At 42.3% G+C, this 57,671-nt stretch carries 50 protein-coding genes and 1 tRNA gene (2 of these 51 cut by a window edge); 28 read left to right on the forward strand and 23 right to left on the reverse strand.

What is annotated here, in order from left to right; all coding sequences use genetic code 11:
- On the forward strand, positions 1-18 hold the 3' portion of the coding sequence (locus AC1DQW_RS05350; RefSeq protein WP_477406867.1) for a hypothetical protein. Its footprint begins 609 nt before the window's first position; only the last 18 of its 627 coding nucleotides appear in the window; its start codon lies off the left edge, out of view; the stop codon is at positions 16-18.
- A 114-nt stretch (positions 19-132) separates the two neighbouring features.
- Here AC1DQW_RS05350 and def read toward each other — a convergent pair whose 3' ends face one another.
- On the reverse strand, positions 133-705 hold the full coding sequence (def, locus tag AC1DQW_RS05355) for a peptide deformylase (protein ID WP_477453160.1): 573 nt from the start codon (positions 703-705) through the stop codon (positions 133-135).
- A 17-nt stretch (positions 706-722) separates the two neighbouring features.
- Entirely contained in the window at positions 723-1,952 is a 1,230-nt protein-coding gene (locus AC1DQW_RS05360; RefSeq protein ID WP_477453209.1) for a M16 family metallopeptidase, read from the reverse strand.
- Between the two features lie 135 nt (positions 1,953-2,087).
- On the opposite strand from AC1DQW_RS05360, the gene hpt reads away from it, so the two are divergent.
- On the forward strand, positions 2,088-2,627 hold the full coding sequence (hpt, locus tag AC1DQW_RS05365; RefSeq protein ID WP_477453161.1) for a hypoxanthine phosphoribosyltransferase: 540 nt from the start codon (positions 2,088-2,090) through the stop codon (positions 2,625-2,627).
- A 41-nt stretch (positions 2,628-2,668) separates the two neighbouring features.
- A complete protein-coding gene (locus tag AC1DQW_RS05370) occupies positions 2,669-3,274 on the forward strand; it encodes a hypothetical protein (protein WP_477453162.1) in 606 nt (201 codons plus the stop codon).
- Positions 3,275-3,324: 50 nt separating this feature from the next.
- Here the strand turns inward: AC1DQW_RS05370 and mfd are convergent, their stop codons facing one another.
- Positions 3,325-6,678 (reverse strand): transcription-repair coupling factor, encoded by a 3,354-nt coding sequence (gene mfd, locus AC1DQW_RS05375; protein ID WP_477453210.1) that lies wholly within the window; start codon positions 6,676-6,678, stop codon positions 3,325-3,327.
- Positions 6,679-6,836: 158 nt separating this feature from the next.
- Between mfd and AC1DQW_RS05380 the strand changes: the two genes are divergently transcribed.
- The 3 genes from AC1DQW_RS05380 (at position 6,837) to AC1DQW_RS05390 (ending at position 8,218) form a co-directional block, all read left to right on the forward strand.
- Positions 6,837-7,244 (forward strand): DUF4199 domain-containing protein, encoded by a 408-nt coding sequence (locus AC1DQW_RS05380; RefSeq protein WP_477405587.1) that lies wholly within the window; start codon positions 6,837-6,839, stop codon positions 7,242-7,244.
- 46 nt (positions 7,245-7,290) lie between these two features.
- Positions 7,291-7,542 (forward strand): DUF2752 domain-containing protein, encoded by a 252-nt coding sequence (locus AC1DQW_RS05385; RefSeq protein ID WP_477453211.1) that lies wholly within the window; start codon positions 7,291-7,293, stop codon positions 7,540-7,542.
- Positions 7,543-7,804: 262 nt separating this feature from the next.
- Positions 7,805-8,218, forward strand: coding sequence for a hypothetical protein (locus AC1DQW_RS05390; protein ID WP_477405591.1), 414 nt, complete (start codon positions 7,805-7,807; stop codon positions 8,216-8,218).
- Positions 8,219-8,283: 65 nt separating this feature from the next.
- Here the strand turns inward: AC1DQW_RS05390 and AC1DQW_RS05395 are convergent, their stop codons facing one another.
- The 4 genes from AC1DQW_RS05395 to AC1DQW_RS05410 all read right to left on the reverse strand — a co-directional run bounded on the left by AC1DQW_RS05395 (position 8,284) and on the right by AC1DQW_RS05410 (position 11,441).
- Positions 8,284-9,072, reverse strand: a complete 789-nt coding sequence (locus tag AC1DQW_RS05395) for an MlaD family protein (protein ID WP_477453163.1) — start codon at positions 9,070-9,072, stop codon at positions 8,284-8,286.
- On the reverse strand, positions 9,069-9,854 hold the full coding sequence (locus AC1DQW_RS05400) for an ABC transporter ATP-binding protein (protein ID WP_477453164.1): 786 nt from the start codon (positions 9,852-9,854) through the stop codon (positions 9,069-9,071). The genes AC1DQW_RS05395 and AC1DQW_RS05400 overlap by 4 nt, the downstream gene beginning before the upstream one ends.
- A gap of 7 nt (positions 9,855-9,861) precedes the next feature.
- Positions 9,862-10,638 carry an MlaE family ABC transporter permease gene (locus AC1DQW_RS05405; protein ID WP_477453165.1) on the reverse strand — a complete coding sequence of 259 codons (777 nt, stop codon included), beginning with the start codon at positions 10,636-10,638 and terminating at the stop codon, positions 9,862-9,864.
- 92 nt (positions 10,639-10,730) lie between these two features.
- Entirely contained in the window at positions 10,731-11,441 is a 711-nt protein-coding gene (locus AC1DQW_RS05410) for a pirin family protein (RefSeq protein WP_477453166.1), read from the reverse strand.
- A 280-nt stretch (positions 11,442-11,721) separates the two neighbouring features.
- Here AC1DQW_RS05410 and AC1DQW_RS05415 point away from each other — a divergent pair, with 280 nt between their 5' ends.
- The 5 genes from AC1DQW_RS05415 to AC1DQW_RS05435 all read left to right on the forward strand — a co-directional run bounded on the left by AC1DQW_RS05415 (position 11,722) and on the right by AC1DQW_RS05435 (position 18,345).
- Entirely contained in the window at positions 11,722-12,378 is a 657-nt protein-coding gene (locus AC1DQW_RS05415) for an NAD(P)H-binding protein (RefSeq protein WP_477453167.1), read from the forward strand.
- Complete coding sequence (locus tag AC1DQW_RS05420) at positions 12,375-14,243, forward strand: ABC-F family ATP-binding cassette domain-containing protein (RefSeq protein ID WP_477453168.1); 1,869 nt, start codon at positions 12,375-12,377, stop codon at positions 14,241-14,243. Before AC1DQW_RS05415 ends, AC1DQW_RS05420 begins: the two co-directional genes overlap by 4 nt.
- A gap of 1 nt (position 14,244) precedes the next feature.
- Positions 14,245-14,484, forward strand: a complete 240-nt coding sequence (locus AC1DQW_RS05425; protein WP_477453169.1) for a CBU_0592 family membrane protein — start codon at positions 14,245-14,247, stop codon at positions 14,482-14,484.
- Between the two features lie 239 nt (positions 14,485-14,723).
- Complete coding sequence (gene mnmG / locus AC1DQW_RS05430) at positions 14,724-16,586, forward strand: tRNA uridine-5-carboxymethylaminomethyl(34) synthesis enzyme MnmG (protein WP_477453170.1); 1,863 nt, start codon at positions 14,724-14,726, stop codon at positions 16,584-16,586.
- A gap of 115 nt (positions 16,587-16,701) precedes the next feature.
- Positions 16,702-18,345 carry an Ig-like domain-containing domain gene (locus AC1DQW_RS05435; RefSeq protein WP_477453171.1) on the forward strand — a complete coding sequence of 548 codons (1,644 nt, stop codon included), beginning with the start codon at positions 16,702-16,704 and terminating at the stop codon, positions 18,343-18,345.
- On the opposite strand, the gene AC1DQW_RS05440 is transcribed toward AC1DQW_RS05435, so the two are convergent.
- On the reverse strand, positions 18,335-18,847 hold the full coding sequence (locus tag AC1DQW_RS05440; RefSeq protein WP_477453172.1) for a gamma carbonic anhydrase family protein: 513 nt from the start codon (positions 18,845-18,847) through the stop codon (positions 18,335-18,337). The genes AC1DQW_RS05435 and AC1DQW_RS05440 overlap by 11 nt on opposite strands.
- Positions 18,848-18,921: 74 nt before the next feature.
- On the opposite strand from AC1DQW_RS05440, the gene AC1DQW_RS05445 reads away from it, so the two are divergent.
- A tRNA-Gly gene (locus AC1DQW_RS05445) sits at positions 18,922-18,994 on the forward strand.
- Between the two features lie 83 nt (positions 18,995-19,077).
- Here AC1DQW_RS05445 and nadB read toward each other — a convergent pair.
- Positions 19,078-20,670 (reverse strand): L-aspartate oxidase, encoded by a 1,593-nt coding sequence (gene nadB / locus AC1DQW_RS05450; RefSeq protein ID WP_477453173.1) that lies wholly within the window; start codon positions 20,668-20,670, stop codon positions 19,078-19,080.
- A gap of 407 nt (positions 20,671-21,077) precedes the next feature.
- On the opposite strand from nadB, the gene nadA reads away from it, so the two are divergent.
- Positions 21,078-22,070 carry a quinolinate synthase NadA gene (gene nadA, locus AC1DQW_RS05455; protein WP_477453174.1) on the forward strand — a complete coding sequence of 331 codons (993 nt, stop codon included), beginning with the start codon at positions 21,078-21,080 and terminating at the stop codon, positions 22,068-22,070.
- A 31-nt stretch (positions 22,071-22,101) separates the two neighbouring features.
- Here the strand turns inward: nadA and AC1DQW_RS05460 are convergent, their stop codons facing one another.
- Both AC1DQW_RS05460 and AC1DQW_RS05465 read right to left on the reverse strand, forming a co-directional pair.
- On the reverse strand, positions 22,102-22,248 hold the full coding sequence (locus AC1DQW_RS05460; protein WP_477453175.1) for a hypothetical protein: 147 nt from the start codon (positions 22,246-22,248) through the stop codon (positions 22,102-22,104).
- Between the two features lie 50 nt (positions 22,249-22,298).
- Complete coding sequence (locus AC1DQW_RS05465; protein ID WP_477453176.1) at positions 22,299-23,711, reverse strand: DNA/RNA non-specific endonuclease; 1,413 nt, start codon at positions 23,709-23,711, stop codon at positions 22,299-22,301.
- Positions 23,712-23,927: 216 nt separating this feature from the next.
- Here AC1DQW_RS05465 and thiL point away from each other — a divergent pair, with 216 nt between their 5' ends.
- Both thiL and AC1DQW_RS05475 read left to right on the forward strand, forming a co-directional pair.
- Complete coding sequence (thiL, locus tag AC1DQW_RS05470) at positions 23,928-24,974, forward strand: thiamine-phosphate kinase (protein WP_477453177.1); 1,047 nt, start codon at positions 23,928-23,930, stop codon at positions 24,972-24,974.
- Entirely contained in the window at positions 24,975-25,424 is a 450-nt protein-coding gene (locus tag AC1DQW_RS05475; RefSeq protein ID WP_477453178.1) for a hypothetical protein, read from the forward strand.
- A gap of 9 nt (positions 25,425-25,433) precedes the next feature.
- Here the strand turns inward: AC1DQW_RS05475 and AC1DQW_RS05480 are convergent, their stop codons facing one another.
- The 5 genes from AC1DQW_RS05480 to AC1DQW_RS05500 all read right to left on the reverse strand — a co-directional run bounded on the left by AC1DQW_RS05480 (position 25,434) and on the right by AC1DQW_RS05500 (position 31,409).
- On the reverse strand, positions 25,434-26,804 hold the full coding sequence (locus tag AC1DQW_RS05480; RefSeq protein ID WP_477453179.1) for a DNA recombination protein RmuC: 1,371 nt from the start codon (positions 26,802-26,804) through the stop codon (positions 25,434-25,436).
- 131 nt (positions 26,805-26,935) lie between these two features.
- Positions 26,936-28,219, reverse strand: a complete 1,284-nt coding sequence (locus AC1DQW_RS05485; protein WP_477453180.1) for a tetratricopeptide repeat protein — start codon at positions 28,217-28,219, stop codon at positions 26,936-26,938.
- A gap of 91 nt (positions 28,220-28,310) precedes the next feature.
- Complete coding sequence (locus AC1DQW_RS05490) at positions 28,311-28,793, reverse strand: gliding motility lipoprotein GldH (RefSeq protein WP_477453181.1); 483 nt, start codon at positions 28,791-28,793, stop codon at positions 28,311-28,313.
- Between the two features lies 1 nt (position 28,794).
- Entirely contained in the window at positions 28,795-30,261 is a 1,467-nt protein-coding gene (gene ricT, locus AC1DQW_RS05495) for a regulatory iron-sulfur-containing complex subunit RicT (protein WP_477453182.1), read from the reverse strand.
- Between the two features lie 2 nt (positions 30,262-30,263).
- Positions 30,264-31,409 carry a DNA polymerase III subunit gene (locus AC1DQW_RS05500; RefSeq protein ID WP_477453183.1) on the reverse strand — a complete coding sequence of 382 codons (1,146 nt, stop codon included), beginning with the start codon at positions 31,407-31,409 and terminating at the stop codon, positions 30,264-30,266.
- 390 nt (positions 31,410-31,799) lie between these two features.
- On the opposite strand from AC1DQW_RS05500, the gene ruvX reads away from it, so the two are divergent.
- Positions 31,800-32,210 (forward strand): Holliday junction resolvase RuvX, encoded by a 411-nt coding sequence (ruvX, locus tag AC1DQW_RS05505; RefSeq protein ID WP_477453184.1) that lies wholly within the window; start codon positions 31,800-31,802, stop codon positions 32,208-32,210.
- A gap of 54 nt (positions 32,211-32,264) precedes the next feature.
- Here ruvX and AC1DQW_RS05510 read toward each other — a convergent pair whose 3' ends face one another.
- Positions 32,265-33,488 (reverse strand): 3-deoxy-D-manno-octulosonic acid transferase, encoded by a 1,224-nt coding sequence (locus AC1DQW_RS05510; RefSeq protein WP_477453185.1) that lies wholly within the window; start codon positions 33,486-33,488, stop codon positions 32,265-32,267.
- A gap of 230 nt (positions 33,489-33,718) precedes the next feature.
- On the opposite strand from AC1DQW_RS05510, the gene AC1DQW_RS05515 reads away from it, so the two are divergent.
- From AC1DQW_RS05515 to AC1DQW_RS05545, 7 genes are all read left to right on the forward strand, one after another.
- Positions 33,719-34,702, forward strand: coding sequence for a UDP-glucuronic acid decarboxylase family protein (locus AC1DQW_RS05515; protein WP_477453186.1), 984 nt, complete (start codon positions 33,719-33,721; stop codon positions 34,700-34,702).
- Positions 34,703-34,748: 46 nt separating this feature from the next.
- A complete protein-coding gene (galE, locus tag AC1DQW_RS05520; protein WP_477453187.1) occupies positions 34,749-35,771 on the forward strand; it encodes a UDP-glucose 4-epimerase GalE in 1,023 nt (340 codons plus the stop codon).
- 15 nt (positions 35,772-35,786) lie between these two features.
- A complete protein-coding gene (rfbB, locus tag AC1DQW_RS05525; RefSeq protein WP_477453188.1) occupies positions 35,787-36,839 on the forward strand; it encodes a dTDP-glucose 4,6-dehydratase in 1,053 nt (350 codons plus the stop codon).
- 2 nt (positions 36,840-36,841) lie between these two features.
- Entirely contained in the window at positions 36,842-37,582 is a 741-nt protein-coding gene (locus tag AC1DQW_RS05530; protein ID WP_477453189.1) for a tyrosine-protein phosphatase, read from the forward strand.
- Between the two features lie 321 nt (positions 37,583-37,903).
- Positions 37,904-40,288, forward strand: a complete 2,385-nt coding sequence (locus AC1DQW_RS05535; protein WP_477453190.1) for a glycoside hydrolase family 3 C-terminal domain-containing protein — start codon at positions 37,904-37,906, stop codon at positions 40,286-40,288.
- A 153-nt stretch (positions 40,289-40,441) separates the two neighbouring features.
- Entirely contained in the window at positions 40,442-42,781 is a 2,340-nt protein-coding gene (locus tag AC1DQW_RS05540; RefSeq protein WP_477453191.1) for a glycoside hydrolase family 3 protein, read from the forward strand.
- Positions 42,782-42,821: 40 nt separating this feature from the next.
- Complete coding sequence (locus tag AC1DQW_RS05545) at positions 42,822-44,366, forward strand: carboxylesterase/lipase family protein (RefSeq protein WP_477453192.1); 1,545 nt, start codon at positions 42,822-42,824, stop codon at positions 44,364-44,366.
- Positions 44,367-44,527: 161 nt separating this feature from the next.
- On the opposite strand, the gene xrtN is transcribed toward AC1DQW_RS05545, so the two are convergent.
- The 4 genes from xrtN to AC1DQW_RS05565 are packed head-to-tail and all read right to left on the reverse strand — an operon-like array spanning position 44,528 to position 49,308.
- On the reverse strand, positions 44,528-45,877 hold the full coding sequence (gene xrtN, locus AC1DQW_RS05550) for an exosortase N (RefSeq protein WP_477453193.1): 1,350 nt from the start codon (positions 45,875-45,877) through the stop codon (positions 44,528-44,530).
- A complete protein-coding gene (locus AC1DQW_RS05555) occupies positions 45,858-48,353 on the reverse strand; it encodes an XrtN system VIT domain-containing protein (RefSeq protein ID WP_477453194.1) in 2,496 nt (831 codons plus the stop codon). The genes xrtN and AC1DQW_RS05555 overlap by 20 nt, the downstream gene beginning before the upstream one ends.
- Positions 48,354-48,403: 50 nt before the next feature.
- Positions 48,404-48,706, reverse strand: coding sequence for a winged helix-turn-helix domain-containing protein (locus tag AC1DQW_RS05560; protein WP_477401593.1), 303 nt, complete (start codon positions 48,704-48,706; stop codon positions 48,404-48,406).
- Positions 48,703-49,308 (reverse strand): hypothetical protein, encoded by a 606-nt coding sequence (locus AC1DQW_RS05565; protein WP_477453195.1) that lies wholly within the window; start codon positions 49,306-49,308, stop codon positions 48,703-48,705. Before AC1DQW_RS05565 ends, AC1DQW_RS05560 begins: the two co-directional genes overlap by 4 nt.
- 227 nt (positions 49,309-49,535) lie before the next feature.
- Between AC1DQW_RS05565 and AC1DQW_RS05570 the strand changes: the two genes are divergently transcribed.
- The 5 genes from AC1DQW_RS05570 to AC1DQW_RS05590 all read left to right on the forward strand — a co-directional run bounded on the left by AC1DQW_RS05570 (position 49,536) and on the right by AC1DQW_RS05590 (position 54,485).
- Entirely contained in the window at positions 49,536-50,588 is a 1,053-nt protein-coding gene (locus AC1DQW_RS05570) for a tetratricopeptide repeat protein (RefSeq protein ID WP_477453196.1), read from the forward strand.
- A 159-nt stretch (positions 50,589-50,747) separates the two neighbouring features.
- Positions 50,748-51,521 (forward strand): helix-turn-helix domain-containing protein, encoded by a 774-nt coding sequence (locus tag AC1DQW_RS05575; protein ID WP_477453197.1) that lies wholly within the window; start codon positions 50,748-50,750, stop codon positions 51,519-51,521.
- Between the two features lie 67 nt (positions 51,522-51,588).
- Positions 51,589-52,455: an ester cyclase gene (locus AC1DQW_RS05580; protein ID WP_477453198.1), complete on the forward strand. Its 867-nt coding sequence runs from the start codon at positions 51,589-51,591 to the stop codon at positions 52,453-52,455.
- Between the two features lie 277 nt (positions 52,456-52,732).
- Positions 52,733-53,551 carry a thiol-disulfide oxidoreductase DCC family protein gene (locus AC1DQW_RS05585; protein WP_477453199.1) on the forward strand — a complete coding sequence of 273 codons (819 nt, stop codon included), beginning with the start codon at positions 52,733-52,735 and terminating at the stop codon, positions 53,549-53,551.
- A gap of 4 nt (positions 53,552-53,555) precedes the next feature.
- On the forward strand, positions 53,556-54,485 hold the full coding sequence (locus AC1DQW_RS05590; RefSeq protein WP_477453200.1) for a TIGR01777 family oxidoreductase: 930 nt from the start codon (positions 53,556-53,558) through the stop codon (positions 54,483-54,485).
- Positions 54,486-54,548: 63 nt separating this feature from the next.
- Here the strand turns inward: AC1DQW_RS05590 and AC1DQW_RS05595 are convergent, their stop codons facing one another.
- Positions 54,549-55,784 carry a DUF3999 family protein gene (locus AC1DQW_RS05595; RefSeq protein WP_477453201.1) on the reverse strand — a complete coding sequence of 412 codons (1,236 nt, stop codon included), beginning with the start codon at positions 55,782-55,784 and terminating at the stop codon, positions 54,549-54,551.
- Positions 55,756-57,671: the 3' portion of a DUF2339 domain-containing protein gene (locus AC1DQW_RS05600; protein ID WP_477453202.1), read on the reverse strand. Its footprint extends 493 nt past the window's final position; only the last 1,916 of its 2,409 coding nucleotides appear in the window; its start codon lies beyond the right edge, outside the window; its stop codon occupies positions 55,756-55,758. Before AC1DQW_RS05600 ends, AC1DQW_RS05595 begins: the two co-directional genes overlap by 29 nt.

Raw genomic sequence — 57,671 nt, forward strand, 5'->3', positions numbered from 1 at the left:
GACGCGGATAGCAAATAGAGGTGAATGGGCAATTGTGAATAGTGTGTTTGCTAATCTTACTATGTTTATAGTAAACTTGAAGGCGAAGGAAGATCGTGGTTTTTTCCCTCACCATTGCCCACTCCCTACTGACTATCTACCCTTTTTTGCAGCGGGGAACTTCATTTTATAATCAACACTAACTATTCCTTTTGAAATATCGTTCAGCCTTTTCTCAATAAGCCTTTTACGCAGCGGGCTCAGCTTATCCGTAAATAATTTTCCTTCAATATGATCGTATTCGTGCTGAATGATGCGGGCAGCCATGCCTTTAAAGGTTTCCTCGTAATGTTTCCAGTCTTCATCGTAATACGAGATCCTGATTACGGCTTTGCGATAAACATCTTCGCGGATATCCGGGATACTAAGGCAACCCTCGTTAAAACCCCACTCTTCGCCGCTTTCCTCTAAAATAACAGCATTAATGAATACCTTTTTAAAATCTTTCAGTTCCGGCTCTTCATCATCAAAAACAGTTGCATCAACCACAAATAAACGCATAGACATACCCACCTGCGGCGCTGCCAGGCCAACACCGCGGGCGCCGTACATAGTCTCAAACATGTTGTTCACAAGCTCTTTTATATGTGGATATTCGTCCGGCTCAATAGCAGTGGCTTTTTTTCTTAAAACAGGATCTCCGTAGGCGATGATAGGGTACTTCATTTTGCAAAAATACAGGTTTATTGTTTAGGCTCAAACTTCAATGTAATTAAGCCGTTATTGTCAAATATTTCATTACTTATTTCCAGCAGCTGGCCGGCTGTTACCGCATTTATTTTGGCAAAAATCTCCTCTAAGGTTTCAATATGGTTAAAGTCGAGCAGACTTTTGGCCATGGATATGATAAGGCTAAGCCGGTTTTCCTCTGCCAATGCAATCTGGCCAATAAATTTTTGTTTGGCCTGGTGTAATAGCAAGGTGCCCAGTTTTTGCTCGCGCAGTTTTTTTAATTCTTTATGAACAAGCTTTGCGGCTTTATCAGCCTTTTCGGTGTCTGTTCCAAAATAAATAGAAAAAATGCCGGTATCAGTAAAAGGCGTATAGTTCGATTCGATGGTGTAGGCAATGCCGTACTTCTCGCGAATCTCCAGGTTAAGCCGGCTACTCATTCCCATTCCGCCAAGCAGGTTGTTTAACAACAGTAACCCATTTTTGTACTGGTGCGATGAGGCGTAAGCCTGGTTGCCAATAATGCAATGGGTTTGGGATATCGGCTTTTTAACTACAAATATTCCGCTTTTATTAGGCTGCGGCCTTATCCTGTTTTTGGAGGGCTGATGGGATTCAATGCTGCCAAAGTATTTTTCGGCCAACTTAACAACCTTTTTAAAATCATAATTGCCATGCACAGCAAATATCATTTCGGATGTGCTGTAGTTGGCTTTAATGAAAGCGCGCATATCGCCGCTGTTCATCCGGCCAACGGTTTCGGGCGTGCCCAAAATATTTTTGCCGATGGGCTCGTCTTTAAACAGCAGTTCCTCAAAATCATCCTGGATAGCTTCTTCCGGCTGATCAAGGTATGAGGCAATCTCATCAAGAATTACACCGCGCTCCTTTTCCTGCTCATCCTCCGGGAAGGTGGAGTGGAACAGGATATCCTCAAACAGATCTATAGCACGTTCCAGGTGCTGGTTTAACAGGGAAGCATGGATACAGGTATATTCTTTGGTAGTATAGGCGTTTAAATCGGCGCCTACCAATTCCAGCCGGTTTAATATTTGATTAGTGTTGCGCCTTTCGGTTTCTTTAAATAATAAGTGCTCAATAAAATGAGCAAGACCCTCCTGCTGATTGCCTTCATCGCGCGAGCCTGCATTTACAATAAAGCAGCAATGCGTTACGGCAAAGGGCGATGGCTTAAACAAAATGCGGATGCCATTGGGTAAGGTATGGGCCTGGTAGTCGATCATATGGAAATGCAAAGATAGTGTTATATATGTTACAATTATTTTACGCACGATTTGTACGTGATTTTAGTACTTTAGTACACTAAAGTGAAAAGCTTACAACGTTTAAAACCGGATACCCCTTAAAACACATCAATGAAAATTAAAATTGCCGACCTTGAGTTTGAGCCCCTTATTAACGCCGAAATTATTGAAGACCGTGTAAAAACTATTGGATTACAGATAAATGAAGATTTTAAACAAAGCGTTCCGGTATTTGTAGGCGTGCTTAATGGCAGCTTTTTATTCATCGCCGACCTGATAAAACAAATAACCATTCCCTGCGAGATCTCCTTTACCAAGCTGGCCTCCTATTATGGAGGCACCACCAGCAAGCTTAAAATTCGCGACGACATAGACTTAATTTTAGATATAAAAGGCCGCGATGTGCTTATTATTGAGGATATTGTGGACACCGGCAACACTGTGCATTACCTGATAGACAAATTAAAACAACGCGAACCCGCATCCATAAAAGTGTGCTCGCTGTTACTTAAACCAGCCGCCCTGCTTAAAAATATAGATGAACTTAAATATGTAGGCTTCGAAATTGAGAACGAATTTGTGGTAGGCTATGGATTAGATTATAAGGAAATGGGGCGGAATTTAAGGGATATTTATAAAAAGGTAGATTGATAGGATTTCGGAATTGGGATGTTGGATTCCGGATTTATGAAATGAAGTATAGAATTGATTTCTTAGTATTCTGTTGTGTGTTTTTAATACATCCATGTATTGCGCAATCTAATGAAGATGTACGCCTACCAAAACATAATACCCGAACAAAAGTTTACGCTTCAATTAAAAGGTTTATCCCAAAAGACTATATGATTCTTGACCAGGTGGATGGCGATCTAAATCTTGACGGGTTACTGGATAAGGTCATTGTTCTTAGGCAAAAAAGAGAAATAACAGACGAGGAAAAAAGACCCATTTTGTTGTTAATAAAACAAAAAGATCGATCATTTAAAATGGCTGCAGAAAACGATAATATCATATTGTCTGCAGGCGATGGAGGTATACACGGAGATCCTTATCATGGTATCAGCATAAAAAATGGTTTTTTTTCGGTTGAACACTTTGGTGGAAGTGGCTGGCGCTGGAATCAGGTCATAACCTTTAAATACGATAGTAGACTAAATAACTGGTGTTTGTATAAAACAGGAAATGAATATTGGCACTATAGTGATAATAAAAAAGTAAAGGGTGGATACAAAACGCAAAAGGATTTTGGAATAGTTTTATTTGCTGATTACATTAATGAACAAAGAAATGGCGATTAGCTACAAATAAAAACCATTAACCTCCAAAATCAAAAGAATAAATGATTGCTTTACACCCCAACCAATCCAGCCATCTCGTTCAAAAACAGCAATGCCTGGTCAATGCTATGAACACCCTCCACGCTCAGTCGCAGGGTATTTTTAACTTCCTTTAAATTGGTGCGGCGGGGGTTGCCCTGCACAAAGGCCAGCACGTTATGAAACGCCTCTGTTTCAAAATAGGTTGATTGCTGATCGGTGATGAAGTAGCCCCGCAGTACATTCTTCTTTAACGAGATTTTTTCGAAACCGATGGCTTTGCCCATCCATTGCAGGCGCATGGTGTTCAGCAGGTCATGTACCTGTGGCGGTATCGGTCCAAAGCGGTCATGCAATTGCTGTTGAAAGGCAGATAATTCTATCTCTCTTTCCAGTTTGGATAGCTCGGTGTACAGGTTATAGCGTTCGGCAATATTGGTTACATACTCATCCGGGATCAATATCTCCTGGTCGGTATCAATCTGGGTAAAAGAAATATATGGTCTTGGCTTATCATCCGGGAACACGCCTTTAAACTCGTCCTCCTTCAATTCCTGAATAGCTTCGTCCAGTATCTTATGATACATCTCGAATCCGATCTCTGCTATAAAGCCGCTTTGTTCGGCGCCCAAAAGGTTCCCGCTGCCGCGAATATCCAGGTCGCGCATGGCTACATTAAAGCCGCTGCCTAAGTCGCTAAACTCTTCAATCGCACTCAGGCGCTTGCGGGCCTCGCTGGTGAGCGTTGATAATGGCGGGCTCAGCAGGTAGCAATATGCTTTTTTGTTGCTCCTGCCCACTCGGCCGCGCATCTGGTGCAGATCGCTGAGGCCAAACATATGAGCATAGTTGATAATAATGGTATTGGCGTTCGGGATATCCAAACCAGCTTCGATGATGGTTGTAGCCACCAGTACATCGTACTCATGGTTTACAAATTTAAGCATCACATCTTCCAGCGCATCGCCTTCTAATTGTCCGTGAGCTATCCCGATGCGGGCTTTAGGCACCAGTTTACGGATCATCCCCCCTAATTGAGGCAGATCGGCAACCCGGTTATGGATAAAAAAGATTTGCCCGTCGCGCTCAATCTCAAACTCAACAGCTTCTTTTATCAGCTTATCGTTAAATACATGCAGTTCGGTAACAACTGGCTGCCTGTTTGGCGGCGGGGTTGATATGATAGACAGATCGCGGGCTCCCATTAGTGAGAAATGCAGGGTACGCGGTATGGGTGTAGCGGTAAGCGTTAATGTATCTACATTGGCGCGCATTTGTTTCAGCTTTTCTTTTGTTGAAACACCAAACTTTTGCTCCTCGTCAATAATCATTAATCCCAGGTCTTTAAACTTCACATCCTTACTCACCAGGCGATGTGTGCCTATAATGATATCTACCTTGCCATCCTTCAGTTTCTCTAAGGTATCCTTAATCTGCCTGCTGGTTTTAAACCGGTTAATATAATCAATATTGGCCGGGAATCCTTTGAGCCTGTCGGTAAATGTTTTGTAATGCTGGGCCGCCAATATAGTGGTAGGCACAAGTATGGCTACCTGCTTACTATCGGCAACGGCTTTAAACGCGGCACGAATAGCAACCTCGGTTTTACCAAAACCCACATCACCGCAGATGAGCCTATCCATAGGATGCGGCGATTCCATATCCTTTTTAAAATCAGCCGTAGCTTTTTCCTGGTCGGGTGTATCTTCGTAAAGAAACGATGCTTCTAATTCGGTTTGCAGGTAACTATCCGGCGAAAAGGAATTGCCATGTTGGGCTTTGCGCAGGGCGTAAAGCTTAATCAGGTCTCGGGCAATGTCTTTAACTTTTTTTTTTGTGGTTTTCTTGAGGCGCTCCCAGGTATCGGTACCCAGTTTGTTCATTTTGGGAATGGTACCCTCCTTGCCGCTGTATTTTGAAATACGGTTAAGTGAGTTGATGTTTACGTATAGCAGGTCGTTATCAGCATAAATAAGGCGGATCATTTCCTGCTGCTTGCCATTAACCTCCACTTTTTCCAGGCCTGCATATTTGCCTATGCCGTGGTCAATATGAGTTACGTAATCGCCTGGCTTAAGGTCGCGTAGTTCTTTCAGGGTGATAGCCTGTGAGCGCTGGTAACCTTTTTTGAGCTTATATTTATAATAACGATCGAAGATCTGGTGATCGGTATAGCAGGCCAGTTTTTGTTCATGATCAACAAAGCCTTCTCTTATCGAGATACTTATCGGCGTAAACTTTACCGTTTTATCAAGGTCATCCAAAATAGCATATAGTCTTTCTACCTGTCTTGAAGAATCGGTAAGAATAAAGTTTTCTATCTTCTCTGCCTCGTTATTTTTAAAGTTGTGGATAAGCAATGTAAAATCCTTATTAAAGGACGGCTGCGGGCGCAGATCAAAATTGATAGCCGCGCTTGGCTGGTAAAAGAATTGCTTGCCAAACTCAACCACCGGGAAATCATGCAGCTGATCAGCAATCAGTTTTTCGTCGGTAAAACCAAATTTAGGGTCTATCCAGTCCGGGTTTTGCGTTTTTTCATCGGCCGATAATGCTTTCCACAAATTTGTTGCCTTTTTAAAGCCGGTTTGGATAATATCCAACGTAAACTGTACGTCTTTTATCCATACCTGCGTACCGGCATCCACATATTCTAACAGCGAGATATTACTTTCTGTTAAAAATTTTGATTGTACATTGGGCACAATGGTGATGCTTTTTACCTGTTCAACAGATAGCTGGCTCTCAATCTCAAATGTGCGGATAGACTCAATAAAATCGCCGAAGAACTCTACCCTATATGGCAGGTTATGCGAAAAAGAAAAAATATCTACAATACCGCCCCTTACAGAAAACTGGCCTGGTTCGTAAACAAAATCAACCCGGTCAAAATCGTACTCAATTAAAAACTCATTAATAAAGTCGATACTTAGTTTGTTGCCTACGGCAATCTCCAGGGTGTTTTTTTCGAGCGATGCGCGGTCTATTACCTTTTCAGCAAGCGCTTCGGGATAAGTAACAATCAACTGGCCAAATTCAGACGAATGGTTAAGTTCGTTCAATACCTCGGCACGGGCAAGCACATTGCTGCTATCGGGCTGGGTAAATTCAAATGGCTTGCGGTATGATGATGGGAAAAGCAGTACTTCTTTGCCGGTAAGGTTCTCCAGGTCGGCCTGGAAATAACCGGCTTCTTCACGCTCGGGCAGTACAAACACCATATGCTTGTGCTGCAAAAAATACAATGCTACCGCCATGGCCGCATCACTCGATCCGACTAAACCACGAAGCTGTACCCTTGGATTTTTGGAAGCATTAAGCGCGGTGGCCAATGCTTTAATCCTGTCATCAGCTTTATATCTATCTAATATATCACGGATATTCAAAACTGCCGCAAATGTACGCAAAAAAGCCCTTTTAAATAAATCGATGTAATTTGTATAAAATATGCAAACAATATGCAGGCTTAATTACTTTTAAATTATAAATTCAAGTAATATTTTCCGGGAGTTCAACCTAAATTTTCAACTAAAATTAAATCATCATGAAGAATGCAATTGTATGGGGCGTTTTCATTGGCCTATTGAGTATTATCTGGATGTTTGTATCGCACGCCATGGGGGTAACTCCCGATAAAGACACGGTTGCTCCATTTGAATATTTTTCGTTCCTTATCCCCGCTACCGGATTATTAATAGGTATCTGGAGCTATCGCAAAACCGACTGTAAAGGCCAGATGGGGTTTTTAGAAGCATTGGTACAAAGCTTTAAAATATTGATTGCCGGTGGTATAATAACTGTTTTTGGCGGCATATTATATTTCAGCTATGTATCAACAGATAATACTTTGCGTGATTTTTCGGGCCGTATCTTCGGTGCACTGTTAGTTGGCGTATTATTGGCGTTTGCGGTATCTTTACTATTTATGAACAAATCCAACAAGGTTGATTAAACGGCTTTTTTCAAAATACTTTGAACTTTTTTTCTGGATAACGGCGATGTTGTGCCTGGCTTTTACGTCGCCGCAGGCTACATCGCATTTTACATTGTGCCCCTTAAAACTATTGGGCTTAACATGGTGCCCCGGCTGTGGCCTGGGTCACTCTATTATTTATCTGTTCCACGGCCAGGTACTCAACTCCCTTCATGCCCATTGGCTGGGCATACCTGCTGTGCTAATCATATTTTACAGGATCTTTGTTTTGGGGAGGGATCGGTTTGTATCTAGACCGAAATTCCCTATGGCTTAACCATCAAAAATTACAATGCGGCAAGCTGTTTTATCACAAATGGAACGTTTTAGCAGATTTTAAGCAAAAAATAACAGGGAGCAAGAACCCGCAAATACCACATCCAAAATTAAATTAATTTCCCAGGAAGAAAGACACGACGGTTGTGGTGTTAGATTTGTAAAAAAATATAGCATTTGGTGTTAATATTATTACAAAACGCAATAAATTGTTGACAAAGCGAACTATATCAATTACTTTTAAGTCCCCTAATTAATTGGTTATGATCCGTGTACGGTCCAAGAATGTTCTATTGGTTGCTCCTGAAACATTTTCGGTTGAGCTTTCTCCTGATAATAAACAATTCCGGCACATCTCGGTAACAAGTCATATTTTTCCATCCATCCATGAGCAAAAGCCCAACGTGGTGATATTGGATTATGACCACCTTACCCGCGACATAGAAAAAATATTACGGCGGCTGCAATCAAACCCATCATACAGCAACATAAAAATCTGCTGCTACAAAAGCAAGGAACATACCAAAGTGGATAGCCTGTTAAAAGCCCTTGGTGTTGACCATATTTTTTATCCTGAAGATTTCAAAAAAACGGTTAAAGGCAACGGCATCGTTAATGCTTTTGCCAATATTTTCGACGCCTCTGTTCTGGCTTTGCTGGTAAAGCCCTCTAATTAGTAACCTTAATTAAGTCATTTCGCAATCGAATACCATATTTTATATTGTTGCCGTTTTTTTCGACCTTAATTATCCCCCTCCGCTTTTTCCTTAGCTACTTTTTCTTTCTCCTTTTGTGCCTTCTCCTGCACTTTTCTAATAGAATCCTGTTTGGCTTTTGCGGCTTTTTTCTTCTTGTTGAAGAAACCCTTCAGCAGGAAGTTGGATTGTGCCGCCTTCAGGTCTTCATTTAGGGTACCCGTGGTGGCGTGTACGTTTTTCATGGTAGTTTGAGCCTGTTTTACAGTGCTCTCCAGGCTTTTTGACAAATTATCACTGTTCAACAACCTACCGATACTTCCTTTACCACTGTTAATCTTGCCTACAATTTCAGCCAGGCTTGCTGTCATTGTTTCCGCATTATCAGCTACCCTGGTAAGCTTGGTGATTATCCTGTCCACATCTACCGGGTTTATTGAGGTAAGCCTGCCCCCGTCTTGTATTTCCTGGTTGCTGGTTATGCCTCCGGGAGCTAAAACAACAAGCTTATCGCCCATTAAACCATCACTGCCAATGCTCAGTTTAGAGTCGGTTTTTATGAATTTTTTTACCTTTTCATTTAGCGTCAGGTCAACCCTTACCGAACTATCGGTTATGATGTTGATAGATTGTACTACACCAACGTTGATGCCTGCAAAACGCACATTATTGCCCACCTGCAGACCATTCACATTCTTAAATGTTCCATAAACGTTAAATGTGGAATTAAACAACCCTTTTTGGTTGCCTATGAAAAATACCGCCAGTACCAATACCATCAATCCGGTGAAGGTGAACAGGCCGATTTTTATTTTTTGCGATGACGTGGTTTTCATGTGGTTTCGTTAAAAAAAGATCTTACAAGTTCGTTATCCGATTTTTGCAGCACTGCCCAGGTGCCTTCGGCTATATATTCTCCGTTATCCATCACCATAATCCGGTCGGCTGTAATGCGGGCACATTCCAGGTCATGCGTAATAATAATAGATGACGTTTTATATTTCTTTTGCATATGAAGTATCAGCTCGCTGATCTCGCGCGATGTAATGGGATCTAATCCTGTAGTCGGCTCATCATACAGCATAATCTCGGGATGTACTATGAGCGTACGGGCGAGGCCAGCCCTTTTCCGCATTCCCCCCGACAGATCAGACGGCAACTTGTCGATCGAATCAAGCAATCCTACGCTCTCTAATACCTCTTCTACCTTTTTATCTATCTCGGCCTGGTCTTTAAGCTTAAGCACCCTTGTTAGCGGAAATTCGAGGTTCTCCCGCACGGTCATACTGTCATACAGTGCCCCGCCCTGGAACAGGAAACCAATTTTTACACGCAGTTGCTTTAGCTCATCGTCGCTCATGCCGGCAACATCCTCGCCAAAAACATTCAGATCGCCCCCATCCGGTTTTAGCATGCCAACCACGCATTGTATGGTTACCGATTTTCCTTCGCCCGATCTGCCCAGCACCACCACATTCTCGCCCCGCTTCAAATCAAATGTTATATTTTTTAATACCTCTTTGTCGCCGAAGGATTTCTTTAAACCATTGGCATGTATAACCACCTCATCTTTAATGGCTGATGATTTTTTTCTCGCTCCGATATTTTCTTTTTCCATTGCCATCTTATCTGTAAAACAACAAACTGGTGATTTGAACGGCTATAGCATCAATAACAAAGATCCAAAGCGATGCCGTTACCACCGCTGAGTTCGCGGCGATACCCACACTCTCGGTACCCTTATTGGAGTGATAGCCCTTATAACATCCTACAAAACCTATTGCGAAGCCAAAAAACACCGTTTTAACAAGTGCTGGTAAAAAATCGATAAAATCAAGGGCACTAATGCATTTATGAAAATAAAGCGAAAAGCTAATGCTATCTGTAATATTAAGAGCCAGGAAGCCCCCAAAAAGGCCGATAACGTCCCCAATTACCGACAGAAGAGGAACCATTAGCGTTGTGGCTAAGATGCGGGTAACTACAAGATATTGTATCGGATTTGCGCCGGATACCTCCATAGCGTCTATTTGCTCAGAAACTTTCATGCTGCCCAACTCGGCACCTATGCTGGAGGCTATTTTGCCGGCACAGATAATGGCTGTAATTACCGGCCCCATTTCGCGGATAAAGGATACCGCGAGCGTTTTGGGTAACATACTTTCGGCTCCAAGCGCCACAAGAGATGGTCTTAACTGCAGAATTAGCACAAACCCCATGATGAAGGAGGTGATACCTACCAGCATCATGGAGCGGTAGCCAATTTCGTAGCATTGCCTCACAAACTCCGACCATTCAAAGCCGCCGACAAATATATTTCTTAAAAACCTGCCGAAGAAAACGCACTGTTCGCCAATATCCAGCATCCACTTTCGCCACCCGGTAATTACTTGTTCTGCCATGTGTTAGGTTAATAATTTGACAAATACAACAACGATTTATCAAAATGTTTTGCAGTTCAGGAAAATTCACCTTTAGGGGCCGGCTTGCAGGTTTATGACATTGGTACGTCAATGATCAGGTAACGGGAAAGTTCTTCGGTTTCAATTGTAAATGAACTGCTATCATAAACACCCATAGCGTCCCTTTTGTTTAAAATGGTACCATTTAATTTAGCTTTGCCATCCAAAAGAAACACGTATGCACCATTGCCCGGGGTTTTTATAACATAATTAAGTGGCTTCCCGGCTTCAAAAGTACCCATGCTAAAGGTAGCGTCCTGGTGCAGCCAAAGGGTGTTTTCTCCTTTATCCGGTGATACCATAACAGTTAATTCATTTAGTTTAAAGCCGTCTTTAAAGCTTTTTTGATCATATCTTGGCTGTACATTTCTTTCCTTCGGGAAAAGCCAGATCTGGAGCGTTTTAGCGGCATCCGTTGCCGAAGCATTGTATTCTGAATGATAAACTCCGGTACCGGCCGACATTACCTGCACATCACCGGCATTAATCACACCTTTATTGCCCATATTGTCCTGGTGTTCCAATCCCCCTTCCAGCGGAATGGTTACTATTTCCATATTATCATGCGGATGCAAGCCAAAACCTTTACCCCCGGCTATAGTATCATCATTTAAAACCCTTAAAACACCAAAGTGCATTAGTTCGGGATTGTAATACGGCCCAAAGCTGAAAGAAAAGTTTGCTTTTAACCAGCCTATATCATTTTTGCCGCGTTTACTTTCGGCATAAAATATTGTTTTCATTCTTATATCTCTATTTTTATATGTTTAAACACACAATAGCCGTGCCAATGGATTTAAGTAGTTTAATCTCCCGCTAAAGACGCAAAGGCTTAAGTTGTCTATAAAGCCTCACGGCAATTTTTAACCAAAGCTTTATTATTAGCATATTGGATGGTGAAAGCGCAAATTAAATCAACGGTCATTACGCCATCTTTGCGCCTTAGCGTCTTTGCGCGAAACGTTACTCTGCCGAAATTGCATTGATTTAATTATGTGTATTTTTGCAAAAAATTAAGTATCAATGGCAAATAAAGCTATTATTGCAGGTTCAACCGGACTTATTGGCAGTAAATTGCTCCACATTTTGCTGCGCGAACCTTTTTATGATGAAGTTTTAATCCTGGTAAGGAAAAAATTTGATCTTCAGCATAAAAAATTAAGACAGCAGGTGGTCGATTTTGACCAATTGGATAGCTATGCTTATGTTTTAAACGGCCATGCCGTATTCTGCTGTTTAGGCTCTACCAAAGCCAAAACGCCGGATCTGAATATTTATCGTAAGATAGATCATGATTATCCTGTACAGCTGGCACAATTAGCGCAAAAAAACGGCGTTAAGCAATATCATTTGGTATCTGCCATTGGTGCCGATGCAAATGCGTCAAACTTTTATACCAGGATGAAGGGCGAAACAGAAGCCGACGTTACAAACGTTGGTGTACCGGCTACCTATATCTACCAGCCTTCGCTATTAACCGGCGAGAGGCAGGAGAAACGCTTGATGGAAAAAATTGCTGGCGGACTCGCAAAAGTTATTGATCCCTTATTAATTGGCCGCTTAAAAAAATACAGGAGCATACCTGCCGAAACCGTGGCTATGGCCATGTACAAACAATCAACAAAAAACGAGGTGGGTGTATTTGTGTACCCATCTGACATAATAAAACAATTATCGTGAGTACTTATCTATCCGCCGAGAACCTTGGCCATCAATTTCATGACAACTGGTTATTTAAAAATATAACCATAGGCATTAACCGCGGCCGCAGGGTTGCGCTGGTTGGTGTTAACGGCGCCGGCAAATCAACGTTATTAAAACTGTTGGCCGGTTATATTAAACCAACCGAAGGCAAGGTTGTTCAGGCCAGGGATCTTAATATGGGCTACCTGGAGCAGGATCCCGGTTTTAAGGATGCCGTTACCATCAGCGATTATATTTTTCATGCTGATGATGTGCAGCAACAACTGATTCGTAAATACGAGGAGTTGCTGGAAAACGATCCTGATAATGCCAAAGCCATTGAAAAGATAATGGAGGAGATGAGCGAGGTTGATGCCTGGGAATACGAATACAAGATCAAAACCATTTTGGGCCGGTTGGATATCCATCAACTTAATCAGCCTATCAATACATTATCGGGCGGACAAAAGAAGCGTTTGGCATTGGCTAAGCTATTAATTGAAGACCCCGATATTTATATTTTAGATGAACCTACCAACCACCTGGATATTGATACCATTGAGTGGCTGGAGAAATTATTGACCGATGGCTCAAAAACCATATTGATGGTTACACACGACAGGTATTTCCTGGATAACGTTTGTAACGAGATATTGGAGATTGACCGGGGTAAGATAGTGCCCTACAATGGCAGCTATGGTTATTACCTGGAAAAGAAAGCCGAGCGTGATGCCGCGGATGATGCCGCATTTCAAAAAAACAGCAACCTGCTGCGTAAGGAGCTGGAATGGATGCGCCGCCAGCCACAAGCCCGCGGAACCAAGTCAAAAGCACGTATTGACGCTTATTATGACCTGGAAGATAAAACCAAGAGTGGTGGTATCCGTGAAAAAGTTGAACTAAGCGTTAAAACAGCGCGCCAGGGAAACAAGATCATGGAGATGGAACATCTTTATAAAGGTTTTAATGGAAACACCTATATAGATAACTTCAGCTATATATTTAAAAAAGGAGATCGCATTGGTTTAGCCGGAAAGAATGGTACCGGCAAATCAACGCTGTTAAATTTGATAACAGGCGCTTTGCAACCCGACAAAGGAACTATTGTAAAAGGGGAAACTACTGTGATTGGTTATTTCCATCAATCGGGTATTGTTTTTAAAGATGATGAGCGGGTAATAGATATTGTAAAAAACGTTGCTGAGTTTATTACCATGGCCGATGGCAAAATGATCTCGGCATCTGCCCTGCTAACTTTATTCCTGTTTCCGCCTGCTAAGCAATATGGTTTTATATCAAAACTGAGCGGTGGCGAAAAGAAGCGGTTACAGCTGATGAGCATCCTGATGAAGAACCCCAACTTCCTGATCCTGGATGAGCCAACCAATGATTTGGATATTGACACACTAAACGTTTTAGAGGAGTTTTTAACCAACTATTCGGGTATATTGATGATGGTATCGCACGATAGGTATTTACTGGATAAGTTAACCGACCAGCTATTTATTATGGAAGGACAAGGCCAGGTACGCATCTACAATGGCAACTACTCGTCATACAGGCTTGAACAGGAAGAAGCCAAACAGCAGACCAAAAAAGGCGGGGTTACAGCCACCCCTACCCCTGCACCCGCTGTTAAAAAAAGCAAGCTAAGCTTTAAAGAAGCAAAAGAGCTGGAGACAACAGAAGCTGAAATTACAGCTATAGAAAACCAGATAAAAGATAAAACAGAGCAGTTAAACAAGGTAGGCATTGAGCTTGCAAAGCTTAACGAAATAATGGCGCAGATAGCTGAATTAAACAAAAAGCTTGATGATAAAAGCGCCCGATGGATTGAACTAACCGAATTAAAAGAAGCATAAATTGAAGGTATCGGATATCATAGCATCAGTTGGTGTTATCATTTTACTGGTAGCATTTGTGCTTAATTTATTGAATAAACTATCAGCAGAAAGCAAGGCCTATAAACTGTTGAATTTTATTGGTGCAGGCACTTGCTGCTATGCATCATATATGGTGAGTTTTTACCCTTTTGTGGTATTAGAGGGCGTTTGGGGTACTGTAGCGCTGGTGTCATTATTAAAGGTTCCACGTGGAACATGAGTATAAATAGATAGCTTTGTAACTATAAAATGTAGATTAATCTATAAAAATCGACTTTTACCAGGGAATAATTACAGGTTTATTTACAATTATAAAATACGGCAATTAAGCCCGCTCCCGTAATGTTCCACGTGGAACATGGAAGTAAATTAGGTACTGTTATTGGTCAAAACTTCGGCCGATATCAACAGAAATAGAGAAGGATTTTGATTGTTCCACGAGGAACATGGAGGTATAAAATGTTTAAGAAATATAACGTTATTGTGGTTGGTGCCGGGCATGCGGGCTGTGAAGCTGCTGCTGCTGCCGCCAACCTGGGATCATCTGTTTTGCTCATTACCATGAACATGGGCGTGATTGCACAGATGAGTTGTAACCCCGCCATGGGCGGTGTTGCCAAGGGACAGATAGTGCGGGAGATTGATGCACTGGGCGGATATTCGGGAATTGTAACGGATAAAACATCCATCCAATTCAGGATGCTGAACCAGTCAAAAGGTCCGGCTATGTGGAGCCCGAGAGCACAAAGCGACCGCATGCGCTTTGCCGAAGAATGGCGTTTAGCACTGGAGAGAACTGCCAATGTCGACTTCTGGCAGGATACTGTTTCATCCCTTTTAATTAAGGGAAATACCATTGCCGGCGTGCGCACATCATTGGGTGTAGAGATAGAAGCCGATGCCGTGGTGCTTACAAACGGCACCTTTTTAAATGGTATCATCCACATAGGCGAAAAGAAATTTGGCGGTGGCCGCGCGGGTGAAAAATCAGCTACCGGCTTAACTGAACAGTTATCAGAGTTGGGTTTTGAGGCCGGCCGTATGAAGACCGGAACACCTCCCCGTATTGACGGACGGAGCCTTAATTATTCCCTGATGGAAGAGCAATGGGGCGATGAAGACCGGGGCAGATTCTCCTTTACCGATGTAGACATGATCAAAGAACAACGCTGTTGCTGGATCACCTACACCAATACAAACGTGCACGAAACGTTGAAAGAAGGTTTCGAAAAATCTCCAATGTTTACCGGCCGAATTAAAGGATTGGGTCCACGTTATTGTCCTTCCATTGAAGACAAGATTAACCGCTTTGCGGAGCGCGACCGTCACCAGATTTTCGTGGAACCGGAAGGTTTAAACACAGTAGAGATTTATGTAAATGGTTTCTCCACCTCCCTGCCCGAGGATGTACAATACAAAGCCCTTATCCAGATTCCCGGATTTGAGAAAGCTAAAATGTTTCGCCCGGGCTATGCCATCGAGTATGATTACTTCCCGCCTACTCAATTGGGTTTAACCTTAGAAACAAAACTGATCAGTAACCTTTACTTTGCCGGGCAGATTAATGGTACTACCGGATATGAAGAAGCGGCATCCCAGGGCTTCATAGCAGGTATCAACGCGCACCAAAAAATTAATGATAAACATGAGCTGATCCTGAAAAGATCGGAATCATACATCGGCGTTTTAATTGACGACCTGGTAACCAAAGGCACCGAAGAGCCTTACCGTATGTTCACCTCAAGGGCTGAGCATCGCCTGTTGCTGCGCCAGGATAATGCAGATATCCGCCTGTCGCCAATGGGCCATGAATTAGGATTGATCAGTGATGAGCGTTTAGATAAGGTAAACCAAAAGGTTAAAAACTCCGACGATATTGTATCCTATACCAGGACGAAATCTATCGATCCATCAACAGTAAATACCTTACTTGATGAATTGGGTACCTCTGCCATATCGCAGGGCGCCAAACTTTTTAATTTGTTGAGCCGCCCGCAGGTTGGTTTTAATGACCTGAAAAAAGCGGATAGCGGACTGGAAGAATTATTATCGGCCTATGACAAAGAAACAATTGAACAGGCTGAAATAAAAATTAAATATGAGAGTTACTTTATAAAAGAAATGGAGATTGTAGACCGGATGAAAAAAATGGAAGACCGGGAAATCAATCCAAATTTTGATTATCATACTTTAGTTTCATTATCAAAAGAAGCCCGCGAAAAACTGATGAAGATAAAACCACGCACTTTGGGCCAGGCTTCGCGAATTTCGGGTGTATCACCCTCAGATATTTCGGTTTTGATGGTTCATGTGTCAAGATAAAACGTAAAGTATTGATAATTAAATAATTATAAAATATCTTTTTAAATCAATTATTTCAGATTTTTAATAGTGGAGTTCATAAAAATATAAAAATCGCTTATATCGCCTAAAAACTATGTTAAATCAAAAACCGGCCAATTTTTACAATTTTCTCCTCTATATTTTTGTTGTTTTGCTGATTTCTGGCTGCGCTGCGCAACAACAGCCCCAGGGAGGCCCCCGCGACGTAACCCCGCCGATTTTAGCGAAGGCGATACCGGCCAATAAAACACGAAACTTTGCTGCCAAACAAATTGACCTTGAATTTGACGAGTTTATAAAACTAACCAACCAGTACCAGGAAATTACCATGAGCCCCACCATGGAAAAACCCCCTGAGTACTCATCCAACAAAAAGAAGCTTAAGATAACTTTTAAAGATACACTTCTTAAAAACACAACTTACGTTATCAACTTCGGAAAATCCATCCAGGATGTAAACGAAAGTAACGTGATGAAAAATTTCACCTACGTTTTTTCTACAGGTCCGCATATCGACTCGTTGAGTATCTCCGGATCTGTTACCAACACCGTTACCCAGGAAAAAGAAAAAGATGTCACTGTTATGCTTTTCCCGTTAAAACAGGATACGCTGTTTGGCAAAAAGAAACCTACCATTTTTACAACTACAGATTCTTCGGGTAATTTTAGTCTTAATAATTTACATGAAAATCAGTACCGCATCTATGCCTTGAAAGAGGCCAGTCCGGATAAGATTTTTAATAACGATAATGAACTGGTAGCTTTTCTTAAAAAACCCATCAACCTTAAATCAGATACGCAAAATATCAAGTTAAACCTATTTAAACAATTCCCCGAAAAATTCAGGTTTGCCGAAAAGCGTTTTGATGTAGATGGAAAAATGCTGTTTGTTTTTAACAAAGCGTTATTAAAGCCATCCTTAAAAGTTATTTACCCGGCCGATATCAATAATCAGAAATATGTTGAATTTAGCAAGACAAAAGATACAGCATCAGTATTTGTAAAATATATGAACTTCGATTCGATAAGGGTAGCTGTTTATGATAATAACAAGCCAGTTGATACCACCTACCTTTTAAAAAGCAAAAAAGAAGTTTTTATCAGGGTATTTAACTTCAAATACAATATATCAAACGACAAGCTAAAACCGGGAAACGACCTGGTAATAACAAGCAACCTGCCTATAGAAACAATAAACAATGCCCAGATTACGCTTAAAGAAGATTCTATCGCATTGGCAACGTCCGACTATACCTTACAAAAAGATACGGGGAATAGTAAACGCATTACCCTTAACTATAGATGGCGGCAAAACGCCAAATATGAGCTGATATTTAACGAAGCGGCATTTACAGACATATATGGCACTAAAAACAAATATGCCGCAAAGAAATTTCAACCGGATAAACCCGAAAACTACAGCACCCTTACCGTTAAGGTTACTGTGCCCGATACATCAAAAGCCTACGTGGTTGAGCTGCTGAACGAACAAAAAGTGATACAGCAAAGCGACCCAATCACCAAAAGCAGAACTATAGTTTATAGAAACTATTTTACCGGAAAATACATGATACGCGTTGTTTATGATGAAAACCGGAATGGCAAATGGGACAGCGGAAATGTACATTTAAAAAAACAACCGGAAAACATCTGGTTTAATGAAAAGGAGATCACCTTAAGACCCAACTGGGAAGCCGAGGAGCCTATTACAGTACCCAAGGAACCTGCTACTCCTTAAACCAACCTGAGTACATGATGTAGTTTTTTGGAAGCTGCTTAAGCATCGCCATCTGTTCGTCTGTTAACGGCTTAATTTTTTTTGCTGGCACGCCTGCATATAAAAATCCGCTTTCGCAAACAGTATTTTCTAATACGACAGCACCGGCAGCTATAATCACAAATTCATTTACTACGGCATTATCCATAACAATGGCACCCATACCTACCAGCGTATTATCGTGCAAAGTACACCCATGTACAAGCGCGTTATGCCCTATGGATACATTATTACCAATATTAGTGGGTGCTTTTAAATAAGTAGCATGTATCACTGCCCCATCCTGGATATTTGTGTTATCCCCTATTTTAATATAATGCACATCGCCCCGGATAACCGCGTTGAACCATACAGAGCAATTTTTGCCCATAACAACGTCGCCAACAATAGTAGCATTATCGGCAATAAAACAATCTTCTCCCCAAATCGGGCTTTTATCTTTAACTGGTAGTATAAGTGGCATGTTAATTATTGAATTAATGAGTTATTGAATTATTGATTGCTATACTTTTTCTTTATGTTTGAAAGCAAATTTAAGCGGAAATAGCTCAGCTGGTAGAGCATCAGTTTCCCAAACTGAAGGCCGCGGGTTCGAATCCCGTTTTCCGCTCGTAATCACTCATCTTTTTCCTCACCGTCATTGCTTCGTCGTACCTCCTCGCAATGACGGGAGGGTAAAGAAATACTATATTATTAAAATACCGTATCTTCCACCTCCTCTGCATGCACCGGGTAATCCGTAGTATAATGCAATCCCCTGCTCTCTTTACGCAGCATAGCCGATTTTACTACGATGAATGATACCTGGATCAAATTACGCAGCTCGCAAAGTTTTACGGATAGCTTGGTTTTTTTGTAGAAAGACTCTGTTTCTTCATACAACAGGCCCAACCTGCGCATGGCCCTTTCCAGCCTGAAATCAGACCGTACAATACCCACGTAGTCATTCATCAGCTTCTGCATCTCGCGTACGTTGTGTGTAACCAGGATATCCTCGTTTGATAGTTGTACACCATGCTCATCCCAATCAGGTATATTACCAGGTATAACAAAATCATTAAATTTACTGATAGCATCCTCATAAATCCTGTGTGCAAAAACCAAAGCTTCTAATAATGAATTGGAAGCCAGCCTATTAGCACCATGCAAACCGGTTGATGAGCACTCACCACAAGCATATAACCTTAATATGGACGACTGGCCAACATGATCAACCATTACACCACCACACATATAATGGCAGGCTGGTGCCACAGGGATCATATCCTTGGTCATATCAATACCAATCTCCAGGCATTTGGCATATATATTAGGGAAATGATTTAAAATATCCTTTTTACTCCGGTGCCTGATATCCAGGTAGACAAAATCCTCCCCCGATTTTTTAATCTCGGCATCAATAGCCCTTGCTGTTATATCCCTTGGCGCCAATGATTTACGCGGATCATACTCCTGCATAAACTCTTCTCCATTGGTACGTTTTAATATTCCTCCGAAACCACGCACAGCTTCAGATATCAGGAACGAAGGATATTCCCCCGGATTATACAAAGCGGTAGGATGAAACTGTATAAATTCCATATTACGCACCTTACCTTTTGCCCTGTACACCATGGCAATACCATCGCCGGTAGCAATAGTTGGGTTGGTAGTAATTGAATAGATATGCCCGGCGCCGCCTGATGCCATTACAGTAACCTTAGACAATATTTTTTCAACAACATTACTTTCGGTGTTAAAAGCATAGATACCATAACAGGTAATATCCGTACTCGATTTACCCACCAACTCACCTAAATGATGCTGGGTGATCAGGTCGACAGCAAAATAATGTGTTAAGATCTCGATGTTAGGATTCTTGTGGATCTCTTCCAGTAACGAACGTTCAATCTCCAGTCCGGTTACATCCTTATAATGTAATACCCTGAATTCGGAGTGGCCACCTTCTTTTGCCAGGTCATAAAACCCTTCGTTTGTTTTATCAAAATTGGTTCCGTAATCAATAATCTCGTTAATTCTTTCCGGGCCTTCTTTTACAACTGCTTCCACAACTTCCCGGTCGCAAAGGCCATCACCGCTAATTAAAGTGTCTTCTATGTGTTTTTCAAAAGAATCTTCCTTTTTATCCACAACTACCGCAACACCACCCTGGGCATACTTAGTGTTGGATTCATCTTCGTTTGATTTGGTAACTATCAGAACCTTACCATGTTTTGCAGCCTTAAGTGCAAAACTTAGTCCGGCTATGCCTGATCCTACGATCAGGAAATCAACAGTTCGGGTCATATTTTAAGTATAAGTTGTGTAAATGTACACGATATGTTAATAACACGTATAAAGATGTTAATTTGATGTAAAGAAATAGCTAACAAATACTGAAACCGTGGATAACCTCAAATTTTGTTGCAGAAATGAATAATTTTTGAGCGACTTTTGCATAGTTTAAACACTAAAGCTAACATTTTCTACATTAACAAAATATTAACATATAACTTTTAAAAGTAAAATTTGATTCTAATAGTATTCACAAAATCAAACTGATACAAAATAAAAAAGTGTGGAAAAGTGTTAATAAAAAGTTAAAAATAACTTTTACCAGAAAATGTATAGCGACTTTTGCACATAACTAACACCTTAACAAGTAATAGTTTTATTTATATAAAAATATAGTTGTTATTAATTGATTTGTTGAAATGGATATCTTCGAAGAAATAAATGTGACAGGATTTGTGGACGAATACATCGACCCCACGCTTGATCTGTTTGATGAAATTGAAAAACTTAAAAAGGAAAAAAATGCAGTCATACTGGCTCATTACTACCAGGATCCGGATATTCAGGATATTGCAGATTATATTGGCGACAGCCTTGGGCTATCTCAGCAGGCTGCAAAAACTGATGCCGAAATTATTGTTTTTGCCGGTGTACATTTCATGGCCGAAACTGCCAAGATATTATCACCAAACAAAAAAGTTTTATTACCAGACTTAAAAGCAGGATGCTCATTAGCAGATAGTTGCCCACCGCATTTGTTTAAAAAGTTTAAAGAAAACTATCCCGATCACCTGGTGATCACCTACGTAAACTGTACAGCCGAGTTGAAAGCCTTAAGCGATATTGTTTGCACATCGAGCAACGCGGTACAGATAGTTGAAAGCCTGCCAAAGGATCAAAAGATAATATTTGGGCCGGATAAGAACCTTGGGGCATGGGTGGCCAAAAAAACAGGCCGCGACCTGGTATTGTGGAATGGTGCCTGTATGGTGCACGAGATTTTCAGCCGTGAAAAGATAACCAAACTGAAGGAAAGGTACCCGAACGCTAAACTGCTGGCCCACCCCGAATGTGAGGAAGTGATACTGCAGATGGCCGATTATATTGGCTCAACAACCGGGATATTGAAATATGCAGGCAATCACCCGGATAAGGAATTTATTGTAGCTACAGAGGCAGGTATTTTACACCAGATGCAAAAGGAAAACCCGGATAAAACATTTATTCCGGCGCCACCAAACAACAGCTGTGCCTGTAACGATTGTCCGCATATGAAGCGCAACACACTGGAGAAATTATACCTGTGTTTAAAAAATGAAATGCCCGAGATTACTGTACCGGCTGATATTATTGAAAAAGCCGTAAAGCCTATTGAAAGGATGCTGGAGATATCGGCAAAATTAGGGTTGTGATTACACTGATTTTGGAATGATTTCACCGATTTTACTTTGGTGATTTTAGTGAAATCATTAAAGCAAGTGCTAAAAACTCAAAAAATTTCCCGCCTTCGGCGGTAGGCATCAAAGCGTTTTTTGCGACGGCGCGAAATTTTTTGCTGGATAAAGAGTTAAGAAGCTTTAAAAACTTCATAACCCTTTATAAATAAAATTGATGAAATAATTTTTTTATCTGCGGATTACCTAAAGATTATCCTTTTTCGTTTCTACAGCATCCTGAACGGTTTGCGGCAAACTGGATAGTAAATTATAACCCGTAGCCTTTTCAATATCCCTTACTGTTACCCTATATTGTTTCCAATCGGCATTAATAGTGTTAATGTTTGGTGTATTTACGGCGATAACCCTGGTTGTTGCAGAGATTCTGCTTAGGTCGCCATCTCCAACAGGTACAATTACAGCAACTTTCCATACATTGGCAGGTACGGTAACATGGCCGCTGGTAATGGTAGTGGCTGACCCGGCCGAACCGGTACCGCCTGAGCCATAGCTACCCATCACAATATAAACTTCGTTACCGGCAATAACCTGTTCGCGTAAATAATTTTCGAGGTTGGCCCAGGTTTGCTGATTATTTTGGGGAGCCTGCGGGATCATGTTTGTCATGAGGAAGGTGGCCGAATTGGCATTAACCGAGCTTGTTCTGTCGGCAGATGGACAGTTGTGACCCCTATCGAAACCGGACCCCGAATAACTGTTACTTTCTACTTCAAAAAATCCTGTAGGCAAACCATTAAAACCGGCGAAATTATCAAGGCGACCGGTTGCGTTGGTGATATTTGTAGCATCTAAATGCCAGCTTACCCAGTTTGGTGTACCACGGGTACTGCTATATGATTCTTCGTAATATTTTTGATCTATCAAATAATTGTTGTTCATGGCTATGGTAGGCTGAGCATCAGATGGGTTGCCTAATAAAATATTGCTGTTATCGCCTGCTGCTGGTTGGGCATCTGCACCGGCGGTTATACCCCTGTCGGGAGCGGCAGTTCCGGTATTACCGGTGGTATCAGCATGTGTAGTATCCGGTGCGCCAACAACAATTCCGGGATCGCCCAGGCCTTTGAAGGTGATGTCGTCAATATTGATGCGGGTAGTGCTGGTATTTTTAATCTGGAAACGAACTTTTGATGTACTGGTTATTTTAAAAGAATCGGTTACCAGTGTGGTATTGTTCTCTGTGATATCGTTTCCCAATTGGGTAAAAGTAGTACCGCTATCCGTCGACATGAATAACTGCCAGGTAGAGGCTGGGTCGGCACCGTACTTAGCATGTTTAATGCTGATTTGCGTAACGCCTTTGATGTCAAACTTCATGGTGATATCGCCGTTTTTTAAGCGTACAGCTTTGCTGCCATCTTTAACATCAGCTGCCAGGTTACCTATAAGCGCGTTGTTAAAACTCCACAACCCGGTATTTAGCTGAACATTTGCTACAGCATAAGCGGCTTTGGTTCCGGTTTCAAAATCTTCTGTAATGGAGTAGGGTATGGCAGCGGGAGGCTGCTCAACAACCGGTGGATTTTGCAAATCTTTTTTACAACCTGCAACAACAAGCACCAGTGTTACATAGATAAATATTTTTCTGAATTTCATATAATAGTTTTTATGAAAGCAAAAGTCTGCTGTTTACATTAACTAAATATTAATAAATTATAGTAAAGGGATATCAAGGGCTTATCTATCAAAATTATTACATCATATCATAGGCAGGAATATTACAGCTGATTACACAATTGTAATTTGTATTTTTGCGGATTAATTTTAATAGTACCAGTGAAATCACCATAAATCGGTGAAATCATAAAGCATATGTTTGAAAACCAGGAGAGAACCAATTTAGAAGACTTAGGCGAATTTGGCTTAATAAATCATTTAACAAAAAACATAAAGCTTGGGCAGCCAGGCACGGTTAAAGGTGTGGGAGATGATGCCGCGGTATTGGATTTTACCGGCAAAAAAGTGCTGATAAGTACCGATATGCTATTGGAAGGCATTCATTTTGATTTGGCTTACACGCCATTAAAGCATTTAGGCTATAAAGCCATCCAGGTAAACCTGAGTGATATTTACGCCATGAATGGGACGGCATCGCAGGTTACGGTTTCAATAGGTTTATCAAGCAAGTTCCCTTTAGAGGCTATTGAAGAATTATATGAAGGCATCTATATTGCCTGCGAAAAATATAATGTTGATTTAATTGGCGGTGATACCACCTCATCAAAACAAGGGTTGGTGATCAGCGTAACTTCCATAGGCTATGCAGACGAAGCCGATATTGTTTACCGCAGTGGCGCCGGCGAAGGTGACCTGATCTGTGTATCCGGAGATTTAGGGGGCGCTTATACCGGCTTACAATTATTGGAACGCGAAAAATTGATCTACCTCGAAAACCCCAATATCCAGCCTGATCTGGAAGGGAAAGATTATATTGTTGAACGCCAGCTTAAACCCGAAGCCCGCAGAGATATAGTTGAACTATTGAAAAGCATTGATGTAAAACCTACGTCAATGATAGATGTATCAGACGGTCTGGCGTCCGAAATTATGCACATCTGCAAGCAAAGCGCAAAGGGCTGCAGCATATATGAGGAAAAGATTCCATTAGACCCAATGACCTTTGAAACAGCCCGGGAATTTAACCTTGACCCAACCGTATGCGCGCTGAGTGGCGGCGAGGACTACGAGCTTCTATTTACCGTGAAACAAGCCGACTACGACAAGATCAAGTTTAAAATGGATATAACCATCATCGGCCATATCACCGAGGCTTCAGCGGGCTGTAATCTCGTCACGAGGGCTGGCAACTCGCACCCGTTGAAGGCCCAGGGATGGAACGCATTTAAAAAATCGGAATAAATGCTAAGCTGGTTTTTTGGCTGGTTTTATTTGAATAAACACCCCGAAGGGACGGTGCCAAACCAGGTGATAGCGGGCACATTTATGCTGTATTTTGCGTTGCTGCTGCAAATGATCAGCAATTTGCTTGATGGCATTAACCTGGCTGCTTTTATATTCCTGTTCGGCTTTCTTTTTTACTTCATTTTTATGACCGGCGAGGGCCGGAAATGGGCAAGGATAGTAATGCTTATCCTGATATTATTTAACTCCTATGTCCTGGTTGCAAATATTACCCATCCGGCAATAGCACCTGCCGGGGCCGTTCAACCCGCTGTTTTTTTTAAAACACCAGTATTTTTAACCGGGTTGTTTATTTTGGAAGTGGTGCTTGAACTTATAGCAATGGCGTTGTTGTTTTCTACGCAGGCAAAAGAGTGGTTTGGCAGGGTGCGAACTAAAGTAAATTAACCCCGGGGATTAGTCCTCCCCCAAAAACTTGCCATCTATTTGCTTATCAGCTTTGGCACCTAACTTTTTGATCTTCTCGGCGGTGGTTGTCAAATTCCCCCTGCCGTCCGAGAGCTTATTTATGGCGCTGTTGTAAGCAGTTTGTGTTTGGTTTATGTTTCTGCCGATACTATCCATATCGCCCAGGAAGCCTACAAACTTATCATACATATCACCGCTTAAGCGGGCTATTTCAAGCACATTCCGGTTCTGACGCTCCTGTTTCCACATACTGGCGATGGTACGCAAAGTAGCCAGTAATGTTGACGGACTTACTATCACTACTTTTTTATCCCAGGCGTAGTTGAACAACTCGCCATCCAGTTGTACGGCTATGCTGAAGGATGATTCTATCGGCACAAAAAGCAATACAAAATCCGGGGAATTGATTTTATAGAGATCATGATATTTTTTGGCAGATAATCCGTTGATATGGGCCCGGATGGATTCAACATGAGCTTTGGCGAAGAGCTTTCTGTCTTCCTCGGTATCGGCATTAACTAAACGTTCATAGGCAATGAGCGATACTTTTGAATCGATAACCAGGTGCTTTTCATCCGGCAGATCAATAATTACATCCGGCTGGTAACGCGTGCCATCATTAGCCTGCATAGCCGCCTGGATGCGGTACTCCTGGTCTTTAACCAGTCCCGAACGCTCCAATACCCGCTCCAATATTACCTCGCCCCAGTTGCCTTGTTTTTTGTTATCACCCTTAAGCGCTTTTGTTAAATTCTGCGCCTCATCGCTAATTTGTTTGTTGAGGTCCATCAGTTGGGTAATTACGCCTTTAAGCGTATTGCGTTCGGCGGCTTCCATGTTGTAAACCTTCTCTACCTTATCCTCAAAGGCCTTCAGATTTTCTTTGAGCGGATTAAGGATCAGATCGAGGTTGTTACGGTTTACATCAATAAATTCCTTTGATTTTTCTTTGAGCAGTTTTTCGGCAACATTCTCAAACTCGCGCTGAAACTGCACCCGGATCTGCTCAATTTCTACCTTTTGTTCCTGAACTTTTTCCTGTTGCGATTTATAGTAGGCCCGGGCACTTTCCAGCGATTGATTGGCTTGTGCAAGCAGGGCCCGTTCCTGAAAAAGTTCATCCAGGATGCGGTCCTTATCTTCTTTTAAAAACAGGGTAATGTTTTCTTTTTCGTTGGCTAAGCCGCTGGCTTTTTCCTCGGCTTTGGCCAAGGCAATTTTAAGCTGGTCGCTCTCGGTACGGAGTTTACTCAGTTCCCCGGCCGAAATTAATTCAACAGTCTTGGGTTTTTTGATGAACAATAAAACAGCTATCAGCAGGATAACTACTGAAGCAATCATTATAATATCAGCACTCATTTTGATAAAAATATTAGCAAATTTAAGTTAATATTTTTAGTAATGGAAAGAAGATATATACAAAATCAGTATTGCAAAATACGGCGCAATATCAATGAATCAGCGTGAAAATAAATAGGATAAGCAGTATTTTACTTGCAAAAATTAGTAATATTCTCAGGGGCCAGTTTATTACCCATGGAAACTGCTTTATTAAAATCAGCACAGGCTCCGGTCTTATCATTCAATAAATGTTTGGCATATCCGCGATTATTATAAGCATCATCATTTTTAGGCTCCAGGGTTATAACTTTTGTATAATCTTCAACAGCTCCTTTATAATCCTCCAGCTTCCTTTTAACGAGGGCGCGGTTATAGTAAGCGTTGGTATACTGTGGATCAATACTTAACGTCAGGTTGTAATCGTCAATAGCGCTTTTATAATCCTCAAGGTCTAATTTGGTATTGCCGCGCTTAAAGTAGCCATCGGCATCTTTAGGGTTTAAATTGATGTAGGCTGTATAATCATCAATAGCTTCGCTATAATCATTTATCCCATCGTTAGCAAGACCCCGGTTATAGTAAGCAGCCGAATATTTGGGGTCGAGCGCGATAGCTTTGTTGTCATCATCTTTAGCGCCAATGAAATCGTCCAGGTCCAATTTAGCTAAACCCCGGCCGTTATAGCCATCCGGGTCTTTGGGCTCAAGCATAATATATTTTGTATAATCATCCACTGCGCCCCTATAGTCTTCAAGCTTGCGTTTAACACCAGCACGACTGTACCAGGCATCGGCATGTTTTGGATTTAGTATAACAGTTTGGTCAAAGTCGGCTATAGCGCTTTTATAATCTTTTAAGGTGTTTTTTAAAAGGCCCCGGTTAAAGTAAGGATAACTGTCTTTAGGATTTAACACAATGGCTTGTGTATAATCGGCAATGGCACCTTTGTAATCTTCCAGGTGTTTTTTACAGATGCCACGTTCGTTAAACGCATCTGCATCTTTAGGGTTAAGAATTATGGCCTGGTTATAGTCGGACAATGCGCCTTTATAATCATCCAGGTGTGCTTTGGCAAGTCCCCGGTTATAAAAAGCAACAGCATCTTTTGGTGCTAATGCTATAGCGCTTGAATAATCGGCCAAAGCGTTTTTATAGTCTTTCAAACTATCGTAAGTGCGTCCTCTATCTATAAAAACATCTTCATTTTTGGCATCAAGGGTAATACTCTGGTTCAAATCTGCCAGGGCGGCTTTATAATCTTCGAGGCTATATTGAGCCATTCCCCTTTTGTAATAGTAGCCGGCATCTTTAGGGTTTTGGGTAATGGCCTTGGTATAGTACTTAATTGTGCTCTGGTACTTTGCACTATCGGCATTTATTTGTGCATCGGCAAGCAGCGGAAAAAGGAGTGTGATAAGGAATAGTTTTTTCATTAGCTAAAGCAAGGTTATAAGCCACCTAATGTAAAAAATATTACTTTGATTTAAAAAAAGGGGGACAAATTAAATAACTGAAAAAAACTATTTATTGCGCTTTTGCTACCCTCAGCCCTACATCGCTCACATTATGCAGTGGGTTATCCCTCATGTTTTGCTCAATCTCGAAATGGTAATTGCCCTTAGTCGCGAATTTTACATTGGTTTGAAAAGGCAGCTGATAGCTATATAAATTACCCGATCCTTTACCCAGCCATTCGCCGTCGCGGGTAGCCAGCTTTATTTCGTAACGGGTTACCTTTACCTGTTTAGCGGGGGAGGTTTGATAAATGAGCACAAACAGGTTGGAGTATTTATAGGCATCTGTAACGCGCAGATTAAAGTAAAGGTTATAAGCAGCCTTTTCATCATCTATCCTGCAATCAAATTTAACCCGGTTAACGTACGACCAATTATGATCTGCAAAGGGCAGGTTTGTATCAATAACCGCATTAGGGTCGGTACAACTACCCAGCAGCGCTATCATTAAAAGGCATGCTGCCGGGTAAAGTATCTTTATATACCGTTTCATTTTATTGTGGTGTATCCTGCTGTGGTGGATTATTATTGTTACGGTTTTGGTTATTAGGGTTTGGGCGGTTTGGCCTGTTACGCCTGTTGTTATTGCCGCCTTCCTGGGGTGGTTTGTTGCCCTGCGCCTGGGGTTTAGGCCCCTGTTGTTGCGGCTTGTTGCCCTGGTTTTGCGTACGATTACCCTGTTGCTTTGGTGGCCTGTTTCCCTGTTGCGGGCGGTTACCTTCCGGGGCGCCGGCTATCTTTTCGGCTACAGGAGCTGCTCCTTGCGGGCGCGGCTGGTTGTTCGGCTTTCCTTCGCCGCCAGCGATACCCGGTTTTTGATTTTTATTGCGATTATTATTGTTATTCTTTTTTTGGTTTTTGTTGCGGTTTCGGTCATCGAGGCGGGTCAGGCTATCCTGGCCAACTACGTTTTCGTAATCAAGCGCTTTAACAATCAGTGTTTCTTCTTCTTCCATTTCACCCAGGTCGGCCGGGATAATACCCTCACGGTTCAGTTGCTGAATTTCTTTAACCTTTGCTATCGGCATAGGTACCCATGATTCCTCGCGGGGGTAGCTAAACCACATAATTTTTTTAAATATGTCGGTTTTTTGCAGGCGGGCATCACCCTTTTCAGTCTTCAAAACGTTTACATTGTCGGGGATGTGCTTAAGCGCATCCATGTAAGTATCCAGCTCGTAATTTAAGCAGCATTTTAATTTACCACACTGGCCGGCAAGTTTTAAGGTGTTTAATGAAAGGTTTTGGTAACGGGCCGCAGAGGTAGAAACCGTTTTAAAATCGGTTAGCCAGGTTGAGCAGCAAAGCTCGCGGCCACATGAACCAATGCCGCCTAAACGGCTTGCTTCCTGCCTCATCCCTATCTGGCGCATTTCTATACGGATGCGGAAGGTTTCGGCCATTTTTTTAATCAGTTCCCTGAAATCAACACGACCTTCGGCAGTATAATAAAAGGTGGCCTTGGTTTTATCGCCCTGGTAATCCACGTCGCTCAACTTCATGCTCAGGTTAAGGTCTAACGCCAGCTTACGCGATTTATGCATGGTTTCCCATTCCATATCCTTAGCGGCTTTCCATTTATCCACATCCGCTACGGTGGCTTTGCGATAGATTTTTTTAACCACATCGGCCTCCTTAACATGGCGTTTGGTCATTTGCATGCGCACCAGTTCGCCCGTGATAGAAACGTGGCCAATATCATAGCCCCCGGTAGTAGCTTCAACTGCTACCAGTTCGCCGGCTTCAAGGTAAATATTATCGTTATTCAGGAAAAATTCCTTACGCGAACCTTTGAATTTTACTTCGATAACCGGAAACGGTTTATAATTGGTTGGCATATCCATGTGGGATAGCCAATCGTAAACATCTAATTTACTGCAACCATTTGTAAGGCACGAGCCGTTACTTTTGCAGCCCGCAGGTGAGCATCCGCCCCCTGTTGAACAACTTCCACATCCCATAATTAATTTGGCATATATTGACTCCCCGAAGGGATGGTTTTTAAATTCAGTATTTTTATAATCTGTAAAGATACATCTAAAAATAAAATTTTGGGATTTGCATTTCTCTCTACATGGTAATGTGCTTTTTCAAGCTCGGTACATATATTCTTTGCTTTTTCTATATTAAGCACGTTAGTCATTTTTTGGGCTGTTTCCAGCTCTTTGGCCGGTAAGTGCACCAGGTTGCCTGCTCCTGCCATTAGCAGGCAACACTCGCGGATAAAGCTGATGCCATACCGCAAAAAGTTCTTTTGATTCTCCCGTCCCATTTTAGCAAACTGGTCAACAAAAGTTAAAACCTCCAGCCCCTTGTTGCCAAAACATATGCGAAGCCACTGTACAAACAGGCTATGGTAACTCTTTGTATCCTGCTGCAGCATGGTTAGCGCTTCGGTTAAGTTGCCATTGGTAAGGTAGGCTATTTCGGCAGCCGCATCCTCAGTTTGGTTATGTTCAGTGATCAAATATTGCTTCACATCCTGCGAAGACAGGCAAGGAATTTTTATTAGTTGTGTACGCGATAGAATGGTGTTCAATATCTGGTCCTGGTTTTGGGCCACAAGAATAAAAAGGGTGTTTGGCTGAGGCTCCTCGATGATTTTCAGCAATGCATTCCCCTCTTTTTCCAAATATTCCGGCAGCCAAAGTATCAGGATTTTGTAAACCGATTCAAATGGTTTAAAGCTGAGTTTTTTGATAATCTGGTGGCATTCGGCAATGTTAATGTTGGCCTGTTTGTTTTCAGCGTCAAGGTATCCGCGCCAGGCATCCAGGTTCATGTAGAGGTTAGCGGTAAATGCATCCCGCCATTGCTCAATAAAAGTAAGCGCGGTATCATCCTTATGTTTGGCGAAAAACGGGTACGAAAAATGCAGATCGGGGTGCATTAGTTTATTGTACTTGCGGCATGATGAACATATGCCGCAGGAGTCATCGGCCTGTTTATCTTCGCAAGACAGGTACTGGGCGTAAGCCACGGCAAGCGCCAGGCTGCCCGATCCCTCGGGGCCCAAAAACAACTGTGCATGGCTTACCCGGTTCTCTGTCACCGAGTTAAGCAGCCGTTGCTTGGTTGCCTCTTGTCCTACTATTTGCTTAAACTGCATTTGGTGCAAAATAGGAATTAGATTTGAGATGTGAGATATGACGGGGTTAGATTTTAGATGTGAGATATGAGATTTGAGACAGGAGCCGCGCTCCAGGCTAATTCGCATTGGTTTTTTTTATAAAGAAAAACACATTTTACCCAAAAAAACCTCACCCCTTCATAACTCCATCTTTACATCCCAATGCAATCTCACGTCTCATATCTCACATCTCAAATCTAATGAGAGATTTGAGACAGGAGCCCTGTTCCGGGCAAGTCGGCATAGTCTTTTTTATTAAGAAAAACTCATTTTATCCAAAAGGCAAAAAAACCTTACATCACATCTCTCACATCTCCTATCTTTACACCTAATGAAATCTCACGTCTCATATCTCACATCTCAAATCTAATGAGAATCATGGCTTTTGATTACGGCACCAAGCGCATAGGTATTGCGGTTACCGATCCCTTACAGATCATTGCCACCGGGCTGGATACAGTACACCCCATGCATATTGTCGATTACCTTAAAAACTATTTTAAAACCGAGCAGGTTGAGCGCTTTATAGTAGGCGAACCAAAACAGATGGACAACACGCCATCCCAATCGGCCATACATGTAAAAGGGTTTGTTGGCCTGCTAAAAAAAACATTTCCCGAAATTCCCGTTGAGATGCTTGATGAGCGTTTTACATCCAAAATGGCTTCGGCTGTAATAGCACAAAGCGGGATGAATAAAAAGGGCCGGCAAAATAAGGAGTTGGTGGATACCATATCGGCGGTGATATTGCTGCAGTCATACATGAGCAAATCGTATTAACAATTAATCAATATTTACGTATAGGCTGTTTTATGCCTTATCCTGCTTTTACATTTATCCAAGCTGCGCCATAATACTATCTGTAGCCCCCGTATGCTCCCTTACATAATTCATGGCCTTTTTACTGGTAATACTATAAAATGCTTCATCGGTTGCAAGGGTATCAACAATACCCTTAAGCTGTTCAACATCGTTAATGCAAAATCCGGCCTTTAAAGCGACTAATTCCTGGGCCTCATTAAATTTTTGGTAATTGGGCCCAAATATTACCGGCAAGCCAAAGGCCGCGGCCTCCAATGTGTTATGGATGCCTGCACCAAAACCGCCTCCAATGTAAGCGAGATCTCCGTAAGCATATAAAGAGGAGAGCATGCCAATGTTATCTATAACGAGAGAGTTAAACCGTGAGTGGCTAACAGTGAGTTCCTCTTTTTGAATTAACTCAGAATATTTTATTGCAGTTCCTTTAGGCAATAAACTTACCAGGTTATTTACCTTTTCTTCCCCAATTTCATGCGGTGCAAAAATGAATTTCCAGTCAGGATATAAAGCGGGTAGTATGGCCAGCAAGGCCTCATCCCGGGGCCAGGTGCTGCCGGCAATAAATACTTTTTTATCATTAACAAATTCGGTAATAACTGGTATTTCTTTTTGATGCTGCGCGTTGGCCCATACCCTATCAAAACGGGTATCGCCGCTTACCGTTGTGTTAGTAAAGCCGATGTTTTGCAGTAGTTGTTTTGATGCTTCGTCCTGCAAAAAAAAACGGGCTACAAAACCCAATATTTTACGGTGAAGACCGCCGTACCACTTAAAAAAGATTTGTTTAGGCCTAAAAATGCCCGATATGATGTACAAAGGGACATCGCGCTTATGCAACGCATTAAAATAATGATACCAATACTCATATTTGGTAAAAACAGCCACTTCGGGCTGTATGGCATTGATAAATTGCGAGGCGTTTTTTGCTGTATCTAAAGGTAAATAATACACAAAATCGGCGAGTGGGGTATTCTTCCTGATCTCGTATCCCGATGGTGAAAAAAAACTGATTACAATTTTTTTACCAGGATGTATGGCTCTTATAGCTTCTAAAATGGGTCTCCCCTGTTCAAATTCGCCAAGTGAAGCAAAATGAAACCAAATACTGCTGCTTATACGTATCGGTTGCTGATTCTTTCGCCCCCTTATCCACAGGCTTGCTTTTTTATTAAAAAACGCTGCAATATAGACGGCGACAAAATATAGCCTTAACCCAATATTATATAGTAATATCATTTAAATATGTTCATTATCTTAGCCGGCGTTAAAAGTAGTAACAAAATATTTATTAATTTCCATTCGTGAGCCGGGTCTTGTACCGATATCGCGTACCCCTGATTTTGATTTTATGAAAGAAAAGTTAAATGCACCTGTTATATTTGACGGGCGTAATTTTCATGACTTTGACGGGAGAAAAAATTATGGAGTTTTTATTATAACAGCATCGTACACAAAGAAATAAGTTAATGACAAACCGGAAACGAATATTAATCACAGGAGCCGCAGGCTTTTTAGGGTCGCATTTATGCGACAGGTTTATMAAGGARGATTATCATGTAATAGGCATGGATAACCTGATTACCGGGGATYTGMGGAATATATCGCACCTGTTTAAACTGGAGAATTTTGAGTTTTATAACCATGATGTWTCCAMATTTGTGTTTGTTCCGGGCGAACTGCATTATATTCTTCACTTTGCTTCACCGGCAAGCCCTATTGATTATTTAAAGATTCCYATCCAAACGTTAAAGGTWGGSTCATTRGGTACCCACAACCTGCTGGGTTTGGCYCGCTCAAAAGGAGCMAGGATGCTGATMGCTTCCACATCCGAAGTATAYGGCGATCCGAATGTTAATCCGCAGCCCGAGGAATACTGGGGTAATGTAAACCCKGTTGGTCCAAGGGGSGTATATGAYGAAGCCAAACGTTTCCAGGARGCGATAACGATGGCCTATCATACCTTCCACGGGTTAGAGACACGCATCATCCGTATATTCAACACCTATGGTCCRCGAATGCGACTGAATGACGGGCGTGTATTACCGGCCTTTATYGGGCAGGCATTACGGGGCGAATCMTTGACGATGTTTGGCGATGGCTCACAAACCCGCTCGTTTTGTTATGTAGATGATTTGGTTGAAGGAATTTACCGGYTGCTRCATAGCGACTAYGCCCAGCCGATGAACATAGGTAACCCGGATGAAATAACCATCCGGCAGTTTGGGGAGGAGATCATCAAGCTAACGGGTACAGATCAGAAACTGATTAGCCTGCCATTACCAACCGATGATCCCAAACAGCGGCGGCCGGATATTACCAAGGCCAGGGCAATATTAGGCTGGGAGCCAAAAGTTTCGCGGAGCGAGGGCTTAAAGATCACCCTTGATTACTTTAAATCGTTACCCGAAACGGAGATAAACCACAAGGATTTTACATACTATAACAAATAGCAACACAATTTATTTAAAGGCAATAGCTTAAAACATCTATAAAAAAATGAAAATATTAGTAACCGGAGGCCTTGGTTTTATTGGTTCCCATACTGTTGTTGAATTGGTAAATGCAGGCTACGAACCTGTTATTGTTGACGACCTTTCAAACTCGGACCCCAAAATTTTAGAACAACTGGCCAAGATCATCGGCTACAAGCCTGTTTTTCATAAACTCGACCTTTGTGATGAAGCCGGCGTAAAAGCCCTGGCCATTGCCGAACCAGATGTTGCAGGGATCATTCATTTTGCAGCTTTTAAGGCAGTAGGCGAATCGGTACAAAAACCGCTTAAATACTACCGCAATAATTTTTATTCGCTCATTAATTTATTGGAAGCCTATTATGGCAAACCATTAAATTTTGTGTTTTCATCAAGCTGTACCGTTTATGGGCAGCCGGCACAATTACCGGTTACAGAAGAGGCTCCCGTGCAACCGGCCCAATCGCCTTACGGCAACACAAAACAAATAGCCGAGGAGATATTGAAAGATATGATAGCATCAGGCACAAGCAGCTATAAGGTGGTGTCATTAAGATATTTTAACCCTGTTGGCGCCCATGAAACTGCACTTATAGGCGAACTGCCAATTGGTGTGCCCCAAAACCTGGTGCCATTTATTACCCAAACGGCCATAGGCAAACGCGAGAAAATTACTGTTTTTGGCAATGATTACGATACCCCGGATGGCAGCTGTATTCGCGACTATATACATGTTGTCGATTTAGCCAAAGCTCACGTGGCAGCACTTAGGTTATTGGAGAAAGACGAGTATAAAGGCTACGATGTGTTTAATTTAGGGACAGGCCAGGGCAATACCGTGTTGGGCGTTATAAAGGCTTTTGAACGCGCAACAGGGGTAAAAGTAAATTACGAAATTGGCCCCCGCCGTGCTGGCGATGTAGAGAAGGTTTGGGGCGATGTAACCAAATCAACCAAAAAGTTAGGCTGGAAGACCGAGTTGGATATAGAAACCATGATGTCATCTGCCTGGGAGTGGGAAAAATACATATCTCAAAACCCATTATAAACAAATATTCAGCTAATGCAAAAGATCATTATTACGGGAGGCGCTGGTTTTATAGGCTCACACGTGGTGCGCCGCTTTGTTAAAACGTATCCAAATTATACTATTATTAATTTAGATAAATTAACTTATGCAGGTAACCTCGAAAACTTAAGAGACATTGAAAACGAGCCGAATTACCGGTTTGTAAAGGGCGATATTGTTGATCTTGAATTTATAAATAATCTTTTTTACACCGAAAAGCCGGATGCTGTAATACATCTTGCGGCGGAGTCGCACGTGGATAGGTCAATAACTAGCCCGCTTGAGTTTGTAATGACAAATGTGGTAGGTACCGTTAACCTATTGAATGTTGCTCGTGAAAGCTGGAAAGGACGTTATGATGAAACCCGTTTTTATCATGTATCAACAGATGAGGTTTATGGTACTTTAGGAGAAGATGGAATGTTTACCGAGGAAACCGCTTACGATCCGCATTCGCCATACTCGGCATCAAAAGCCAGTTCTGATCATTTTGTAAGGGCTTACCAGGATACATACGGACTAAATGCCGTGATATCAAATTGTTCAAATAACTACGGCTCTTTTCACTTTCCGGAGAAACTGATTCCGCTGGCGATAAACAATATCAAACAAAACAAGCCCGTTCCTGTATATGGTAAGGGAGAAAACATTCGTGACTGGCTTTGGGTAGAGGATCATGCAAGGGCGATAGATCTTATATTTCATAAGGCTAAAGCAGGTGAAACCTACAACATTGGCGGCCATAACGAGTGGAAAAATATAGACCTGATCAATTTATTGTGTACGATATTGGATAAAAAACTGAACCGAGGGCCCGGTGAATCGGCAAAGCTGATCACCTATGTAACAGATAGGGCCGGTCATGATCTGCGTTATGCAATAGATGCGTCAAAATTGAAGAACGAATTGGGTTGGGTGCCCACAATAACTTTTGAAGAAGGGCTGGAAAAAACCGTAGATTGGTACCTTGCCAATGAAGAATGGTTACAAAATGTTACATCAGGAAATTACCAGCAATATTATAAAGGGCAGTACACTAACCGGTAACTATGTTTGGGTTATTTAAAAAGAAAAAAGAGCGTAAGGAAATAACCTTCAACTATGAATCAATAATGGTTGATATGCACTCGCATGTTTTACCAGGCATTGATGACGGTGCAAAAACCCCGCAGGATTCAATTATACTTATTCGTAAGATGATGGAACTGGGGATAAAAAAGATTATTGCCACCCCCCACGTTATGATCGATTTTTACCGGAACACACCAGAAACCATCGCGGATTCCCTGGAGATACTAAAAGCGGAATTAAAAAAAGAAAATATAGATATACTTATTGAAACTGCTGCAGAGCATTATTTTGATGAAACGTTTGAAGAGCGCGTGAACGATAGAAAATTAATGACAATGGGCGATAATTACGCGCTGTTCGAGTTTTCTTTTATAAATAAACCGCCCAACGTTATACCTGTAATACAAAAAATGAACGATATGGGGTATAAACCAATTTTGGCCCACCCCGAAAGATACCCGTATATGGATCTTGAACAATACAAAAATATACAGGGCTGGGGATGTAGCATGCAATTGAATACCATTTCGTTAACCGGCTACTACGGCAAAGATGTAAAGAGGCAGGCTGAGATGCTTGTAGATAATAACCTGATCGATTTCATATCAAGCGATATGCACCACGAAAAACATGCCCTGGCGTTAAAAGATGCGCTGCGCACCACTTATGTCGAAAAACTTCTTTTTGATACCCCGCTGAAGAATACACTTCTTTTTTAAGATAAAAGAGCAGGGACGTTCAGACGAAGGACTGTCAGACAAAGGATAAAAAGAATAAAGAGCAAAGACACCCGATAGAGGTGTCTTTTTTATTTTAGGTGTTTTCTACCCCGACTCAACTGAACCTCTGGCATTCTTGAGTCCTTTGTCTGACAGTCCTTCGTCCGAACGTCCTTCATCTCGTCCAAAAATCCTTCCTCCAAACAGTTGCAATTTCAAAAGATAATATATACTATTGTGTTATGTTGACGCAATGGTGTTATTTGCTGTTAATAAACAAGTTATAACCAATTATTAAAAACAACTTTTTAACCTTTAATCATGAAAATAAGCTACAGCTTTAGTGTTGCTATTGTAATAATGTGGGCTGCCGGAAGTTTTAACTCCACGGCACAGGCTCAAAGTAAAAAACCGCCGCTTCAACTAAGCGCAAACAATGTTAAGCAGATAGTTGCTGCGATGACGTTAGAAGAAAAATCAAAGCTGGTTGTGGGTATGGGCTTTAAAATGCCCGGTATGCCGCCGCCGGTAAAAGGAAAAAAGCCAGAGTCGATAGATATTGGAGGCTTCAAATTGCCCCCATCAGATCCCGATGCGTATAATATTCCAGAGAAAGTTCCGGGTGCCGCCGGCCGGACACACGGTATTGACCGTTTGGGAATACCCTCCATGACGGTATCTGATGGACCAGCAGGATTACGTATCGAGCCTGTTCGCAACGACGATAAATCAAAAACGTATTATGCTACCGCTTTTCCGGTTGCAACACTGCTGGCCAGTAGTTGGGATACCGAACTTGTAAATAAGGTGGGAGTAGCTTTCGGTAACGAGGTGCGCGAATATGGCGTGGATATATTATTGGCGCCAGGTTTAAACATTCATCGCAACCCGCTTGGCGGCCGTAATTTTGAATATTATTCAGAAGATCCGCTGGTTGCCGGTAACATGACGGCGGCAATTGTACGAGGCGTGCAATCAAATGGCGTAGGCACCTCAATTAAGCATTACGCGGCTAATAACCAGGAAACAAACCGTAACTCTATCAATACAATTGTGAGTGAAAGAGCCATGCGCGAACTTTATTTGAAAGGTTTTGAGATTGCTGTAAAAAAATCGCAACCCTGGACGGTAATGTCGTCATACAATAAACTTAACGGCACATTTACTTCACAAAGGCGGGATCTTCTTACCACTGTCTTAAAAAACGAATGGGGCTTTAAGGGGTTTGTGATGACCGATTGGTTTGGAGGGCAAGATCCTGTAGCGCAAATGAAGGCCGGGAACGACCTTATTATGCCAGGTAGTCCCAGCCAATCAGAAGCTATTGTGGCTGCCGTTAAGAGCGGCGCGCTCGATATAAAACAACTGAATGCGAATGTGGAACGGATGCTGAATGTAATTATTAAATCACCATCGTTTACAAAATATAAATATACTGATGCTCCTGATCTTGAAGCTCATGCCAAAGTATCGCGCGAGGCAGCAGCCCAGGGTATGGTTTTGCTTAAAAATGAGGATCATGCACTACCATTTCTTCCGGCAAAAAGGATAGCAGTATTTGGTAATACAAGTTATGATATTATTGCTGGAGGCACAGGCAGCGGCGATGTTAACAAAGCTTACACCATATCGTTAATGCAGGGCCTGGCCAATGCCGGATTTAAATTGCAGGAAACCTTATCTAAAAATTATGGCACTTATCTGGCCGATATGAAGTTAAAACAACCGAAACCTAAAAACTTTTTTGACCACCCGGCTCCTATCCCCGAAATGGATGTGAGCGGCATAGTAGCAGATGAAGCAGCTGGCGCAGATGAAGCCCTGATCACTATTGGCAGAAACGCCGGCGAAGGTGCAGACAGGAAACTGGACGGCGATTTTTATTTGAATGATGCCGAAAAGGGCCTGATCAAAAATGTAGCTGCCGCATTTCATGCAAAAGGAAAAAAAGTAATCGTTGTATTAAACATAGGTGGTGTTATTGATGTTGCCAGCTGGCGCGATGACGTAGATGGAATATTATTGGCATGGCAACCCGGCCTTGAAGCGGGTAACGCTATTGCGGATATTCTGGGTGGTAAGGTAAATCCATCGGGCAAACTGGCTACCACTTTCCCAATGGACTATAAGGATGTACCATCGGCAAATAATTTCCCAGGTACACCAGTGGAAAAGCCGGAGTCTGTTACTTACGTGGAGGGCATCTACGTGGGTTATCGTTATTACGATGCAGCTAAAGTTAAACCGGCATATGAGTTTGGCTACGGTTTATCGTACACCAAATTTAGATTCAGTGATCTGAAGTTGAGCTCAACCGATTTTACGAAAAGCGTTAAAGCAACTATCACCATTAAAAATACCGGCGATATTGCAGGTAGAGAAGTAGTACAGCTTTATATCAGCGCCCCTAAAAAAGACCTGGATAAACCCGAGCAGGAGTTAAGGGCATTTGCCAAAACCCGTTTACTGGCAGCAGGAGAATCGCAAACCATGACCTTTATTATAAAAGCAGCCGACCTTGCATCTTTTTACACCAACAGGCAGGCCTGGATTGCCGATGAAGGTAAATACGAGATCAGGGTAGGCTCTTCGTCAAGGGCGATAGAAGAAAAAGCATCCTTTAAACTGGCCAAAGATATTACTGTTGAAAAAGTAAACAAAGTATTAACACCGCAGGTTACTATTAACGAAATGAAATTAAAATAGAGCCGGGGAAAGAGCCAGGAGATTAGAAGCAAAAGAAAAAACGCTTTAAATTAAGCCTGAAACCCTATCATTATAATGCCTTTGCAACTTAAGTTGCAAAGGCATTTATAGGTACAAAGCAACCATAAATACACATCAACCAGTATAAACTTCATGGCAAATCAATTAAAATTTATTGCGCTGCTATCGCTGCTGCCAGCTATTGCTGCCATAGCTCAAGTCAAATGGACAGAAAAGACAACCGGAGATATTGTTTTTGTAACCAATACGGGTGGGCAGCAATTGGGTTATTCTACCACATCGGGTGTTAAAATATTAACCGTTGACGGCCTGGCTTTTAAAGATCTGAATAAGAACGGCAAGCTGGATAAGTATGAAGACTGGCGCCTGCCGGTTGATATACGGGCGAAAGACCTGGCATCAAAAATGAGCGTTGAGCAAATTGCAGGGTTGATGCTGTATAGCAGGCATCAGCCGATACCTGCCGCACCTGCAGGGCCTTTTAAAGGAACCTATGGCGGGAAGATATTTGCCGAAAGCGGCGCTAAACCATTCGATTTATCTGATCAGCAAAAACAGTTTTTAGAAAAAGACAATGTAAGGCACGTGCTGATTACTTCGGTACAAAGCCCAGAGATTGCCGCCCAATGGAACAATAAAGCACAGGCCTTTGTAGAAGGCTTAGGGCTGGGGATTCCAAACAATAATAGTTCCGATCCTCGCCATGGAACTGTTGCCACTGCCGAGTATAACGCCGGAGCAGGTGGTGCAATTTCCATGTGGCCCGGATCATTGGGGTTTGCCGCTACGTTTGATCCAAAGATAGTAGAGAGCTTTGGCCACATCGCTGCCTTGGAATACAGGGCATTGGGTATTGCTACGGCCTTATCACCGCAGGTTGATATAGCTACCGAGCCCCGCTGGACGCGTGTAAGTGGTACTTTTGGTGAGGATCCACAGCTATCTGCCGATATGGCGCGTGGTTATATTGATGGTTTTCAAACTTCAACAGGCGATAAAGAAATTAATGGCGGCTGGGGTTATGGTAGTGTAAATGCCATGGTAAAACACTGGCCGGGTGGTGGCGCCGGGGAAGGTGGCCGCGATGCGCATTATGGCTATGGCAAATACGCGGTTTACCCCGGCAATAATTTTAAGCAGCATTTAATCCCCTTTACTGAGGGCGCTTTTAAGCTGAGCGGCAAAACCGGGATGGCCGCGTCAGTAATGCCTTATTATACTATATCATTTAACCAGGATCTAAAGAACAAAGAGAATGTAGCCAATAATTACAACTCCTATATTATCAATGATCTGCTTCGCAAAAAATACAAATTTGATGGTGTGGTGTGCACCGATTGGCTGGTTACCGGTGATGAAACTGCGGTCGATGTTTTCCTGTCGGGAAAATCATGGGGAGTAGAAGGGCTATCCGTAGCACAGCGTCATTATAAGGTTTTGATGGCCGGGGTCGATCAGTTTGGTGGCAATAACGAGGTTGCCCCCGTTGTGGCCGCTTACCAGATGGGTGTAAAAGAACATGGCGAGCCTTTTATGCGGGCAAGGTTTGAGCAGTCGGCTGTGCGGTTGCTGAGGAATATATTCAGAACAGGGTTGTTTGAGAATCCTTACCTGAATATTGAAACTTCAAAAACGACAGTGGGCAGCCCCGGGTTTATGAACGCAGGCTATGAGGCGCAGCTTAAGTCGATAGTAATGCTGAAGAACAAGGCTAATATTTTACCGCTGCAAAAAGGCAAAACGGTGTATGTACCAAAAAAATTCACCCCGGCCGGGCGCAATTTCCTGGGAATGGAAACACCTGAAAAGCTGGAATACCCGGTGAATATGGAAACGGTAAAAAAATATTTTAAGGTAACCGAAAATGCCGATGAAGCCGACTACGCTTTAGTGTTCATTAACAGCCCAAACAGTGGTGGCGGCTACAACAGCCAGGATGCCAAAAGCGGAGGGACGGGCTATGCGCCTATCAGCCTGCAATACAGCGAATATACAGCTACTGATGCACGTGCAACCAGTATTGCCGGAGGCGATCCGCTGGAGAAATTTACTAACCGTACCTATAAAGGCAAGTCGTCAACAGCGATAAATATTAGCGATCTGGGGATGGTGAATGATACCTATGCTAAAATGAAAGGCAAGCCGGTTATCGTTTCGGTAAATATGGCCAACCCCATGGTGTTCTCTGAATTTGAAAAAAATGCGAATGCTATTGTGGTTGATTTTGGTGTACAGGGCCAGGCTACGTTGGATATTTTGACCGGGAAAACCGAACCATCGGCATTGCTGCCATTGCAAATGCCTGCCGATATGAAAACCGTGGAGCAGCAGTTTGAAGATGTGCCGCATGATATGAAATGCTATACCGACGACCAGGGCCACGTTTATGATTTTGGTTATGGGCTAAACTGGAAAGGCATAATTAATGATGCCCGTACCGCAAAATATAAAAACAGCAGCAAAAAGCCTTAGATTTATACACCCATTATACACGTCAATAGATATTCTCTATATGAAAAATTGTTTTGCATTGCTTTTGTCGATATTGATTGGTTGTTCATTTGTGTTTGCGCAAACGAATCTGCCCGATGTGGTTAATACCAATACCGGTAAGGTATCAGGAAGTGTGAATTCGGATGGAAGCGTCCACATATTTAAGGGAATTCCTTTTGCGGCTCCACCAATTGGCGATCTGCGTTGGAAGGAGCCTCAGCCGGTAGCTCCATGGGCAGGTGTTAAACTGTGTACCGCGTTTTCGGCAAGCCCGATGCAGGGCAGGCCCAATGAGTTTGGCGTTTATACCCGTGAGTTTTTGATTCCTTATGAGCCAATTAACGAAGATTGCCTGTACCTTAATATTTGGACGAACGCCAAATCATCCGAAGACAATAAACCGGTGTTGGTTTATATCTATGGTGGGGGTTTTGCATCTGGTGGGGCGGCTGTGCCTATTTATGATGGAGAAGCAACGGCCAGGAAAGACGTTGTTTTTGTGGTTATCAATTACCGTGTTGGTATTTTCGGGTTTTACTCACACCCCGAACTCACCAAAGAATCGGGCCATAAGGCTTCCGGTAATTATGGTTTGATGGATCAGCTGGCAGCCCTGAAATGGGTAAAGCAAAACATCAAAAACTTTGGTGGCGACCCCGGGAATGTTACTATAGCAGGCCAATCTGCCGGCTCTATGAGTGTGAATTGTTTAGTTGCATCGCCCTTGGGAAAAGGCTTGTTTCAGAAAGCCATTGCCGAAAGCGGCGCCAGTTTTATAACCGGTCCGTTTGGCGGCACCTCCCTGCAAAAAGCTGAGGAAGAAGGCGTTAAGACAGCCAAATCTTTAGGGGCAAATTCCATTGCCGAAATGAGAAACAAACCGGCGGCCGAACTGGTTAATAAAGCGCAAGGGAGACCAATAGTTGATGGCTATGTATTACCTGCGACAATAGGCCAGGTTTTTGCTGAAAATAAAGAAAACGATGTGCCCTTGCTAACCGGATGGAATGAAGATGATGCTTTTGTAGGTAAGCTCAAAACAGCCGAAGATTATAAAAAACAAATAGCGGCGCAATATGGCAATAAGGCACCCGCTTTTTTGCTGCACTTCCCGGCCGGCACAGATGCCGAAGCAGAAAGATCGCAGATCAATATTAACCGCGATCAAATTTTTGGCATACAAAATTATACCTGGGCCAATGTGCAAAGTGCCAAAGGCAAATCAAAAGTATACGTGTACCGCTTTACCCGTCGCTTGCCCGCAACGGCCGATTTTGTAAAATATGGAGCCTTTCATACCGGCGAAGTGGCTTATGCTTATGATAACCTTAAGTTTTTGAACCGTCCCTGGGAACCTGTAGATCAGCAGTTGGCAACAACCATATCAACGTATTGGGTAAACTTCGCCAGAACGGGCAATCCTAATGGTAATGGATTGCCGAACTGGCCGGCATACAATACTCACGACAACCAGGTAATGCTACTGGGCGAAAAGCCCGCTGCAAAATCTTTGCCTGATAAGGCGGCGTTGGATTTTATGGTTAACCAAATGAACGGCAAATAGGTTATCTGCCAAAATAGTAGCTAATAGTGACAGCTTTTTATTTGTGCGGGTGAAAATACATTATCATTAAATTCTCATAAAAAAATTTGATAGTTTTTATCCCTCCTGGTGAATAGCCTTTACCGGGCTGCCACGTTTTAAGTCTTTTTTTAAGAATGAAATTATTTTATTCCCGGTAGGCTCTTAACGGCGGCTAATAACCCTGCCTCACTTGTGGCATTTACATTAACCAGGTAAAACCGCTTGTTGTATTTAGCTGCTGCCCATCGCCATTCAAATTGGCTGATGGTTTTAAGGCTTCCATTATCAAACCACCAGGCAGCGTATATCTTATCTTTGCCTTTGGTAAGGACTCCAGTATAAACCTCAAGGTCATTGATGGTTTGTTTGCGAATGCTGGTAAAGCTGTAGCCGCAGCCCCGCCAGCAGATCATGGGGTTGTGTTCGGGACCATAAAAAGGGGTTGGCTTCAGGTAAACCAAGGCATTAGCGTTTTCAAATTTGATCACGCCACTTTCAAGTATTTCTTTTTTATAGCCTTTGAGCGCTATGCTATCCGCGCTTTGATTACTCAGCTCGTCCATCGTTTTCAGATTAAAGGCAATGATGATGAGCATCATCGCAAATATTAAATGAACTACCGGATACCTTACTTTGTCGGGAATCAGCTGAATGATCTGGTAATGACGTGGATTCTTTTCAATTTTAGCAGATCGTTTAAGATATAAACCGGATAGCCATAGCAGCGGTAATATTACGTAGATCAGTAAGCAAACGATGCCTGTAATATCATGAAACATATTGCCTGCGGGTATTTTAAAAAGGACCAGCAACATAATACGGCAAAGGTTACAGACAATATTTAAGGCAAAGGTGAGAGTCAGTAACAGTACCATTTTTATAAAACCTAATTGTTTTACTGTTTGCCGCTGGCAATGGGCTATCATAAACAGGCAAATAATGAGCGACATACTCAGCATATGCAAACCTGCACAGGCCTGATCTACCGAAAATACTGATTGGTTAAATTCAATAATATTGCCAGATGCATGTGCCGTAATACCGGCCATGGTTAAAATATTAGCTACTGTCTCGCTCAGCCAAATCCTGATTGGGAAGCCGACGGCATTGCTGATATACGCAAACATGGGAGATATAAGCAACAACAAAAAAAACAGAACCGGACTTATTTTCCCCTTAAAATTCTCGAAAAACAGCAGTGCAGCAAGCAGCAAAGCCACAAACAAGGTGGTTTTAACCGGGAAAATAAGTCCGGTTATGCCAAACACCAAGGCAGGCAATAGGTACCGCATAGAATAGTCACCAGATTTTACCCGGCAGATGTAAGGTGCCATGGCCAATCCCATTAGCATATCTGCGTTCCACAAAAAATAAATGGAAAGTAGTTTAACAGCGAGAGTGATGTACACCAGGCGGCAACCGATTATCAACAAACGGTTGCTGCTCAATTGGGGACCGCAAAGCGGAAGTTTAAATATCCTGCTTAGCATATTTGGCCCGGTATACTAAAAAGTTAACAACGGCAATGGCTATCAGCACCAACAGCCATTCGCCGGGCTCAGGTACAGCGCCCGATGATTTCATAGAGGCATTTTTAAGACCATCTTTATTTTCATCGATACCAAAACGCTGGTAATCCTGCTGGGTTTCTAAAACGATCAGGCTGGATACCGGCGAAGCGATATAAGCCTGTTCGGCCTCTTTAATAATGTCTGGCCGTACATAGGTTTTATCAAAATAATGCGGCCCAACCTTTTTCAAGATATCGTTATAGGCAAACAAACGCAGCAGGTGATCGGGTGCTTTACTGTTTGCAGTATAGGTAGTTTGCTCAATGATCAGTCCCGATTGATCCAATACCACATGTTTTTCATCTTCCTGCGAAAGCAGGAATTGATTCTTGTGGAGGTTTACCAACAGTTGCTTTAGTTCCCCCGTTTCAGAAGTAAACACCCGCATCTCCTTTAATGCTTTTAAATAAGGCGTAAGGTTTGTGCCGATATTGAATAGTCGAATGGGTTTGGCGGCGGACAGGTAAGTTGTTAATCTTTTCTGAAATTCAGAGTCATCCAGATCGTTTAAGTTTGGGGCGGCCCCGGGGCATTTGGTGATCAGTAATGATGTCTGTGGATCCTTGATTTCATTTACCGGGAACAGGCTGAAATTTAATTTAACGGCTCTCTTAAAAACATCAGCCTTATTTTCGGAGCTGAGTTTTTTTAGTTCCCCATCATAGTAGTATACCTTTTTTGTTTTGATGCTTTCCCAGATCTTATCAAATTCATTCCCTGTCCAGGAGCTATTTAGGTCGAGGTAAACAACTTCCGGGTTGAAGCCGGCATACCGGACTTTGTAATCCATCAGTTTATAACCCGATCCGGCAAAGGTGAAAGGCTCATTGGCAAGCGGTGGCGCCATAAAAGAGATCGCCTCATCAGGTTCATATTTCCTGTCGGCAGTAAAAACGCCCTCACTTAGTTCATCAAAACCCGGCAGGTTAAATAATGCCGGTTTTTTTGAAAAGGCTACCTGGATTGTTTCTGTTGCCTCATTAGATGGCGGTCCATCAAAATAGATACTTTCGTAAATCAGCTGGTCGCCTTGTTTTCTTAGCGGGCTGGTAATCCCTATCCTGAACTTCCGGTTCTCGGTAGCGGTACATGGGAAAATTCTTGCACTTACCGTATTCCCTTCTTGCCAGTGTATAACAGACGGGTCATGCATCTCAATCCCAACCACTGTTTTGTAAGCCGAATCTGCCCGTGCTTTGGTAGTTAATCTCGATTTTGCCTCTTTGCCATCTATCCAAAGTGATAAAGAGCTAATTACCGAACCTTCGGGCATATGAAAAGTATAGATCGCTTCCTTCTGGTTCCAGATAATATCAGTCCCCGCATTTTTTACAAACAGGGTTTTTTCGGTATAAGCCAATCGATATTCGGGGAATATTTTAACATTTGTAACTACAGATGCGGTTTTTAATTTGTCGCCACTCCATAGCCTTTCCTGGGCCTTATGCCTGGCATCGTACATGGCTTCCAGTATTTTAATACGTTCGTGCTCCGCCAGGTTAGTTTGGCCGCAGAGCAGGCTTGCCATCACCACTAACGGATCGTGCTTTAAAGGCTCATCAAATGAGGCTGAACGGATACCGCCCCAAAACCAGTTATCCTGTAGGTTGGCGGTTTTGTAAACCAGGTTCGCTTTTACAATTCGCTCGGCTATAGCATTTTTAGGAATATTTTGGCTGATAACTACCCAGGAAGGTAATTTACCTTCGGATAGAGAATTATGATTAATAGTCAGGTTCACCTGCCTGTTGATGCTGCTCCACTGCCAAATAAATAGTGAACATGCAATAACAGGAACCAATACACCGCCGGCAAGCGCCACTTTTAACCCCCGGCTTTGCCCAATGCAGCGCTTAATGATAATAAAAGTTGTAATAGCTAAAGCAGCCGGGGCAAAAACATGAAGAGATATCCCAATAGCTATTGCCGCCAGCAGGCCAATAATGTACATGGAGGTAAGATAAACGCTGTAATAAACAAACAACACAAACGCGGTACCGAGGAAAAACATCACCACATGTTTAATCGCGTTGTTTAAATGTTCCATAAATAAAGCAAGCATTACAGCGATACATGAAATGCAGATAACAGCACAAAGCCAGGGTACCGAATTGTCAAAAACATTCATACATCGGTTTAGGGCAAATGCGCTGATGAACCATAGTATAAAAAGCAGCGCCCAGTAAGTCAGTGGTTTCGGCTTTTTGGTGATCACCAAAAAAAAGTAGATGACAGAAAGCAGGTAATTGCCGCAAAAGATGCCGAATGCGGTGCCATCGTTTAAGTCAAACAAGAAGAGGTCGGTAATAAAAAACAGTGCGGCCGATATAAGTATAAACACCAGGCCGGCTTTTATTACCGTGTCTTCAGGGAAAATTGGTTTAAATGATTTCATTTTTTTGTTTTTAAAAGAACTTTGTATTTCAAAGCAAATGAGTAAAAAAATTATAGTTTCTGTTGTTTTATTAAATTTTCAAGGGCCAGCAAATGCAGCCTGAAGGCAGCGCGCCCTTTCTCTGATGCCAGGTAACGGGTGTTGGGTTTGCGGCCGATAAAGCTTTTTAGCACCTGGATGTACTCTTCTTTTTCCAAAGCTTTCAGGTGTGATGCCAGGTTGCCGTCCGTCAGGTCGAGCAGATCTTTAAGCGAATTAAAATCATAGCTTTCATTGGCAACCAGTACGCTCATAATTTGCAGGCGAATACGGTTTTCAAAGGCTTTGTCAAATTGTTCTAATGAGATCTTCACTTATTGTATTTAAAATGCATTACAGTACCGTAAATAATGTGGAGTAAGCCAAAACCTATCGTCCAGAATATTAAGCCATAGCCGGGCATTAATGCGCAAAGCAAACCTAATAAAATCTCCAATATTCCCAATCCTTTTACCATCGAATAGGTGTAGTGGCTACCCGCAACCAATGCCAGTCCGTAAAAAATAAGGGTAGCCGGCGCAACAATGCCATAGTAACCACGGTAGATCAAAATAAAGGTGAACAGGCCACCACTGATCAGCGGGATTGCCATATTAATGAGCAGGCGCTTGCTGCCGGTATTCCAAAATGGCTGCCCGTGTTTTTTTGCGTTCCTGGCAGACAGCCAGATGCAGGTACCGATGGATAGGGCTAATACAGCAAAGGCTACAATAAATAATTGAGTAATTACATCGATATCTTTGCGTAAAAGGCCATTGCTTTCATTAGTAAGTATCTCATAACCGATGCCCGCCCCTATAATAGCGTAAATGCCGGCCATTACGCCCGAAAGCCCGCTAAGGGAAATAAATTTGGCCGAACGCTCCATCAGGTTGCGGATGGAACTTAATTCGGCATGAATGTCTTGATCTTTCATTAAAAGCACTTTGTTTTTCAAAGCTATGAAATTGTTTTATAATTGCAAGGGGCGGTGAAAAGATTTTGTTATCAGCTTATTTCGATTATATAACGTATTTTTAGTTTTAATTAAACGCCTTATCCTCAATGTTTCTTGCAATTGCCATACTTGCTATTTATGCAGCGGTTTATATAACAAGCCCTTTGATAACCGTCTTTCACGAATTAGGACATGCTTTTGCTTATTTGGTTTTAACCAAACCAGATAATATTGATGTGTTTATTGGTTCATATGGTAATACAGAGACGTGGTTAAAATTTAAAATAGGCCGAATACACTTCTACATTAAGCCATCTTACCCTTTTATAAGAGGTAAAGGAATGTGTAGAAGTAATAAGGATGAAGGGAATTATATAAGTAAAATTATAATTTTACTTGCCGGGCCGTTATTTACAGTTTTAATGGCCTTTCTTATTGGATTTATTGCTCTTAATACGAATGTTCATGGCTCGGTTAAATTATATTGTTTTGCCCTTATCATATGTTCTGTTATTAGTTTATATGTAAACCTGACGCCGCGAAAAATAAAAAGGGTTAACCTGGATAACGACGGAGAGCAATTGCTTTTTACGATAACGAACCGAAAAGTTTTTTCTGCTTACGTTGCAGCTAATGAAAAGCTCAGAAGTGGCGAGTCCCAAACATCTGCAGATATGTTTCTTAAGATAAATAACCTTTGTCCTGGGCAGGAATCCTTTTTACGCCCGCTTATCACTTCATTGTTACTTGTAAAGAATCTTAAACAAGCTGAGGAATATCTTATCCAATTAGCTAAAATAACGGAATTTGATATTGAAGACCATCTAAACCTTGGCTATATTCAATCAGTAACAAACAGGCATGAAGCTGCCATTAAAAATTACAGAGAGGTATTGGCCATAGACGGAAACAACCTGTATATGCTTAATAACCTGGGTTATGAACTTGCATTAAAAGGGGAGTATGAGAAAGGAGAAGAACTTCTTGAAAGGGCTATAATACTAGACCCGCAGTTTGCTGCACCATACTGCGCCTTAGGCTATTTAAAATTGCAGACAGGCAGTTTAGATGATGGCAGGCTATTGGTTGAAAAAAGTATAGCGCTTGACCCCAACTATGCGTATGCTTATAAACATCTTGGCCTGTATTATTTAAGAGTATTCAACAAAGAGGAAGCTCTAAAAAACTTCAATAAAGCCATAGCGTTAGATACGACTATTGATTTAGCCGCGTTTATGCTCGAGGTCGAATTGTTGTAACGGGTACATCACAATAAACTATGCTTTAATTGATCGGATATTGGGACGCCTTACCTACCTTTACTATTGATGCAATGTCACATTTCATAAATAGTATTTTAAAGAAATGAAAATGCGATAACTTTATTATGATAAACCATAACTACCGGTCTGCATAATATGATAGCCAATGTTATAACACCTTCTGCCGCGTTAACGCCATACATCAGGAAATACCTGGTCATAGAGAGTGCCGAAGGTAGTGCAAACCGGGTATTACCCGATACATCGCTGGTGATGGCTTTCAGGTTTAAGGGCGATGTAAATTATACAAGCGATGGGGTCGGGAGCAAACTTCCATCAGCCGTGATCTCTGGGTTAAGAAACTCCGCCCGGATAATTAATTACTCACAAAACTCGGGGACTATATTGGTTATATTTAAAGAAGCAATTGCTACAGCTTTATTTAAAGCGCCGGCACATGAGTTATTTAATAACAGCCTCCCGCTTGATAACCTCTTTGCCAGCCAGGATATATTGCAAATTGAAGAACAATTGGCGGGGGCAACAGGAAACGCCCAACGCATTTTTTTGGTCGAAAACTTCCTGCTGTCGCATTTAATAAACATCGCCCCCGATAAACTCGTTTTGGCGGCTGTACAAAAAATAGATTCGGATAAGGGGCATACTAAAATAAAAGACCTTGCCAATTCACTCTACATCAGCCAGGATGCTTTTGAAAAACGGTTCAGGAAAGCAACCGGGGCTTCACCCAAACAATATTCGTCAATAGTCCGCATGAGAGCACTGGTTGGTAAAGGAATAACTAACCAAAGCCTAAGCGAAATGGCATATGCTGCAGGATATTTTGATCAGCCTCACTTTAATAAAGACTTTAAGCTATTTACAGGCCTTACTCCCACCGGCTTTTTCAAGTCGCCGCTTTTTTGGTAATCAATGATTTTTTACAAGGATTGATGTGCTGTTGTTGAGAGATTTGTATCAACAAACAACAACAATAATGAAAACTGTACAAGCAAGTATCTTCCGGCCATTTGTAAGTCTGCTTATACCAGGCATCTGTATCGCGCAGCCGGCTAAACAAATCTATCCAAAAACTAAAAACAAAGAAATTACCATGTCAGCAATTCAGAATAAAGAAATAGTACGAAATCTGTATGAGGAAGCCCTTAACAAAAGAAACTTTGAATCACTTCAAAACCTGGTATCCGGCGAGTACACCGGAGTTAGGGGAAACAAAGGCGTTCAAGCCTTTGAAGAGCCGGTCCTCGAACTTATTAAAGCGTTCCCGGATATCAGTTGGAAAATAGAGAACCTGCTTGCCGAAGATGATAAGGTTATGGTAAGCTGGAAATGGACCGGGACGCACAGCGGTCCGTTTCAAAACTTTGCAGCAACCGGCAAAACAGTTACCAATGACGGCATAGGTGTGTATACCCTTAAGAATGGTAAAATAACAAGCGTAATTATACAAACCAACCGACTTGGATTTTTACAGGAATTGGGTGTTGTGCCTGCGGACATCAGCAAGCTATCGGAAAAAAAGGATAACCCGAACCTGGTTTTTTTCATTGATAAATTTGTTGTGCCTGCCAGGGCCAAAGAAGAGTTTATCAACCGGGTCAATTACAACCGGGCTTTTATAAAAAATCTACCGGGCTTTATAAGCGACAATGCCTACGAGAGTATAGACGCGAACGGCAATATGTTGATAGCCACCATTGCCATTTGGGAAGATGAAACAGCGTTAAACAAAGCCAAAGAAGCCGTACAGGCAGAATATAAACGGATTGACTTCGATCCCATAGAAATGACTAAACGACTTGGAATTACTTTAGATAGGTCGATTTATAAAGCGCTTGACTAAGGCCCATTGTTAAATTTGCAGCGATGTACAGCTGTTGAATATTTTATCACTGCCGGATGTTTTTGGATAGCAGTTTAAGGACTTGCGAAGATTTAAAGCTCCGCAAGTCTGATTATCGATAGAATACGTAATTCTGCATTCAGAACCCCGCGAAGTTTTTATCATTCAGGGCAACAACACTCGTTCCATTATTGATTTAATTATATTTTCAGTATTTATTGAAAATATAAAATAAATTGTATATTTGTCTTGTTCAATTACAACAAACCAATGTACAATGAAAACGCTTAAAAATCATGTGGTGCTTTTTGATGCAGAATGCCCCATGTGCAGTGTATATACCAAAGCCTTTGTTAAAACCGGCATGCTGGATAATAACGGACGAGAGGCTTATCAAACCATACCCCAGGATACCTGCCCTGTTTATGACCGCCAGCGGGCAGTTAATGAAATAGCCCTTGTGAACCTTAAAAACGGCGAGGTTACTTATGGCATTCAAAGCCTGTTCAAGATCCTTGGGAATGCCTGGCCCGTATTTACTCCGCTATTCACATTCAAGCCATTTATTTGGTCGATGAGCATAGTTTATGCCTTTATATCTTACAACCGGCGGGTGATCATTCCGCCAACTAAGGAGGATGCCGCTTTTGCTTACCAGCCAGCCTTCAAACTCCATTATCGCATAGCTTTCCTGCTGTTTACCTGGTTTTGTACCGGGTTTATATTAACCCGGTATGCACATTTACTGTTGGGCATGGTGCCCCAGGGCAACGCATCCCGGGAGTACCTGATATGCGGCGGGCAGATCGTTTTCCAGGCTTTCGTAATCTGCACCTATGCCAGGGATAAGGTATGGGTCTACCTTGGTAACATGATGACCATCTCTTTCGCTGGTAGTTTATTGCTGCTCATCCCTCTGGCCATAAGCCATTGGTTTAAGCTGAATCCATTTATTTATACCCTGTGCTTCATGGGGGTTGCAGGATTAATGTTCCTGGAACATATCCGCAGAACAAAACTGTTGAACCTGGGTTGGGTAATGACCATCACCTGGGTTAGCTACCGCATTGTTTTATTAGTGCTGATCTTAAACTGAAATCATGAAAGCGTATAAAAAAATCGTGCTTGCCGGGGGTAACGGTTACCTTGGCACAGTACTGGCAAAATATTATAAAGACCTTGCCGACGAGGTGATTATCCTGGCCCGTAAACAGGCCCCTGCTATTGATAACATCCGCACCGTGGTTTGGGATGGCAAAACGGCGAACGGCTGGACCGTACAATTAACCCACGCCGATATGCTCATCAACCTGTGCGGTAAAAACGTAAACTGTCGCTATACTAAAAAGAATAAAGCCGAGATCGTCGCATCCCGCGTGGTCCCTACCAAATTATTGGGCGAGGTGATCCATAAAATGACCGATCCTCCAAAACTTTGGATCAACATTACATCAGCCACCATATACCGCCATGCCGAAGACCACCCGCAGGATGAGGCAACCGGAGAGATTGGTTATGGTTTCAGCATAGATGTTTGCAATATATGGGAAAGCACTTTTTATAAAAGCGAAACCCCGAATACCCGAAAAATCGCGCTACGTACGGGTATTGTGCTGGGCCGCAGCGACAGCGTTTTCCCGCGCCTGCTTAACCTGGTAAAAATGGCCATGGGCGGGAAGCAGGGCGATGGACAGCAATACTTAGCCTGGATACATGAGCATGATGTAGCCCGCAGCACTCAATACCTGTTGGATCATCCCGCCATGGAGGGTATCTATAACTGCACTGCCCCTTATGGAGAAAAGAACGCCGATTTTATGCGCATCATCCGCAAAGCTTACGGAATGCCGTTTGGATTACCAGCCCCGCAATGGCTGCTGGAAATTGGCGCCTTAGTTATCGGCACCGAACCGGAGCTGATATTAAAAAGCCGCTGGGTAAAACCTCAACGCTTGATGGATGCCGGTTTCACTTTTCAATATGAGAAAGCGGAGGCTGCTATTCATGATATTTTGAGTATCAGGGAGTAAATAAAATCCTGTCATTGCGCTATGCCAGGATTTTATAGGTTTTAACTCATGGTAGTTCTACCTCTAATTATCCTCTTCAGCTTTCTTTTTCACCTCCTTAGTCATTTTTAAAGTGAGTAGCAGCAATAAACCCAATGATACCACAATAGCTGTCCATATAAACACTGTATAATCCTTACCGGCTTTTGGCTTTTCGGCTTGTAGTACATTGTTTTTAACAACCGCGCCGTGAGCAATGGCAGGAATATTATCCTTAATGCTATCCGCAAAAAATTTCAGATCGTATTCCGGGGCCTGGGCGGTTGAATCGCCCGCGAGCAGGCGATAGCTTTGTTTGCCATCCAGGTAGCTGATAATGTACTCATCTGATTGATAAGCGTTGATCCCTGTAATGGTTAAAGGTTGGTTATCACCATTGCCGATCTCCAATAATAATTGTTTGGCTTTTGCCGAAAACAGGAGGTCGTTATTTTTAGCAGAGTTTAGTTCCGCTTCAATTATCGCTTCTTTATAATTACCAATTATTTGGTAAATGGTGATGCTCCGCTTAAAGTATTTGGGGGCAGTGATGTTTAAATGCAGCTTATTTACCTGGTAATTATCATTCAGTTTTATGTTGATAAATGTGGTTTTGTTGCTATCGGCGCGGGTAAACTTAACTCCGGGTATTGGTGAGTAAGCCAGTGTTTTGGCATATTCGGTATAAATGCCCGCCTGTAAAAATTTAATGGGCGTTTTCCTTTTGTCATCAACTAAAATTTTCAAATACCGGTAGCTGCTGGCCGGGAAGGAGAGCGATTGCATATAAGTTCCCTCGCTGTTCTGCACGGCTTCCTGCAGGGAAATCTCCTCCTGTATCGCAAACCATTGTTTCAAGTCATCGCTGCCCATCAGGTTTACTTTACGTTGTACAGCAGTATTCTGCAGCTTTATCCAAAGGCGGTCAAGGGGCAGGCCGGTTTTGTTTTCGACTGTATAGGTGGTCCCGGTGTCTGTTGGCAGGTGGGTATCTATCCTGTTAAAAACAACAAAACTTTTCTGGTCTTTTTGAGGCAAGCTTCCGGCTTTTATATAAGGCACAAAATTGCCTTTGGCATCGGCTATCCTGATATCGGCCATACCAGGTTTGGCTTTCGCCACAAAAGCAGGCTGCAGGCTGATGCGGTAAAAACCGGTACTCCCGGGCTTTTGCAGGGCCGCCCCATATTTAAAACTCTTTTGTGCCGATGCCGCTAACATCAATCCGCAAAAAAGCGCGGTTAATATTATGCTATTCTTCCTTACTCTTAGCTTTATCATCAACAATAATTTTTTTAACCTTTTGGTACATAAACGATATAATAAGCAGCAAAACACCCAGGCAAAAGAAAGCCGCTATTTTACCAGCCTGCGGGATATCAACAATATCAAACAAAAATAATTTTAATAATGTAAGCGAGAAGAGGCTTAATGATACAATACGCATGGTGCGCACTTTATAATGCATCCCCAGCCACATTAGCGCGAATGACAACAGGCCCCACAAAATAGGCAAGCCGGTTTTAGTATAAACGGTTTCTATCCGCTCAATAGAATGCAATTTGCCATAAAACAAAATGTTGCTCAGCAGGCATACCTCTAAACTTAAAAAAGTGACAATGCCGGCGCTCAATATCCAGGTGAACAGTGTTTTCATCCCATCATCCAGCAAAGTTTGGCACAGGCGGACGACTCGGTAAAACAACAATGCGATAAATGCAGTACTTATCCAATGGGCAGCAAAATGACCAGCCGGTGGCTTTTTGGTGTTCAACATGCTGGTCAGCAGGTCGAAAAAATCAGGCATCAGGGTAAGGTAAACCGTAATGCAAACCAGCAGTATAGCCAGGCGGATGTTGTTATTAAACTTCAGGACCGGTGCTTTTATAGATACGAGATAATAGCTATATACAAATGCCGGGGTGTATAGCATCAGGTATAAAATATTTAGCGTTGTTTCGGGATAGCGGTTTAAAAACTGGTGATTGATCTCTAATAATCCGCTTAAAAACAAAAGTGCAAGACCGGCAATACCAAACACCTGCTTATTAATACCTACGCGATATACTTCTTTAGACTCGTCGCGCCCAACCAATACAAATAACAGGAAAGAGCTTATAGCTGCTACCAAAGTGGTAATAAAGCCCTTGTTGGCAATAACGGTTAAAGCAATTTCATGGTGGGTATATAATTGCGACCAATCCATAAATAAACTCAACAGCATGGCTGTCCATAATATGAGCGAGGTAAGCTTCATGAGCTTAATTGTCGAACGCAGGTACAGCCAGTATAACAGCACCGTTTCTGTTGCCCAGAAAAGGGTAATGCTGTTTCCATGCAGTTGAATAGGCGCTGCCAGAGAAATAAAGGTTAAGGTGATACCTATCAGCAGGTACAAAATATTGGTATCAACTTTGCGATTACGAAACAGGATGTAGGATAAGATGAGATTTACTACTGCCAGGCACACACAAAATAAGCCGCGGAACTGCTCTTCATGCATCACCGTAAGCAGGTATAACCCGGCTGAAAAATATAAAGCGGTATTGATAAGCAATATACTAAAATCCGACCCAACGAATTTTTTGTTCTCTTTTACGTTATTCGCCACGTTGATGGCAAAGTAAAGCACATAAAATATACTGGCGTAAATAAAGCCGTAATGATAGGTTGGCGCGGTAAGCGTATACAGCACGCCTGCAAATACTATCACGGTAAAAGCGAAGGATACTATATTAAGCACCCGCCACGCTTTATAATAGGCAATAATTAAAAGGCCGGTGTTCAATATCAGCAGGTAAATAAATAAAGCATCGTAATTGGCCTTGCCCGTACTCACCATAAACGGGCTTGCAAAACCGCCCACCAGGGCAATAACCGCAAGTTCCTGTCTATCATATAACAGGGAAAGCAGCACCGCGAAAATGGTGATCACGATGAGGATAATGAACGACGCGGTTTGGCTAAACAGATTAAACTGGTGAAATGCCAGCGTTATGGTAAAATAAAACACGGCTAAACCCCCACCCGCTAATACCGAGCTGAACGCTTTGTAATTATTGCGCAGCCAGTGGGCAATAGCTACTAATATAGCGCCGCAGGCAATACCAATACCCACACGACCGGCCGGGCCAACCCAGCCGCTATCAATAGCGAATTTTACAAAAT

It is taken from the genome of Mucilaginibacter sp. P5_A4, assembly GCF_056400605.1.

Bases quoted from the DNA above. Each gene is read 5' to 3' on its own strand.
- AC1DQW_RS05490 (WP_477453181.1), bottom strand. From the start codon at position 28,793: ATGAAACGGTATATAAAGATACTTTACCCGGCAGCATGCCTTTTAATG.
- AC1DQW_RS05460 (WP_477453175.1), bottom strand. From the start codon at position 22,248: ATGAAGTTTTTAAAGCTTCTTAACTCTTTATCCAGCAAAAAATTTCGC.
- AC1DQW_RS05530 (WP_477453189.1), top strand. From the start codon at position 36,842: ATGTTTGGGTTATTTAAAAAGAAAAAAGAGCGTAAGGAAATAACCTTC.
- AC1DQW_RS05390 (WP_477405591.1), top strand. From the start codon at position 7,805: ATGATCCGTGTACGGTCCAAGAATGTTCTATTGGTTGCTCCTGAAACA.
- AC1DQW_RS05595 (WP_477453201.1), bottom strand. From the start codon at position 55,784: ATGATAAAGCTAAGAGTAAGGAAGAATAGCATAATATTAACCGCGCTT.
- AC1DQW_RS05405 (WP_477453165.1), bottom strand. From the start codon at position 10,638: ATGGCAGAACAAGTAATTACCGGGTGGCGAAAGTGGATGCTGGATATT.
- AC1DQW_RS05555 (WP_477453194.1), bottom strand. From the start codon at position 48,353: ATGAAATCATTTAAACCAATTTTCCCTGAAGACACGGTAATAAAAGCC.
- AC1DQW_RS05510 (WP_477453185.1), bottom strand. From the start codon at position 33,488: ATGATATTACTATATAATATTGGGTTAAGGCTATATTTTGTCGCCGTC.
- AC1DQW_RS05480 (WP_477453179.1), bottom strand. From the start codon at position 26,804: ATGAGTGCTGATATTATAATGATTGCTTCAGTAGTTATCCTGCTGATA.
- AC1DQW_RS05590 (WP_477453200.1), top strand. From the start codon at position 53,556: ATGAAAGCGTATAAAAAAATCGTGCTTGCCGGGGGTAACGGTTACCTT.
- AC1DQW_RS05380 (WP_477405587.1), top strand. From the start codon at position 6,837: ATGAAGAATGCAATTGTATGGGGCGTTTTCATTGGCCTATTGAGTATT.
- AC1DQW_RS05435 (WP_477453171.1), top strand. From the start codon at position 16,702: ATGTTAAATCAAAAACCGGCCAATTTTTACAATTTTCTCCTCTATATT.
- AC1DQW_RS05575 (WP_477453197.1), top strand. From the start codon at position 50,748: ATGATAGCCAATGTTATAACACCTTCTGCCGCGTTAACGCCATACATC.
- AC1DQW_RS05410 (WP_477453166.1), bottom strand. From the start codon at position 11,441: ATGAAAACAATATTTTATGCCGAAAGTAAACGCGGCAAAAATGATATA.
- galE (WP_477453187.1), top strand. From the start codon at position 34,749: ATGAAAATATTAGTAACCGGAGGCCTTGGTTTTATTGGTTCCCATACT.
- AC1DQW_RS05500 (WP_477453183.1), bottom strand. From the start codon at position 31,409: ATGCAGTTTAAGCAAATAGTAGGACAAGAGGCAACCAAGCAACGGCTG.
- AC1DQW_RS05475 (WP_477453178.1), top strand. From the start codon at position 24,975: ATGCTAAGCTGGTTTTTTGGCTGGTTTTATTTGAATAAACACCCCGAA.
- xrtN (WP_477453193.1), bottom strand. From the start codon at position 45,877: ATGCTAAGCAGGATATTTAAACTTCCGCTTTGCGGTCCCCAATTGAGC.
- AC1DQW_RS05535 (WP_477453190.1), top strand. From the start codon at position 37,904: ATGAAAATAAGCTACAGCTTTAGTGTTGCTATTGTAATAATGTGGGCT.
- AC1DQW_RS05580 (WP_477453198.1), top strand. From the start codon at position 51,589: ATGAAAACTGTACAAGCAAGTATCTTCCGGCCATTTGTAAGTCTGCTT.
- AC1DQW_RS05415 (WP_477453167.1), top strand. From the start codon at position 11,722: ATGGCAAATAAAGCTATTATTGCAGGTTCAACCGGACTTATTGGCAGT.
- ricT (WP_477453182.1), bottom strand. From the start codon at position 30,261: ATGGGATGTGGAAGTTGTTCAACAGGGGGCGGATGCTCACCTGCGGGC.
- AC1DQW_RS05485 (WP_477453180.1), bottom strand. From the start codon at position 28,219: ATGAAAAAACTATTCCTTATCACACTCCTTTTTCCGCTGCTTGCCGAT.
- hpt (WP_477453161.1), top strand. From the start codon at position 2,088: ATGAAAATTAAAATTGCCGACCTTGAGTTTGAGCCCCTTATTAACGCC.
- nadB (WP_477453173.1), bottom strand. From the start codon at position 20,670: ATGACCCGAACTGTTGATTTCCTGATCGTAGGATCAGGCATAGCCGGA.
- rfbB (WP_477453188.1), top strand. From the start codon at position 35,787: ATGCAAAAGATCATTATTACGGGAGGCGCTGGTTTTATAGGCTCACAC.
- def (WP_477453160.1), bottom strand. From the start codon at position 705: ATGAAGTACCCTATCATCGCCTACGGAGATCCTGTTTTAAGAAAAAAA.
- mnmG (WP_477453170.1), top strand. From the start codon at position 14,724: ATGTTTAAGAAATATAACGTTATTGTGGTTGGTGCCGGGCATGCGGGC.
- AC1DQW_RS05370 (WP_477453162.1), top strand. From the start codon at position 2,669: ATGAAGTATAGAATTGATTTCTTAGTATTCTGTTGTGTGTTTTTAATA.
- AC1DQW_RS05540 (WP_477453191.1), top strand. From the start codon at position 40,442: ATGGCAAATCAATTAAAATTTATTGCGCTGCTATCGCTGCTGCCAGCT.
- thiL (WP_477453177.1), top strand. From the start codon at position 23,928: ATGTTTGAAAACCAGGAGAGAACCAATTTAGAAGACTTAGGCGAATTT.
- nadA (WP_477453174.1), top strand. From the start codon at position 21,078: ATGGATATCTTCGAAGAAATAAATGTGACAGGATTTGTGGACGAATAC.
- AC1DQW_RS05440 (WP_477453172.1), bottom strand. From the start codon at position 18,847: ATGCCACTTATACTACCAGTTAAAGATAAAAGCCCGATTTGGGGAGAA.
- AC1DQW_RS05385 (WP_477453211.1), top strand. From the start codon at position 7,291: ATGTTGTGCCTGGCTTTTACGTCGCCGCAGGCTACATCGCATTTTACA.
- AC1DQW_RS05395 (WP_477453163.1), bottom strand. From the start codon at position 9,072: ATGAAAACCACGTCATCGCAAAAAATAAAAATCGGCCTGTTCACCTTC.
- AC1DQW_RS05565 (WP_477453195.1), bottom strand. From the start codon at position 49,308: ATGAAAGATCAAGACATTCATGCCGAATTAAGTTCCATCCGCAACCTG.
- AC1DQW_RS05465 (WP_477453176.1), bottom strand. From the start codon at position 23,711: ATGAAATTCAGAAAAATATTTATCTATGTAACACTGGTGCTTGTTGTT.
- AC1DQW_RS05400 (WP_477453164.1), bottom strand. From the start codon at position 9,854: ATGGAAAAAGAAAATATCGGAGCGAGAAAAAAATCATCAGCCATTAAA.
- AC1DQW_RS05585 (WP_477453199.1), top strand. From the start codon at position 52,733: ATGAAAACGCTTAAAAATCATGTGGTGCTTTTTGATGCAGAATGCCCC.
- AC1DQW_RS05545 (WP_477453192.1), top strand. From the start codon at position 42,822: ATGAAAAATTGTTTTGCATTGCTTTTGTCGATATTGATTGGTTGTTCA.
- ruvX (WP_477453184.1), top strand. From the start codon at position 31,800: ATGAGAATCATGGCTTTTGATTACGGCACCAAGCGCATAGGTATTGCG.